Annotated in this window: 54 protein-coding genes and 1 pseudogene (1 of these 55 running past the window's edge); 25 read left to right on the top strand and 30 right to left on the bottom strand. The window is 72.8% G+C overall.

The genetic code is table 11. The annotated features are described in order from the left end of the window. From fdh to ACFYZB_RS32325, 7 genes are all read right to left on the bottom strand, one after another. On the bottom strand, nt 1-2,675 hold the 5' portion of the coding sequence (gene fdh, locus ACFYZB_RS32355; RefSeq protein ID WP_388764588.1) for a formate dehydrogenase. 586 nt of this gene lie to the left of the window's left edge; only the first 2,675 of its 3,261 coding nucleotides appear in the window; the start codon lies at nt 2,673-2,675; the stop codon falls past the left edge of the window. A gap of 228 nt (nt 2,676-2,903) precedes the next feature. Further along, nucleotides 2,904-4,421, bottom strand: a complete 1,518-nt coding sequence (locus ACFYZB_RS32350; RefSeq protein WP_388764586.1) for an MFS transporter — start codon at nt 4,419-4,421, stop codon at nt 2,904-2,906. Between the two features lie 69 nt (nt 4,422-4,490). Further along, entirely contained in the window at nt 4,491-5,501 is a 1,011-nt protein-coding gene (gene nrfD, locus ACFYZB_RS32345) for an NrfD/PsrC family molybdoenzyme membrane anchor subunit (RefSeq protein ID WP_388764585.1), read from the bottom strand. After that, nucleotides 5,498-6,520 (bottom strand): 4Fe-4S dicluster domain-containing protein, encoded by a 1,023-nt coding sequence (locus ACFYZB_RS32340; RefSeq protein WP_388764583.1) that lies wholly within the window; start codon nt 6,518-6,520, stop codon nt 5,498-5,500. The genes nrfD and ACFYZB_RS32340 overlap by 4 nt, the downstream gene beginning before the upstream one ends. 16 nt (nt 6,521-6,536) lie before the next feature. Beyond that, nucleotides 6,537-6,776 (bottom strand): hypothetical protein, encoded by a 240-nt coding sequence (locus ACFYZB_RS32335; protein ID WP_388764582.1) that lies wholly within the window; start codon nt 6,774-6,776, stop codon nt 6,537-6,539. A 276-nt stretch (nt 6,777-7,052) separates the two neighbouring features. Beyond that, nucleotides 7,053-7,499, bottom strand: a complete 447-nt coding sequence (locus tag ACFYZB_RS32330) for an ATP-binding protein (RefSeq protein ID WP_388764581.1) — start codon at nt 7,497-7,499, stop codon at nt 7,053-7,055. A gap of 217 nt (nt 7,500-7,716) precedes the next feature. Then, the gene (locus ACFYZB_RS32325; protein ID WP_351210047.1) at nt 7,717-7,890 is read right to left on the bottom strand and encodes a CsbD family protein; all 174 of its coding nucleotides are present in this window, start codon (nt 7,888-7,890) and stop codon (nt 7,717-7,719) included. Between the two features lie 157 nt (nt 7,891-8,047). Between ACFYZB_RS32325 and ACFYZB_RS32320 the strand changes: the two genes are divergently transcribed. Both ACFYZB_RS32320 and ACFYZB_RS32315 read left to right on the top strand, forming a co-directional pair. Further along, the gene (locus ACFYZB_RS32320; RefSeq protein WP_388764579.1) at nt 8,048-8,470 is read left to right on the top strand and encodes a MarR family winged helix-turn-helix transcriptional regulator; all 423 of its coding nucleotides are present in this window, start codon (nt 8,048-8,050) and stop codon (nt 8,468-8,470) included. A 134-nt stretch (nt 8,471-8,604) separates the two neighbouring features. Beyond that, nucleotides 8,605-10,257, top strand: coding sequence for an MFS transporter (locus ACFYZB_RS32315; protein WP_388764716.1), 1,653 nt, complete (start codon nt 8,605-8,607; stop codon nt 10,255-10,257). A 342-nt stretch (nt 10,258-10,599) separates the two neighbouring features. Here the strand turns inward: ACFYZB_RS32315 and ACFYZB_RS32310 are convergent, their stop codons facing one another. From ACFYZB_RS32310 to mgrA, 3 genes are all read right to left on the bottom strand, one after another. After that, on the bottom strand, nt 10,600-11,223 hold the full coding sequence (locus tag ACFYZB_RS32310) for a DedA family protein (protein WP_388764577.1): 624 nt from the start codon (nt 11,221-11,223) through the stop codon (nt 10,600-10,602). A 69-nt stretch (nt 11,224-11,292) separates the two neighbouring features. Next, nucleotides 11,293-11,475 carry a hypothetical protein gene (locus ACFYZB_RS32305; protein ID WP_388764576.1) on the bottom strand — a complete coding sequence of 61 codons (183 nt, stop codon included), beginning with the start codon at nt 11,473-11,475 and terminating at the stop codon, nt 11,293-11,295. Between the two features lie 160 nt (nt 11,476-11,635). Beyond that, on the bottom strand, nt 11,636-12,679 hold the full coding sequence (mgrA, locus tag ACFYZB_RS32300) for an L-glyceraldehyde 3-phosphate reductase (RefSeq protein WP_351210057.1): 1,044 nt from the start codon (nt 12,677-12,679) through the stop codon (nt 11,636-11,638). Nucleotides 12,680-12,902: 223 nt separating this feature from the next. Between mgrA and ACFYZB_RS32295 the strand changes: the two genes are divergently transcribed. Continuing rightward, on the top strand, nt 12,903-14,402 hold the full coding sequence (locus tag ACFYZB_RS32295) for an MFS transporter (protein WP_388764714.1): 1,500 nt from the start codon (nt 12,903-12,905) through the stop codon (nt 14,400-14,402). Between the two features lie 200 nt (nt 14,403-14,602). Beyond that, entirely contained in the window at nt 14,603-15,406 is an 804-nt protein-coding gene (locus ACFYZB_RS32290) for a chitosanase (protein ID WP_388764712.1), read from the top strand. A gap of 10 nt (nt 15,407-15,416) precedes the next feature. Here ACFYZB_RS32290 and ACFYZB_RS32285 read toward each other — a convergent pair whose 3' ends face one another. Continuing rightward, nucleotides 15,417-16,037 carry a DUF4328 domain-containing protein gene (locus ACFYZB_RS32285; protein ID WP_388764574.1) on the bottom strand — a complete coding sequence of 207 codons (621 nt, stop codon included), beginning with the start codon at nt 16,035-16,037 and terminating at the stop codon, nt 15,417-15,419. Nucleotides 16,038-16,195: 158 nt separating this feature from the next. On the opposite strand from ACFYZB_RS32285, the gene pgm reads away from it, so the two are divergent. After that, the gene (gene pgm / locus ACFYZB_RS32280) at nt 16,196-17,836 is read left to right on the top strand and encodes a phosphoglucomutase (alpha-D-glucose-1,6-bisphosphate-dependent) (protein ID WP_388764572.1); all 1,641 of its coding nucleotides are present in this window, start codon (nt 16,196-16,198) and stop codon (nt 17,834-17,836) included. Nucleotides 17,837-18,149: 313 nt separating this feature from the next. Here pgm and ACFYZB_RS32275 read toward each other — a convergent pair whose 3' ends face one another. Beyond that, complete coding sequence (locus ACFYZB_RS32275; RefSeq protein ID WP_388764570.1) at nt 18,150-19,082, bottom strand: SGNH/GDSL hydrolase family protein; 933 nt, start codon at nt 19,080-19,082, stop codon at nt 18,150-18,152. Between the two features lie 837 nt (nt 19,083-19,919). Here ACFYZB_RS32275 and ACFYZB_RS32270 point away from each other — a divergent pair. From ACFYZB_RS32270 to ACFYZB_RS32255, 4 genes are all read left to right on the top strand, one after another. Continuing rightward, nucleotides 19,920-20,717, top strand: coding sequence for a hypothetical protein (locus ACFYZB_RS32270; RefSeq protein WP_388764569.1), 798 nt, complete (start codon nt 19,920-19,922; stop codon nt 20,715-20,717). Between the two features lie 451 nt (nt 20,718-21,168). Then, on the top strand, nt 21,169-21,834 hold the full coding sequence (locus ACFYZB_RS32265) for a 1,4-alpha-glucan branching protein (RefSeq protein ID WP_388764568.1): 666 nt from the start codon (nt 21,169-21,171) through the stop codon (nt 21,832-21,834). Nucleotides 21,835-22,065: 231 nt separating this feature from the next. Beyond that, the gene (locus ACFYZB_RS32260) at nt 22,066-23,922 is read left to right on the top strand and encodes a M1 family aminopeptidase (RefSeq protein ID WP_388764567.1); all 1,857 of its coding nucleotides are present in this window, start codon (nt 22,066-22,068) and stop codon (nt 23,920-23,922) included. Nucleotides 23,923-24,116: 194 nt separating this feature from the next. Beyond that, complete coding sequence (locus ACFYZB_RS32255) at nt 24,117-24,851, top strand: lysozyme (RefSeq protein ID WP_388764565.1); 735 nt, start codon at nt 24,117-24,119, stop codon at nt 24,849-24,851. A gap of 345 nt (nt 24,852-25,196) precedes the next feature. Here ACFYZB_RS32255 and ACFYZB_RS32250 read toward each other — a convergent pair whose 3' ends face one another. Then, complete coding sequence (locus ACFYZB_RS32250) at nt 25,197-25,841, bottom strand: LysE family transporter (protein ID WP_388764564.1); 645 nt, start codon at nt 25,839-25,841, stop codon at nt 25,197-25,199. A gap of 371 nt (nt 25,842-26,212) precedes the next feature. Between ACFYZB_RS32250 and ACFYZB_RS32245 the strand changes: the two genes are divergently transcribed. From ACFYZB_RS32245 to ACFYZB_RS32225, 5 genes are all read left to right on the top strand, one after another. Continuing rightward, nucleotides 26,213-26,743: a PadR family transcriptional regulator gene (locus ACFYZB_RS32245; protein ID WP_388764563.1), complete on the top strand. Its 531-nt coding sequence runs from the start codon at nt 26,213-26,215 to the stop codon at nt 26,741-26,743. A 95-nt stretch (nt 26,744-26,838) separates the two neighbouring features. Then, nucleotides 26,839-28,014: a DUF2306 domain-containing protein gene (locus tag ACFYZB_RS32240; RefSeq protein WP_388764562.1), complete on the top strand. Its 1,176-nt coding sequence runs from the start codon at nt 26,839-26,841 to the stop codon at nt 28,012-28,014. A gap of 495 nt (nt 28,015-28,509) precedes the next feature. Next, nucleotides 28,510-29,463, top strand: a complete 954-nt coding sequence (locus ACFYZB_RS32235) for a hypothetical protein (protein WP_388764560.1) — start codon at nt 28,510-28,512, stop codon at nt 29,461-29,463. Nucleotides 29,464-29,500: 37 nt separating this feature from the next. After that, nucleotides 29,501-30,070 carry a molybdenum cofactor biosysynthesis protein gene (locus ACFYZB_RS32230; RefSeq protein ID WP_388764559.1) on the top strand — a complete coding sequence of 190 codons (570 nt, stop codon included), beginning with the start codon at nt 29,501-29,503 and terminating at the stop codon, nt 30,068-30,070. 4 nt (nt 30,071-30,074) lie between these two features. Next, on the top strand, nt 30,075-30,731 hold the full coding sequence (locus ACFYZB_RS32225; RefSeq protein ID WP_388764558.1) for a hypothetical protein: 657 nt from the start codon (nt 30,075-30,077) through the stop codon (nt 30,729-30,731). A 182-nt stretch (nt 30,732-30,913) separates the two neighbouring features. Here ACFYZB_RS32225 and ACFYZB_RS32220 read toward each other — a convergent pair whose 3' ends face one another. Beyond that, nucleotides 30,914-32,071 (bottom strand): FAD-dependent monooxygenase, encoded by a 1,158-nt coding sequence (locus tag ACFYZB_RS32220; protein ID WP_388764556.1) that lies wholly within the window; start codon nt 32,069-32,071, stop codon nt 30,914-30,916. A gap of 110 nt (nt 32,072-32,181) precedes the next feature. Between ACFYZB_RS32220 and ACFYZB_RS32215 the strand changes: the two genes are divergently transcribed. Then, complete coding sequence (locus ACFYZB_RS32215; protein ID WP_388764554.1) at nt 32,182-32,739, top strand: TetR/AcrR family transcriptional regulator; 558 nt, start codon at nt 32,182-32,184, stop codon at nt 32,737-32,739. Between the two features lie 74 nt (nt 32,740-32,813). On the opposite strand, the gene ACFYZB_RS32210 is transcribed toward ACFYZB_RS32215, so the two are convergent. Further along, nucleotides 32,814-34,025 carry an AI-2E family transporter gene (locus tag ACFYZB_RS32210; RefSeq protein WP_388764552.1) on the bottom strand — a complete coding sequence of 404 codons (1,212 nt, stop codon included), beginning with the start codon at nt 34,023-34,025 and terminating at the stop codon, nt 32,814-32,816. Between the two features lie 102 nt (nt 34,026-34,127). Continuing rightward, nucleotides 34,128-34,796 carry a nitroreductase gene (locus ACFYZB_RS32205; RefSeq protein WP_388764710.1) on the bottom strand — a complete coding sequence of 223 codons (669 nt, stop codon included), beginning with the start codon at nt 34,794-34,796 and terminating at the stop codon, nt 34,128-34,130. A 327-nt stretch (nt 34,797-35,123) separates the two neighbouring features. Between ACFYZB_RS32205 and ACFYZB_RS32200 the strand changes: the two genes are divergently transcribed. Then, nucleotides 35,124-35,273: a hypothetical protein gene (locus ACFYZB_RS32200; RefSeq protein ID WP_388764550.1), complete on the top strand. Its 150-nt coding sequence runs from the start codon at nt 35,124-35,126 to the stop codon at nt 35,271-35,273. A 34-nt stretch (nt 35,274-35,307) separates the two neighbouring features. On the opposite strand, the gene ACFYZB_RS32195 is transcribed toward ACFYZB_RS32200, so the two are convergent. After that, nucleotides 35,308-35,685, bottom strand: a complete 378-nt coding sequence (locus ACFYZB_RS32195) for an ANTAR domain-containing protein (RefSeq protein ID WP_388764549.1) — start codon at nt 35,683-35,685, stop codon at nt 35,308-35,310. 193 nt (nt 35,686-35,878) lie between these two features. Then, nucleotides 35,879-36,322: a DUF2267 domain-containing protein gene (locus ACFYZB_RS32190; protein ID WP_351210089.1), complete on the bottom strand. Its 444-nt coding sequence runs from the start codon at nt 36,320-36,322 to the stop codon at nt 35,879-35,881. Nucleotides 36,323-36,527: 205 nt separating this feature from the next. On the opposite strand from ACFYZB_RS32190, the gene ACFYZB_RS32185 reads away from it, so the two are divergent. Further along, on the top strand, nt 36,528-37,265 hold the full coding sequence (locus ACFYZB_RS32185) for an MgtC/SapB family protein (RefSeq protein WP_388764547.1): 738 nt from the start codon (nt 36,528-36,530) through the stop codon (nt 37,263-37,265). 47 nt (nt 37,266-37,312) lie between these two features. On the opposite strand, the gene ACFYZB_RS32180 is transcribed toward ACFYZB_RS32185, so the two are convergent. Next, complete coding sequence (locus ACFYZB_RS32180) at nt 37,313-37,549, bottom strand: DUF1360 domain-containing protein (RefSeq protein WP_388764545.1); 237 nt, start codon at nt 37,547-37,549, stop codon at nt 37,313-37,315. A gap of 219 nt (nt 37,550-37,768) precedes the next feature. On the opposite strand from ACFYZB_RS32180, the gene ACFYZB_RS32175 reads away from it, so the two are divergent. The 8 genes from ACFYZB_RS32175 to hypE all read left to right on the top strand — a co-directional run bounded on the left by ACFYZB_RS32175 (nt 37,769) and on the right by hypE (nt 46,410). Continuing rightward, nucleotides 37,769-38,299 (top strand): hypothetical protein, encoded by a 531-nt coding sequence (locus ACFYZB_RS32175; RefSeq protein ID WP_388764544.1) that lies wholly within the window; start codon nt 37,769-37,771, stop codon nt 38,297-38,299. 181 nt (nt 38,300-38,480) lie between these two features. Further along, the gene (locus tag ACFYZB_RS32170; protein ID WP_388764542.1) at nt 38,481-40,187 is read left to right on the top strand and encodes an enoyl-CoA hydratase-related protein; all 1,707 of its coding nucleotides are present in this window, start codon (nt 38,481-38,483) and stop codon (nt 40,185-40,187) included. Continuing rightward, the gene (locus ACFYZB_RS32165; RefSeq protein WP_388764540.1) at nt 40,184-40,750 is read left to right on the top strand and encodes a hydrogenase maturation protease; all 567 of its coding nucleotides are present in this window, start codon (nt 40,184-40,186) and stop codon (nt 40,748-40,750) included. The genes ACFYZB_RS32170 and ACFYZB_RS32165 overlap by 4 nt, the downstream gene beginning before the upstream one ends. 72 nt (nt 40,751-40,822) lie before the next feature. Further along, on the top strand, nt 40,823-41,545 hold the full coding sequence (gene hypB / locus ACFYZB_RS32160) for a hydrogenase nickel incorporation protein HypB (RefSeq protein ID WP_388764538.1): 723 nt from the start codon (nt 40,823-40,825) through the stop codon (nt 41,543-41,545). Next, nucleotides 41,542-43,893: a carbamoyltransferase HypF gene (gene hypF, locus ACFYZB_RS32155; RefSeq protein WP_388764537.1), complete on the top strand. Its 2,352-nt coding sequence runs from the start codon at nt 41,542-41,544 to the stop codon at nt 43,891-43,893. Before hypB ends, hypF begins: the two co-directional genes overlap by 4 nt. Before the next feature lie 3 nt (nt 43,894-43,896). Continuing rightward, nucleotides 43,897-44,187 carry a HypC/HybG/HupF family hydrogenase formation chaperone gene (locus ACFYZB_RS32150; protein ID WP_388764535.1) on the top strand — a complete coding sequence of 97 codons (291 nt, stop codon included), beginning with the start codon at nt 43,897-43,899 and terminating at the stop codon, nt 44,185-44,187. Continuing rightward, complete coding sequence (hypD, locus tag ACFYZB_RS32145) at nt 44,184-45,344, top strand: hydrogenase formation protein HypD (RefSeq protein ID WP_388764533.1); 1,161 nt, start codon at nt 44,184-44,186, stop codon at nt 45,342-45,344. The genes ACFYZB_RS32150 and hypD overlap by 4 nt, the downstream gene beginning before the upstream one ends. Beyond that, the gene (gene hypE, locus ACFYZB_RS32140; RefSeq protein ID WP_388764531.1) at nt 45,337-46,410 is read left to right on the top strand and encodes a hydrogenase expression/formation protein HypE; all 1,074 of its coding nucleotides are present in this window, start codon (nt 45,337-45,339) and stop codon (nt 46,408-46,410) included. Before hypD ends, hypE begins: the two co-directional genes overlap by 8 nt. Before the next feature lie 30 nt (nt 46,411-46,440). Here the strand turns inward: hypE and hypA are convergent, their stop codons facing one another. The 11 genes and pseudogenes from hypA to ACFYZB_RS32085 form a co-directional block, all read right to left on the bottom strand. After that, on the bottom strand, nt 46,441-46,797 hold the full coding sequence (hypA, locus tag ACFYZB_RS32135) for a hydrogenase maturation nickel metallochaperone HypA (protein WP_351210111.1): 357 nt from the start codon (nt 46,795-46,797) through the stop codon (nt 46,441-46,443). 9 nt (nt 46,798-46,806) lie between these two features. Next, a complete protein-coding gene (locus ACFYZB_RS32130; protein ID WP_388764529.1) occupies nt 46,807-47,004 on the bottom strand; it encodes a hypothetical protein in 198 nt (65 codons plus the stop codon). Nucleotides 47,005-47,015: 11 nt separating this feature from the next. After that, nucleotides 47,016-47,222 carry a hypothetical protein gene (locus ACFYZB_RS32125; RefSeq protein WP_351210115.1) on the bottom strand — a complete coding sequence of 69 codons (207 nt, stop codon included), beginning with the start codon at nt 47,220-47,222 and terminating at the stop codon, nt 47,016-47,018. Nucleotides 47,223-47,243: 21 nt separating this feature from the next. Continuing rightward, on the bottom strand, nt 47,244-47,840 hold the full coding sequence (locus ACFYZB_RS32120) for a DUF5947 family protein (protein WP_388764528.1): 597 nt from the start codon (nt 47,838-47,840) through the stop codon (nt 47,244-47,246). After that, nucleotides 47,837-48,397, bottom strand: a complete 561-nt coding sequence (locus ACFYZB_RS32115; protein ID WP_388764526.1) for a NifU family protein — start codon at nt 48,395-48,397, stop codon at nt 47,837-47,839. Before ACFYZB_RS32115 ends, ACFYZB_RS32120 begins: the two co-directional genes overlap by 4 nt. After that, on the bottom strand, nt 48,390-50,183 hold the full coding sequence (locus ACFYZB_RS32110; protein ID WP_388764525.1) for a nickel-dependent hydrogenase large subunit: 1,794 nt from the start codon (nt 50,181-50,183) through the stop codon (nt 48,390-48,392). Before ACFYZB_RS32110 ends, ACFYZB_RS32115 begins: the two co-directional genes overlap by 8 nt. A gap of 63 nt (nt 50,184-50,246) precedes the next feature. Continuing rightward, nucleotides 50,247-51,335 carry a hydrogenase expression protein HypE gene (locus ACFYZB_RS32105; RefSeq protein WP_351210123.1) on the bottom strand — a complete coding sequence of 363 codons (1,089 nt, stop codon included), beginning with the start codon at nt 51,333-51,335 and terminating at the stop codon, nt 50,247-50,249. Between the two features lie 93 nt (nt 51,336-51,428). After that, nucleotides 51,429-52,961: a hypothetical protein gene (locus ACFYZB_RS32100; protein WP_388764523.1), complete on the bottom strand. Its 1,533-nt coding sequence runs from the start codon at nt 52,959-52,961 to the stop codon at nt 51,429-51,431. A 204-nt stretch (nt 52,962-53,165) separates the two neighbouring features. Continuing rightward, a pseudogene (locus ACFYZB_RS32095) lies at nt 53,166-53,555 on the bottom strand (LysR substrate-binding domain-containing protein); the annotation flags it as partial. Nucleotides 53,556-53,563: 8 nt separating this feature from the next. Next, entirely contained in the window at nt 53,564-54,763 is a 1,200-nt protein-coding gene (locus ACFYZB_RS32090; RefSeq protein ID WP_388764521.1) for a PP2C family protein-serine/threonine phosphatase, read from the bottom strand. A gap of 2 nt (nt 54,764-54,765) precedes the next feature. Beyond that, nucleotides 54,766-55,920, bottom strand: a complete 1,155-nt coding sequence (locus ACFYZB_RS32085) for a hypothetical protein (RefSeq protein ID WP_388764519.1) — start codon at nt 55,918-55,920, stop codon at nt 54,766-54,768. Nucleotides 55,921-56,108 lie beyond the last annotated feature (188 nt).

Here is a 56,108-nt window from a genome sequence, read left to right as displayed (position 1 = left end):
GGCGAGTCCTGCGGCTCGTAGTGGGCCGGCAGCGGGCCGTCGGTGAGTCCGGACGGCACATACAGCCAGGCCTTGCCGTCGGCCTGCATGATGAACGGGTCCGTGCCGGACAGCGCCTGCGGGCCGGTCGCGTCCTCGGGCGGTTCGTGACCGGGCGACTTGTCCTTCTTGAAGTCGGGCACGTCGTGTCCGGACCACTCGCCCTTGTCCGGGTCCCACCACACCAGCGCCTTGCGCTCGCTCCAGGGCCTGCCCTGCGGGTCGGCGGAGGCACGGTTGTAGAGGATGCGCCGGTTGGCGGGCCAGGCCCACGCCCACTCGGCGGCCACCCAGTCCTGCTCCCGGCCGGGCCTGCGGCGGGCGGCCTGGTTGACGCCGTCGGCGTACACACCGCAGTAGATCCAGCAGCCGCAGGACGTCGAGCCGTCCGGCATCAGCTCCTCGTAGGAGGACAGCGGACTCCCCTCGGCGTCACGGCCGTTGATCTCGGCGAGGACGGTCTCCGCGTCCGGCTCGGCGTGCCGCCCCTTCGTCGGGTAGTCCCAGGCGAGATCGAGCAGCGGCCGGTCCATCTCGTCGGTGGACCCGGCGAGCTTCTCCCGGATGATCCGCCCCAGGTGGTACGTGAACCACAGGTCGCTGCGCGACTCGCCGGGCGGCTCGACCGCCTGGTGGTGCCACTGCAGCAGCCGCTGGGTGTTGGTGAAGCTGCCGTCCTTCTCGGTGTGCGCGGCGGCCGGCAGGAAGAACACCTCGGTGCGGATGTCCTCGGTGCGCAGCTCGCCGGTCTCGATCTCGGGGCCGTCCTGCCACCAGGTCGCCGACTCGATCAGCGAGAAGTCCCGGACGACCAGCCAGTCCAGGTTCGCCATGCCGAGCCGCATCACCTTGGAGTCGGCGTTGCCGACCGCCGGGTTCTCGCCGTACAGGAAGTAGCCCTTGCAGGTGCCCTCCAGCTGGGCCATGGCCGTCTCGTACGCCGAGTGGCTGCCGGTCAGCCGGGGCAGGTAGTCGAAGCAGAAGTCGTTCTCGTCGGTCGCCGCGTCACCCCAGTACGCCTTGAGCAGGCTCACCAGGTACGAGCGCATGTTGCCCCAGTAGCCCTTGTGGGCCGCCTCCGCCTGCACGAAGGCGTCCAGGTCCTGGTTCTGGTGGGCGTGCGGCATCGGGATGTAGCCCGGCAGCAGGTTGAACAGGGTCGGGATGTCCGTGGAGCCCTGGATCGAGGCGTGTCCGCGCAGCGCGAGGATCCCGCCGCCCGGCCGGCCGATGTTGCCGAGCAGGGTCTGCAGGACACAGGCCGCCCGGATGTACTGCACGCCGACCGTGTGCTGGGTCCAGCCGACCGCGTAGGCGAAGGCGGTGGTCCGCTCGCGGCCGGAGTTCTCCGTCACCAGCTCGCACACCCGCCGGAACAGGTCCCGCGGCACCCCGCAGACCTCCTCGACCATCTCCGGTGTGTAGCGGGCGTAGTGCCGCTTGAGCACCTGGAAGACACAGCGCGGATGGGCCAGCGTCGGATCGCGCTCGGGTTCGCCCTCACCGATCACCGCGCCGCCGGACCCGTGCGCCTCGCCGCGTGCCGCCTCGGTCACCGAACGGCCGCCGCCGGTGCGCTCCTCGTACTCCTGGTCGCGCTCCCCGGACGCCGCCTGGATCTCGGTGCCCTCGTACTGCCAACTGGCGTTGTCGTACGAGCGGTTCCCGGCGTCCAGACCGGAGAAGACACCCGCCAGGTCCTCGGTGTCGCGGAAGTCCTCGCGGAGGATCACCGGGGCGTTGCTGTAGGCCACGATGTAGTCGCGGAAGTACTTCCCGTGCTCCAGCACGTAGTTGATGATCCCGCCGAGGAAGGCGATGTCCGTGCCCGCGCGCAGTGGCACGTGCACGTCGGCGAGCGCGCTGGTGCGGGTGAACCGCGGGTCGACGTGGATCAGCTTCGCGCCCCGCGCCTTGGCCTCCATCACCCACTGGAACCCGACCGGATGGCACTCGGCCATGTTCGAGCCCTCGATGACGATGCAGTCCGCGTTCTGCAGGTCCTGCTGGAAGGTGGTCGCGCCGCCGCGTCCGAACGAGGTTCCCAGACCGGGAACGGTGGAGGAGTGTCAAACACGCGCCTGGTTCTCGATCTGGATCGCCCCGAGCGCCGTGAACAGCTTCTTGATGAGGTAGTTCTCCTCGTTGTCGAGCGTGGCCCCGCCGAGGCTCGCGATGCCCAGAGTGCGCCGGGTGCGGGTCTCGTCGACCTCCCACTGCCAGCCCGTCCGGCGCGCCGTGATCACCCGGTCGGCGATCATGTCCATCGCCGTGTCCAGGTCCAGGCGCTCCCACTCGGTGCCGTGCGGGCGCCGGTAGAGGACCTGGTGCTCGCGGGCGTCCCCGGTGGTCAGCTGCAGGCTCGCCGCGCCCTTGGGGCACAGCCGGCCGCGTGAGATCGGGGAGTCGGGGTCGCCCTCGATCTGGGTGACCTTCCCGTCCTGGACGTACACGTTCTGGCCGCAGCCCACCGCGCAGTACGGGCAGACGGACTTCACCACCCGGTCGGCCGTGGCCACCCGGGGCCGAAGCCGCTCGCTGGGCCCGCTCTTCGCCGCGGCACCCCGGCCCAGCGGATCGGTGCCCGTCAGCTGGCGGTAGACCGGCCAGGAGTCGATCCAGGTGCGTACGCCCACAGCCACTCCTCCCGCTCGGTACCCCGATGTTCCCGCATGCGCGCGGCCACGGCATCCCTCGCCCCGGTGTGCGGCGGAGTACCCCGGCCCGGCCCGGCAAAACGGGGTTCGGCAGGCGTGAGGGGGCCGACCGGCAGCCGCCTCCATCGTCCCGGCCTTCACGCTCACCGCGACCGAGCCGGCCGGTCTCCTCGTCCGTCTCGGCCGTCTTCGGGCCGGGCCCCCCGGTCAGGTCTGCCGGGCGTGCATGGGGCTGTTGGCGACCTCGTCCGGGCATTTCCGGTGCGCCGGACGCACACGCCGGTCGCGCCGCCAGTCGGACGTCGCGAGCGTGAGGGAGGCCACCATGCCGACGAGCGCGGCGCCCAGCGCGGTGACGAGGGCACTGCGGTAGTCGTGGCTCCTGCCGAGCACCAGGTAGAAGAAGCCGGGCAGGGCGGCGGTACCGACCGCGGCACCCAGCCGCTGACCGGTCTGCAGGGCCCCGCCCGCCGCACCGGCCATCCGCACGGGCACGTCCCGCAGCGTCATGGTGATGTTCGGGGAGACCACACAGCCGCTGCCGGCACCGCCGAGGAACAGCACCGGGGCGGCGAACCACGGCGCGGTACCGAGCGGCGCGAAGCGGAGCAGCAGCGCGGTGCCGCCCAGGCCGACGATCACGCCCGTCAGGCCGCACACGGTGAGCAGACGGCCGAAGCGGTCGACCAGCCGGCCGGAGACCACGGCGGCGCCGGCCGAACCCAGGGCGAAGGGGGTCACGGCGAGGCCGGACCGGAGCGGGGAGAAGCCCAGACCGTGCTGGTAGAAGAGCGCGAAGACCAGCCACACGCCGCTGAACCCGATGAAGTACAGCGTGCCCACCCCGGCGCCGACGGCGTATCCGCGCACGGTGCTGAACAGGCGCGGGTCGAGCAGCGGCTGGGCACCCCGCGCGACGAGGCGACGCTGCCGCTGGACGAAGACGGTGAGGACCGCCGCGCCGACCACGAAAAGCCACCACACGCGTCCGATGCCGCCGGAGTCCGCCTGGACCAGCGGGTACATCAGGGCGAGCACACCCAGGCCGAGCAGCATGACGCCGGGCAGGTCCACGCGTCCCCGGCCGGAGCGGCGGGTGCGGGGCAGCAGTCGGCGGCCGAGCAGGACGGCCAGGATGCCGATGGGGACGTTGACGTAGAAGATCCAGCGCCAGCCCTGGGCACCGGAGGCCAGCGCGAGGATGGCACCGCCGGTGATGGGCCCGGTCGCGGCCGACATGCCGACGGTGGCGCCGAAGAAGCCGAAGGCGCGGCCGCGTTCGGCCCCGCGGAACATCTGCTGGATGAGCGCGGAGTTCTGCGGGGCCATGAAGCCCGCCGCCAGGCCCTGGGCGAGCCGGGCCACCACCAGCAGCGTGATGTCGGGAGCCGCTCCGCAGGCCGCGCTGAAGATCACGAAGCCGCTGAGGGCGAGCAGGAAGATGCGGCGCCGGTCCAGCGCGTCGCCGAGGCGGCCGGCGGTGACGAGGGCCAGGGCGAAGGTGAGGGCGTATCCGGACACCACCCACTGCACCTGCGCGGGGGAGGCGTGCAGATCGCGCTGGATCGTGGGCAGAGCCACCGCGACGATCGTCACGTCCAGCAGGCTCATGAAGCCGGCCACCAGGGTGACCCACAGGGCCCGCCACCGCTGCGGATCCGGCTCGGACCCGGTCTCCTGGGCACCCGGCTGCCGGCCGTCCGCCGCTGACGCCGACGCTGTCACAGGGCCTCCTCTCGCCGGGCCCGGACCCGGATCACCAGCGCCGCCCCGGGCCCCCCGGGCTGTCGTGACTCAGCCGCCGCGCCTGGCCAGGCGCTCCCGCTGGGGTACGACCGTGTACTTCGGGTCCTCCGCCGAGGCGACCCCGGCGTGGAACACGCCGAAGCGCAGCGCCGCCGAGCCGGTGAGCAGCGCGGCCCCGGCCGCCAGAGCCAGGCGCCGGTCGCGCCCGCAGCAGAGGGCGAGGGCCGCGCCGCCCGCCGTCAGCGCCTCCGCCGCACGCACCAGCAGGTGCGGCCTGCCCTGTTCGAAGGGTTCCGCGGTCAGGCCCATGCGCCGCTTCATCGCCCGGAACGCGCCCAGTTCCAGGGCCGCCCCGGCTGCGGCCAGCCGTCGGGCCGGCCCCGCCTGGGCGGTCGGGGCAGCGGCCAGGGCCAGGCCGGAGGCCGCGGTGGCGGCGGAGCCCGCGAAGACGAACGGCAGCTCGCGGTACCCCTCGTGCCAGGACGGCACCGCCGTGTCCGAGAGCAGCACCGCCGTGTACGTGGCCACGGCCGGGCCGAGCACGGCGGAAGTCGCCGTGGCGGCTGAGCCCAGCAGCCGGTACCGGCCCGCCACCTCCGTCGCCGCGGCGGTCAGCGCCAGCGGCGCGTACCCCGCCAGCAGCCACGAGCCCACGCTCATGGGGGACGTGGGCTTCAGGACGCGCAGCATGTTCAGGAACCGGGCCGGCCTGCCCAGGTCGTGGACGAGCGCGGCCAGCGACAGGGAGACGGCCCCGGCCGCCCCGAGCTTCGCGGGAGCCGCGAGCCCCGGCCGTCCGGTGACCTGGCCCCCGGCCGCGAGCAGCGAGGACGCCCCGGCAAGACCACCGAGATACAGGTACCCGGCGATGTCCAGGGGCCGCCACGTCGGCTTGTTCAGCACGGGCTTGCCGTAGTACGAGGAGAACGCGGCGTCCGGAACCACCGGCTGCTCGCCCCGACGGCGCCGGTGCCGCCGGCGTCCCCTGCCGGCGCCCGGCGCTTCACTGCCGGGCCGTACGCCCCGCACGCCGCCCCGGGGGACGTCCGGCTCGCTCATCGCGGCCTCCTCGCGAAGCTGCCCAGGGCCAGGACCACCAGCGAACCGGCGGCCAGCGCCGCGTGCTTCCACATGTCGGGCAGGTCACGGGTGGTGACCACCGGGTCGGGCGGGAGGCCGTAGACCTCCGGCTCGTCCAGCAGCAGGAAGAACGCGCCGTCGCCACCGACCCCGTCGTCCGGGCTCTCGCCGTACAGCCGCGCGTCGGTCACCCCCGCCGCGTGCAGCTGCGCCACCCTGGCCCGTGCCCGCTCCCGCAGTGTCTCCAGCGGGCCGAACTGGATGGACTCCGTGGGGCAGGACTTGGCGCAGGCGGGCTCCATGCCGACGCCGAGCCGGTCGTAGCAGAGCGTGCACTTCCACACCCGGCCGTCGTCCCTGCGCTGGTCGATGACGCCGTAGGGGCAGGCGGGCACGCAGTAGCCGCAGCCGTTGCAGACGTCCTCCTGGACGACGACCGTGCCGAACTCGGTGCGGAACAGCGCTCCGGTGGGACACACGTCCAGACAGGCGGCGTGCGTGCAGTGCTTGCACACGTCGGAGGCCATCAGCCAGCGCAGTTCGGTACGGCCGTCCGGGGCGAGCGGGGAGATCTGCCCGGCGGGCGCGCCCTCGGGAGCCTGCCCGTGCGGGGGAGCGGTGGCACCCGGGCCGGGGGAGGAGGCATCGGTGCCGAGGCGGGCCGCGGCGGCGAACACGTCGACGTCGTCGTGCGCGACCCCGGGTTCCTGGCCGCCGAAAGGCCCCCGTTGCTCGATGAAGGCCACATGCCGCCAGGTGTCGGCGCCCAGGCCCTGGGTGTTGTCGTACGACATGCCGGTCCAGACGAGCCCGTCCTCCGGGATGGCGTTCCACTCCTTGCACGCCACCTCGCAGGCCTTGCAGCCGATGCACACCGAAGTATCGGTGAAGAAGCCCATCCGGGGCGGGGCGTCCGGCCAGCCGGAGGCGCCGGCCACGTCCGGCTCAGGGCCGTACAGCAGATGGCCGCGGACAGGGCCCCCGTCGCCGTCGCTCATCGCCGTACCTCCTCGCTCATGACTGCCCGCCCTCCCCGGCCTGGACGAAGAACGTCAGCCGGACACCCGTCGGCACCGGCACGAGCAGGCTGCACAGCACCGACTCGCCCGGCGGGCGCGGCCAGTGGTCCGGGCGCGCCTTGCACGGGAACTCCTTGCCGGCCGAGGAGGCCGGCAGCCGTCGGTCCAGCGCGGACACCAGGCGCTCACCGCGCACCTCGCCCCGGGCCGACCTCCGCTCCTCGGACACCGCCACCGCGTGCTCGCCTTCCGCCCGTGCTGCGTCCTTCGGCGCTCTGTACCGAGCCTGGCACGGGTGCCCCGGCTCCGCGCGCCCGAAACGACGGCCGGCCCCTCGCGGGGCCACCCGCTGCCGTGGACGGGGGGTGTGCCGGGACCGGAGGCCCGCCGCGCAGGCCGATGGCCTGCGCGGCGGGCCTCGGCCGGCGATCCGCTGATCCCGCCGGCCGCCGAGGTCCCCGCCGTGCCGTACGCGCAGTGGGCGCGGCTCACGGGCCTGACGGCCGTCCGCTCACTCCTGCTCGGCGGTGAGCGGCACCGTGGCGGTGACCCGTTTGCCGTGGGGCAGCCAGGTCACCTCCAGGGCGCGGGAGAGCATCGCGACCAGGTGCAGCCCGTGCCCGCCGACGCGGCGCGGATCGGGAGGGCGCCGCAGCGGCGTGTCGGTGGAGGTGTCCGACACCGTGATGCGCAGGGCGCCGGCCTCGGGCAGCAGTTCCAGGCTCAGGGTGCACGGGCCGGGGGCGTGTTTGGCCACGTTGGTGACGAGTTCGCTGACCACCAGCCGGGCGTCCTGCACCGCGCGTCGTGGGGGTGCCGGCCGGACCCGGGCGAGCAGGGTGGCCACCGCGTCCCTGGCATCGGCGATACCGGCCGCGGCGTCGTCCCAGGCGCGACTGCAGCGCAGGGGGGTCGGGTCGGCCTGCGTTCTCGCGTGCGTCCCGAACGAGATGTCCATTGCGTCGTTGCCCTTTTCCTGCGGCGCCAGGGTCTTTCCTGCGCATACCGGATCGTCCCGTCGCTGCTCGGATACCCGCTGGACCCTCGATCAAGGGGATGTACGCCGCGAATCCTCCCGTTGCCCACGAGCCCCAGGTCACAGGCCGCGGACCGGGTGCGTACGCCCGGTCCGCGGCGGAGCCGCCGATCCGGCGCGGCTCAGTGTCTGTACGCGGTCAGTGCTTGAAGGTGTCCTTGGCCTTCTCCTTGGCCTGCCGGGCGTCGCCCCGCGCGCCCTCCATGCGGCCCTCGGCCTCCATCCGCTCGTTGCCGACGGCGCGGCCCATGGCCTCCTTGGCCCTCCCCTTGGCCTGCTCCTTCTTGGCCTTCGCCTTCTGGTTGCCTGCCATCGGGTGTCACTCCCAACGTTGTACGAGGTCCGGTCCCTCATCGGCTTGCCAGAGGGCAGCCACCCAAACGGAAAATCACGGACATTCCGTCCATCGCTGGTCTGATTGCTTACGCTTGGTTGAACAGTCCAGACTGATAAACCTATCGTTAGTAACCATGGACACGGTTGCACTCGCCGCCGCACTGCGGCTGGCCATGGGCCGGATCGTCCGCCGACTGCGTCAGGCGCACGCCGTCGGCGACGTGACGTTGTCCGGCGTCTCGGTGCTGGCCCGGCTGGCCCGCACCGGTCCGGACTCGCCCGGCTCCCTCGCCGAACTGGAACGGGTCCGGCCGCAGGCGATGGCCAGCACCCTCGCCGGGCTCGAACAACGCGGACTGGTGGGCCGTACCCCCGACACGGCCGACGGCCGCCGGGCCATCGTCTCCCTCACCGATGAGGGACGGGCCGTGCTGGAGCAGCGCCGCTCCGAGTCCGTGGCCCGCCTCGCCCAGGCCCTGGACGAGTTCACCCCGCAGGAGCGGCAGGCCCTGCACGACGTGCTGCCCCTGCTCGACCGGCTGGCGGAACGACTGTGACCGGCCGTGCGCCCGCCGCGGGCATACGCGGCCGCCTCCTCGCCCGCTCGGCCCGCCTCCGGGACACACCCCCGGGCCCCGGCTACAAGTGGGTCGCCCTCTCCAACACCACCCTCGGCGTCCTGATCGCCACGATGGACGCCTCCATCGTGATCATCTCGCTGCCGGCCATCTTCCGCGGGATCGGCCTCGACCCGCTCGCGGCCGGCAACATCGGCTACCTGCTGTGGATGATCCTCGGCTATCTGCTGGTCTCGGCCGTGCTGGTGGTCGTGCTCGGCCGGCTCGGCGACATGTTCGGGCGCGTCCGCATCTACAACCTGGGCTTCCTGGTCTTCGCATGCGCCTCCGTCGCCCTGTCCCTCGACCCCTTCCGGGCCGGCGCGGGCGCGCTGTGGCTGATCCTGTGGCGGATCGTGCAGGCCTTCGGCGGCTCCATGCTCACCGCCAACTCGGCCGCCATCCTCACCGACGCCTTCCCGGCGCGGCAGCGCGGCATGGCCCTCGGCATCAACCAGATCACCGCGCTCGCCGGGCAGTTCCTCGGCCTGCTCGCCGGCGGCCTGCTGGCCGCGGTCGACTGGCGGGCGGTGTTCTGGGTGAGTGTCCCGGTCAGCATCACGGGCACGATCTGGTCGTACCTGAGCCTGCGCGAGACCTCGGCCGGCGGCCGCGGCCGCATCGACTGGCTCGGCAACGTCACCTTCGCCTGCGGCGCGGGCATCCTGCTCGCGGGCATCACCTACGGCATCCAGCCCTACGGCGGCCACCCCACCGGCTGGAGCAACCCCTGGGTGCTCGCGGGCCTGTTCGGCGGGGTGATCCTGCTGCTGGTGTTCTGCCGCGTCGAGACCCGGGTCGCCGAGCCCATGTTCCGGCTGTCGCTGTTCCGGGTGCGGGCGTTCGCCGCCGGCAACCTGGCCGCCCTGCTCACCGCGATCGCCCGCGGCGGACTGCAGTTCATGCTGATCATCTGGCTGCAGGGCATCTGGCTGCCGCTGCACGGCTACGACTTCGAGGACACCCCGCTGTGGGCCGGCATCTTCATGCTGCCGCTCACCCTGGGCTTCCTGGTCGCCGGGCCCGTCTCCGGCTATCTCTCCGACCGCTTCGGTGCCCGCCTCTTCTCCACCGCGGGACTGCTCGTCGTCGCCGCTTCCTTCCTCGGCCTGCTGGCCCTGCCCGTGAACTTCGACTACGGCGTCTTCGCGGCGCTGCTGCTGCTCAGCGGCCTGGGCCAGGGCATGTTCTCCTCGCCCAACACCTCCTCCATCATGGGCAGCGTGCCGGCCCGCTACCGGGGCGTGGCCTCCGGGATGCGCTCCACCTTCCAGAACTCCGGCACGGCCCTGTCCATCGGCGTCTTCTTCTCGCTCATGGTCTCCGGCCTCGCGAGCACCCTGCCGAAGACGCTCAGCAGCGGACTCCAGGCACACGGTGTGCCCGCCTCGACCGCCCACGAGGTGGCCTCGCTGCCGCCCGTCAGCACTTTGTTCGCCACGTTCCTCGGCAACAACCCCATCGGTCATCTGCTCGGTGGCGGCGGCACCCTCGGCCATCTGACCGCCGCGCAGCGGGCCACCCTGACCGGCCACACCTTCTTCCCGGAGCTGGTCTCCGGGCCCTTCCACCACGGGCTGACCGTCGTCTTCGGCGTGGCCGCGGGCATGGCCCTGGTCTCCGCGCTCGCCTCCGCCCTGCGCGGCGGCCACGTGCGCGACGACGACACCCGGCAGGAGGAGGCGGACCGGACGGCGAAGGCGCGTCCCACGCGCACCTCGCCGTAGAAGGAGCGGGAGACACGCGCGAAGGAGCGGGAGACCCGCACCAGGGGACCGGGACAAGACCGGGATACGACGAAGCTCCCCCGGCACTCTTCCGAACCAGGGGAACTTCGGACCGTCGAACACAGTCGCGGTCTTCTTTCCGAGTGCGCTGTCGGCGCGGGTGCAAACCACCGTGACACGCCGGCCGGCCAGGGCGAAGTGCCATCGCACACGGTGGGCTGCTTGCCCTCTCCCTTGACGGCACAGCAGTGGTTCCCCGGGCGCCGGCACACCCCGCCGCCCGCGCTCGGGCTGCCGCGGATGCGGGGATCCCGGGGCGGCTGAGCGGTCGGGGCGGGCGGGTCAGGGCTCGCGGCGCCGTCGTACGAGGTGCCGTACGACGAGGGCGGCGATCAGCACGCACACGGCGACGAGGACGTACAGCTGGTAACGCGAGACCTCGTCGTAGACCGTAGTGATGTGGCTGCCCACCAGGTAGGCCAGGGTCGTCCACAGGCCGACCCACAGGGCCGCGCCGAGCGCGTTGAAGGCGAGGAAGCGGCGCCAGTGCATGCCCGTGGTGCCGGCGATGATGCCGTTGGCCTGGCGCAGGCCCTCGATGAACCGGGCCACGATCACGATCGCGCCGCCGTGCCGGCCGAAGAACTCCTCGGCCGCCTGGAACCGCTTCGGCGTGAGGAAGACGTACCGCCCCCACCGGTGCACGAAGGCCCGACCGCCGAACCGGCCGATCACATAGCCTATGTTGTCCCCGGCCACGGCCGCGACGAACGCGACGACCGCCACGGCCACCACGTTCAGCCGTCCCGCGCCCGCGTACACGCCCGCGGCCAGCAGGATCGTCTCGCCGGGCGCGGGCACCCCGAAGTCCTCCACCAGGACCACGGCTCCCACGGCCCAGTAGCCGTAGTGGCTGAGCAGCGGTGCCAGATGCGCCAGCGGACCCGGGAGGGGAGGGGCGGCCATGCCTCAACGGTACGTCGCCGCGATCAGCGCGCCGGTCCCGAGCTGCTTGTCCGGGCGGGGACCCGGGAGCTACGACTCGGAGCGGAAGACGCTCTCGTCGTCGGCGAGGACACCCTGGCACATGTGGCACAGTTCGTGGTCCCCGTCGCGGGTGACGACGGTGCCCCAGCCCAGGCAGACCTCGCAGTCGCGGGCGAGGCCCAGGTCGGGACGGGGAGGCAGGAGGGGGCTGCGGTGGGCTCCGTATGCCATGAAGGGAACGGCTCCTTGGAACTCGCGAATGAATCTGCCGACGCCGTCGTCCGCGCTGACAACGCTGTCCGTATGACGTCCATTATGTCAGCTTTATTCCCGATGTCTGTGACGAATGTCACCTAGGGCCCTCCTTCCGGCCGGGACCCGCCCGGCCGGGTCACCCCAGCTGCCCCAGGCGCGCCTCACGCCACAGGTCCACGCCGCCGTCGGTCGCGTACTTGTCGATCTCGGCCAGCTCCTCCGCGTCGAACCCGGGGTTCTCCAGCGCGGCGACGTTCTGCTCCAGCTGCTCGGTGCGCGAGGCCCCGATGACGAGGGACGTCACCCGCTCGTCGCGCAGCGCCCAGGCCAGCGCCAGCTGCGCCAGTGTCTGCCCGCGCCGCGCTGCGATGTCGTTCAGGGCGCGCAGCCTGCGCAACATGTCGTCCGTCAGCAAGGAGGCGTCCAGGGACGTGCCCCGGGCCGCCCGCGAGTCCTGCGGTACGCCCTCCAGATAGCGGCCGGTCAGCAGGCCCTGGGCCAGGGCCGTGAACCCGATGACGCCAAAGCCCTCCTCCTCGGCCGCGTCCAGCAGGCCGTCGGTCTCGATCCAGCGGTTGAGCATGCTGTACGACGGCTGGTGGATCAGCAGCGGGGTGCCCAGCTCCCGCAGGATCGCCGCCGCCTGCCGGGTGCGCTCGGCGTCGTAGGAGGAGATGCCGACGTACAGCGCCTTGCCCTGGCGGACGGCGGTGTCGAGCGCGCCCATCGTCTCCTCCAGCGGCGTGCTCGCGTCCAGCCGGTGGGAGTAGAAGATGTCCACGTAGTCCACGCCCATCCGGCGCAGCGACTGGTCCAGCGAGGCCAGCACGTACTTCCGGGAGCCGCCGCCCTGCCCGTAGGGGCCGGGCCACATGTCCCAGCCGGCCTTGGTGGAGATCACCAGCTCGTCCCGGTACGGCGCCAGGTCCCGCTTCAGCAGCCGGCCGAAGTTCAGCTCGGCCGCACCGTACGGCGGGCCGTAGTTGTTGGCCAGGTCGTGGTGCGTGATCCCGAGGTCGAAGGCGCGCAGGGCGATCTCGCGCTGGGTCTCGAAGGCGCGGTCGTCGCCGAAGTTGTGCCAGTAGCCCAGGGACAGGACGGGCAGGTCAAGCCCCGAGCGGCCGGTGCGCCGGTAGCGCATGGTGCCGTCGTAGCGTGCGGGGTCCGCGACGTGGGTCATCGGGTCCTCTCCGGGTGGTGCCGTGCGGGTCGCCCCTCCGGGTGCGGACGGGCCCGTCCACCCTGCGCCCGGATGCCGCGCAAGTCCAACCGCCGTACCGGATGGGATTGAGCGGTTCCGTTTCTGAATCGGCCATGGGGGCAGGCGGTGACCGGTGGCGCGACGGAAGGAGGCGCTCGTGAGTGGTGCCGGTTCCCAGACGCAGGGGGAGGGCCGGGGCGCCTTGCGGACGCCGCAGGCCGTGGCACGGCTGCCCCGCCAGGTGCGCGAGGAGCTGACCCGCAGGCTCCGCCGCAACCGACGGGCGTTCGGCAAGGACGACGTCCAGGTCGTCGAACCGCCGTTGCTCCGGCGCGCCGTGGGTGCCTCCGCGCTCGGGAACTGCATGGAGTGGTTCGACTTCGGTGTCTACAGCTACCTCGCCGCCACCCTCGGCAAGGTGTTCTTCCCCGGCGCATCCCCGGCCGCGCAGGTCATCTCCTCCTTCGCGACCTTCGCCGCCGCTTTCGTCGTCCGGCCGCTCGGAGGCCTCTTCTTCGGACCGCTCGGCGACCGGATCGGCCGGCAGAAGGTGCTCGCCACCACGATGATCATGATGGCGGTCGGCACCTTCGCCATCGGTGTCATCCCGGGGTACGGCACGATCGGCGTCGCCGCGCCCCTGCTGCTCCTGCTGGCCCGCATGGTGCAGGGCTTCTCCACCGGCGGGGAGTACGGCGGCGCGACCACCTTCGTCGCCGAGTACTCGCCGGACCGCAGGCGCGGTTTCCTCTCCAGCTGGCTCGACTTCGGCACCTTCGTCGGCTACGCCCTCGGCTCGGCCCTGGTCACCCTGCTCAATCTCGCCCTGACGGATGCTCAGATGCTGTCCTGGGGCTGGCGCGTGCCGTTCCTGATCGCCGGACCGCTCGGCGTGATCGGCCTGTACATGCGGCTCAAGCTGGAGGAGTCCCCGGCCTTCCAGCAGCAGTTGGACGAACACGAGAGGGCTTTGGCGCAGAAATCGGCGGGCAGCGAGTTCAAGGACATCGTCCGCAACCACTGGGGGGAGCTGCTGGTCTGCATGGGTCTGGTGCTGCTGTACAACGTCACCAACTACATGGTCACCGGCTATCTGCCGACCTACCAGACCGAGGTTCTGCACCGCTCCAGCGGCTCCGCGGACCTCCTGGTGCTCGTCGGCATGCTGTGGATCGTCGTGCTGATCACCTTCCTCGGTCGGCTCAGCGACCGCGTCGGCCGGCGGCCGGTCTACGCCGTCGCCGCCGCCGCGATGATCGTGCTGGCGGTGCCCGCCTTCCTGCTGATCAAGGCGCACGGCACCTGGCCGCCCGTCCTCGGAGTCCTGTTGCTCGCCACTCTGCTGGCCTGCTTCGCCGCTCCGAGCGCGGCCACGCTGCCCGCCCTGTTCCCGACCGCCGTCCGCTACGCGGCGATGGGCATCGGCTTCAACGTCGCCGTCTCCGCCTTCGGCGGCACGACCCCCCTGGTGACCGCCGCGCTGGTCACGGCCACCGGGGACGACCTGATGCCGGCCTACTACCTCATGCTGGCCGGGGCCATCGGCCTGCTGACGGTGAAGTTCCTGCCCGAGACCGCCCAGGTGCCGCTCAAGGGTTCGCGGCCGATGGTCGGCTCCCGCGAGGAGCGCCGCGAACTGATCACCGTTTCAAGGGAGTTGTACGGCTTCGTGCAGCAGCGGGACGGTGCGCGGCGCACCTGAGGCGCATCCCTCCCCATCCTCGTTCGATCCTACGAACTTCTCGCCAACCTGCTTACTGAGCTCGAGTGGGTTTGATAGGAAACTTTCCTACCAGTGTCCGGCAGGGCCAGCACGGACCGGCACGGACCAACCAGCCACCCCCCACTCCCACTTGGAGCCCTGTGGTGAACGCAGACCGCGAGTCAGCAGCTCCCGCCCCCATGCCCCGCCGGACCGTCGTCGCCCTGCTCGGCGCCACCGTCGCCTCCGGTGCCCTGCTCGTGTCCCAGCGCGCGACCGCCGCCCCGGCGGCGGCATCGGGACTCGACGACCCGGCGAAGAAGGAGATCGCCATGGAACTGGTGTCGAGCGCGGAGAACTCCTCGCTCGACTGGAAGGCCCAGTACAAGTACATCGAGGACATCGGCGACGGCCGCGGCTACACCGCCGGCATCATCGGCTTCTGTTCCGGCACCGGTGACATGCTCGACCTGGTCCAGCTCTACGCCGACCGCAAGCCGGGCAACGTCCTCGCCAAGTACCTGCCCGCCCTGCGCAACGTCAACGGCACCGACTCCCACGACGGCCTGGACCCGAACTACCCCAGGGACTGGCGCAAGGCCGCCCAGGACACCGTGTTCCAGCAGTGCCAGAACGACGAACGCGACCGCGTCTACTTCAACCCCGCGGTCGCCCAGGGCAAGGCCGACGGCCTGCGCGCCCTCGGCCAGTTCTGCTACTACGACGCCATCGTCATGCACGGCGACGGTGACGACCCGACCAGCTTCCGCAACATCCGCAAGCGCGCCCTGCGCAGCGCCAAGCCGCCGGCGCAGGGCGGCGACGAGACGACGTACCTCAATGCCTTCCTCGACGCCCGGGTGTGGGCCATGAAGCAGGAGGAGGCGCACAGCGACACCACCCGTGTCGACACCGAGCAGCGGGTCTTCCTGCGCAAGGGCAACCTCGACCTGAACACCCCGCTCGACTGGAAGGTGTACGGGGACAGTTACCACATCGGCTGACGCGCCGGTGTCACGAGGCGTGCGGCAGGTCGACGGGCGTGGGCACCTGAGGCCCCGCGCCGAGCCCGGCGGCCTGCCGCACCGTGATGCGCTGGATCACGACGGTCGCCAGCGCGGCGGCCAGGAGGCTGAGGACCTCCGACGCCACCAGCGACGGCAGCGACGTGCCGAAGCCCAGGTTCACGGCGGCCAGGGCCAGCACCGCGTGCCCGGCCCACGCCGCCCACCACACGTTCACGAGGAGGTCACCACGGCCCGCGTCCGCACCGGCGGGCGCGCTCGCGCGGTGGACGTCCTGCACGAGCCCGCGCGGCACCCAGAGGTTGAACACCGGGATCAGCCAGGCGAGCACGGCCCAGGCGCGGGAACCCGGAACCCCGCCGGGAGACAGCAGTTCGGCGTTGTGCCGGCAGCGGTCGAACCAGAGGAGGAACAGCACGGCCGCCGCCGTCATCGCGTCCACGAAGATCATCGACACCCGGCCGGACTCGGCGGCCGTGGTCGGCGACGGATGCAGCAGATGAGCGCGGACCTTCAGTGCCCGGACCAGCTCGGCACCGGCCGCCACCGACACGGCGAACTGGGCGCAACGCGCGAGGAACCAAGGAGCCTTGGCGGCGGAAACGGTCACGGCGGCAGACCTGTCTGGGGAAGGCGTCCTGCCCGGGCGGCAGCACGGCACGAAGATCGGAGCACTGGATCATAAGGCGGGGCCCACTCGCGTGTCAGGGCCCTGACGAGGAAAGATGGGCGTGAGCGATCGATCCGACGATGCGGAGGAACCGACTCATGCCGCACGAGCGCGCCGGCCGGCCTGCCGGTCCCGAGGACCTTGTCGACGTGGCCCGGCTGGTCACGGCGTACTACACACTGCACCCGGACCCGGCCGACCCGGCACAGCGGGTGGCGTTCGGCACCTCCGGGCACCGGGGCTCGTCCCTGGCGAGCGCCTTCAACGAGGACCACATCGCCGCCACCAGCCAGGCCATCTGCGAGTACCGCACGGCCCAGGGCACCGACGGCCCCCTGTTCCTCGGCGCCGACACCCACGCCCTGTCCGAGCCCGCCAAGGCCACCGCGCTGGAGGTGTTCGCGGCCAACGGCGTCACCGTGCTCGTCGACAGCGCCGACGGCTACACGCCCACCCCCGCCGTCTCGCACGCCATCCTCACCCACAACCGCGGCCGCACCTCCGGCCTCGCGGACGGCGTGGTCGTCACCCCGTCCCACAACCCGCCCCCCGACGGCGGCTTCAAGTACAACCCGCCCAGCGGCGGCCCGGCGGCCTCCGACGCCACCGCCTGGATCCAGGACCGGGCCAACGAGATCATCACCGGCGGCCTGAAGGACGTACGCCGGGTGCCGTACGCGCGGGCTCTCGCCGCGGAGACGACCGGGCGGTACGACTTCCTCGGCGCCTACGTCAGCGACCTGCCGAGCGTGCTGGACCTCGACGCGATCCGCGCGGCCGGCGTACGCATCGGCGCCGACCCGCTCGGCGGGGCGTCCGTCGCCTACTGGGGACGCATCGCCGAGCAGCACGGCATCGACCTCACCGTGGTCAACCCGTACACCGATCCCACCTGGCGGTTCATGACGCTGGACTGGGACGGCCAGATCCGCATGGACTGCTCCTCGCCGTACGCGATGGCCTCCCTCATCGAACAGAGCGACCGGTTCCGCATCGCCACCGGCAACGACGCCGACGCCGACCGGCACGGCATCGTCACCCCGGACGCGGGCCTGATGAACCCCAACCACTACCTCGCGGTCGCCATCTCCTACCTCTACCGGCACCGCGACCGTTGGCCCGCCGACGCGGGCATCGGCAAGACGCTGGTCTCGTCCACGATGATCGACCGGGTCGCCGCCGACCTCGGCCGCCAACTGGTCGAGGTCCCGGTCGGGTTCAAGTGGTTCGTGGACGGACTGGTCGGCGGTGCCATCGGGTTCGGCGGCGAGGAGTCCGCCGGTGCCTCCTTCCTGCGCCGCGACGGCTCGGTGTGGACCACCGACAAGGACGGCATCATCCTGGCCCTGCTCGCCTCCGAGATCACGGCCGTCACGGACCGGACCCCCTCGGAGCACTACGCCGGCCTGACCGCCCGCTTCGGGCGGCCCGCCTACGCCCGCGTCGACGCGCCGGCGACCCGCGAACAGAAGGCGCTGCTCGGCAAGTTGTCACCGGCCCAGGTCACCGCGGACACCCTCGCCGGAGAGGCCGTCACGGCCGTCCTCACCGAGGCGCCTGGCAACGGCGTCGCGATCGGCGGCATCAAGGTGACCACGGACAACGCCTGGTTCGCGGCCCGCCCCTCGGGCACCGAGGACGTCTACAAGGTCTACGCCGAGTCCTTCCTCGGTCCCGCCCACCTCGCCCGGGTACAGGAGGAGGCCCAGGCGGTGGTACTGGGCGCGCTGGGGAGCTGAGCGCGACCGGGCCGGGCTGCCGCGGCGGCCGCCCGCCGGTCCTGCGGCGTCCGCGGCGGGGCCGGGCCCGGTCGGGGAGAGCGGCCCGCGCCTCGGAGAGCGGCCCGCCCTGAGCCCCACTTCTGCCAGGTGACGAGCCCGGCTACTGGGTCGTGCCTGACAGAGAGACCGGCTGCGCCTCGGAGACCGGGCTTGCCGTGAGTCCTGCTCCTGCTGGGAGACGGGCTTGGCCACGGAGTCGCGTTCCTGCCATGGAGTCCGGCCGGGCGAGGAATGACGACCCCTTGGAGCGCCGCGGGCCGGGCCGGGCGGATCAGTCCCGATCGTGGCCCTGGTCCAGCCGGTCCAGCACCGCCTGCGCCATGGCTTGCTCCCCCTTGGCGTTCGGGTGTGCCGGGGCGGCGGGCGCGGCCGGCTGGAGCGGCTCGATCCAGCGGTCCGCGGGCACCTTGCACATGTCGTGGCCGACCGTGGGGCCGTAGGTGTCCACGTACTCCGCCCGGTTCACCCCGGCCACCAGACGCAGCATCAGGTTCAACCGCTTCTCGGTGTCCCGGAGGTAGGGGAAGTCCTTCTGCGCGAACGGCACCTGGGGGAAGCAGCCGCTGCCGTCGTCGGGCAACAGGTCCGGATAGCCGACGACGACCACGCGCGCGTGCGGCGCCCTCGCGTGCACGGCCCGCAGTACCCGGTCGACCTTCGGCGCGGCCTGTGCGATCGCGAGGGTCAGCTGGTCGTAGCCGGATGCCTGGTACGAGCGCTCGCAGGGGTTGCCGGTCGGGTCCTGAGCGGCCAGGTGGGCGCAGGTGCTGATGATGGTTCCGAAGCCGACGTCGTTGCCGCCGATCTGCACCGTCACCAGGTCCGTGTTCCGTCGCACTGCATCGAGCTGCGGCGCGTTGGTGCCCTGCGCCTGCCACATCTCGGCGGTCGTCGCCCCGGCGCAGCTGACGTCCTTGAAGGAGCTCACCTGACGCCCGTCCGCCACCAGCGAGGGGTAGTTCCGGTTCGAACGGGCACAGTTGGCGTCCACCTGCTGCGGGATGCCCGGGCCCGAGGTGTAGGAGTCGCCGAGAGCGACGTAGTCGATGCGGTCACGGTGTCCCGCGGAGTGCGCGGCGGCCGGTGCTGCTGCTGCCGGCGCCGTGGCGGCCGCGACGAGGACGCAACCGCCCAGCGCCGCCCCCAGTACGGCCGTTCCCCGCCGGCCTCTCGCCCCGCCCATCGCACGTGTGCCGTTCACCATGGATCCTCCCCCTGAGGCCGGTTCATCGCACGCTGCCGGCACCGGAGAGCGGCCGTCGTGCGTTCGACTGAGTCTGTATACCGTCCAGTAGGTCTCGCGGACCAGAAGCGGGAAGCAACGAGTTCAGGGGGTCACGTGCGTCGTCCGGCGGGATGACAAGCCATCAGGCGGCCCAGGGGTGACACCCAGCGTTCGCCGGGCGGGACGAGGCTGATGGTATGTCAGCTCGCCGCTTCTGGCGCGGTGGCGAACCATCGCCTCGGGCTGATGGTGAGTCAGGCGACCGAGATGCCGGATGGACTGGTTGTGTGCGTGACCTGCGCGTCCGCCGTGATCGCGGCACCACCACGCGGTGCGGCGTGACCGCCGGAGGCGCCGACTGCCGGGTGCTCCGCGCTACACCATCCGGTGGCTTCTGGCCGCATAAGCGTTATGAACGGCCCCGATTTCCTGATCATTCCACTTACGACCCATCAGGACTGACCAGACGTCTTCAAGCTCTGACCCAAGTCGAGGAGAGTGGAGAGAATGACGACATCGCCGCGACGGCGATCCGTTCTGGCGTCAGCTGCCACCATCGCCGCGCTCACCGCAGCCGCGCTGGCGAACCAGGGTGCCGCGTATGCGCAGGACCACACCACCCCACCGCCCTATCCGAAGAAGCCCACCTATCCGCTGCATCCCGAGGGCCCGGCGTATCCGGAGAAACCTGTTCATCCGGTCAAGCCGATCTACCCGGAGAAGCCCGTCCACCCGGTCAAGCCGATCTATCCGGAGAAGCCGGTCTATCCGGAGAAGCCCGCCTACCCGGTCAAGCCGGTATACCCGGAGAAGCCGGTGAAGCCTGCGTATCCGGAGAAGCCGGTCTACCCGGTCAAGCCGGTATACCCGGTGAAGCCTGCGTATCCGGTGAAGCCGGCCTATCCGGAGAAGCCGGTGAAGCCTGCGTACCCGGAGAAGCCTGCGTACCCGGTGAAGCCTGCCTATCCGGAGAAGCCTGCGATGCCGGTGAAGCCGGCGTACCCGGTCAAGCCTGCGATGCCGGTGAAGCCTGCCTATCCGGTGAAGCCGGCGTATCCGGAGAAGCCGGTCAAGCCTGCGTATCCGGAGAAGCCTGCGTACCCGGTGAAGCCGGCGTACCCGGTCAAGCCTGCGATGCCGGAGAAGCCGGCGTACCCGGAGAAGCCCGCGTATCCGGTGAAGCCCGCGTATCCGGAGAAGCCGGTCAAGCCTGCGTATCCGGAGAAGCCGGCGTACCCGGTGAAGCCGGCGTATCCGGAGAAGCCTGCGATGCCGGTCAAGCCGGCGTATCCGGAGAAGCCTGCGTACCCGGTGAAGCCTGCGTACCCGGTGAAGCCTGCGTATCCGGAGAAGCCTGCGATGCCGGTGAAGCCGGCGTACCCGGAGAAGCCCGTGCAGCCGGTCAAGCCTGCGTATCCGGAGAAGCCGGCGTACCCGGTGAAGCCGGAGTATCCGCAGCACCCGGTCAAGCCCGAGTATCCGTCGATGCCGGTGAAGCCGACCTACCCGGAGCACCCGTCGAAGCCGACCTACCCGGAGCACCCGTCGAAGCCGTCGAAGTCGCACAAGGAGCACAAGGGGTCGGACCACGAGCACGAATCGCGGGACGACTGAGCAGGTGACAGAAGTCAGCTGAGGAAAACCGGGACACGCGCAGGAATCGCTGGGCCGCTCACACCGGGCGGCCCAGCGGTGTGTGTGTCGGCGTGTGCCGGCGCCGCGGTCGCAGGTTCGCGGGCAACGGAGCCGCAGCCGGCACACCACCCCCGACATGCCGGAGGTCGGCGGTCCCTGCCCCCTCGGGCCGCGATCGGCTCCTGCAGCGTCCGGTCCCTGCCGTCACCCCCCGCCCGCCCTGACTTCTGCCGGAGGTGTCCCGCTCGCCGCCGTACGGCCCGTGCGCGATCGCGGTGCGACAGTGCGCGGGGCGATGGCCGCTGGGAACTGCCCGGTAACCGAGCCGAGTTGACCCCGGTGCCCACGAGAAGGGGGCCGATGACCTGCGTGAACGGTGTGAGAAGCTGCGGTGGTCAGCACATCCGCACGACGGAGGACCAGCGACGACATGGCCGTCATCCACCACACCACGCTCAAGCCCACGAAGCTGGAACTGCTCACCGACTGGCTGCCCTCGCGCCCCTGGTACCGCGGGGGCCCGGACGCTCCGGTGCTGACCAAGTCCGGCGGTTTCCGGCTGGACGACCCGGAGGGCGAGGTCGGCATCGAGTTCATGGTGGCCACCGACACCTCGACCCCCGAACCGACCGCATACCTGGTGCCGTTGACCTATCGGGGCGCGCCGCTGGAGGGGGCCGAGCGCGGGCTGGTGGGCACATTGGAGCACGGTGTGCTCGGCAAGCGCTGGGTGTACGACGGCTGCCACGACCCGGTACTGGTCGCCGAGTTGCTGTCGCTGATGGAGGGCAGGGTCCGGGCGCAGGCCCAGAGCATCGACGGCGCGCCCGACCCCGAGGTGATCCGCTCCTACTCCGGTGCGCCCTTCGCTCCGGGCGGTTACGGCCCCGAGCCGGCCGACGACAAGGAGGGCACCCGCCTCCCCGCGCCGCACGGCACGGTTCTGCATGTCCACCGGGTCCTGACCCGCGTGCCCGAGGACCCGCAGAACCCGCCGCTGCGCCCCGAAGGCGCGATCGGCCATGTGGCGCGCGGCTGGCAGGACCCGCAGGGCACCCCGCTGGCGGCCGTCTTCGTGACGCTGCGCACCGACTGACCGTATTCCGGCCGATCGGCATTTCACACGCTCAGCCCGCCGCACCGTCTGGCATGGTCAGGACAAATCTGTCACGCTTTCGGCAGTCCGCACCCTGACCCCATGGGGGCGCGGCGCACCTCTCGGTGCAGCGATCGCGCAAGCCCCGTCAGCGGCCGTCCCGGCGTACCCCAGCCGGCCGGCGGCCATCGAGCAGGCCGGGCGACCCCGGCCGCCGCAAAGGAGTAGCGTGTGAGATCGACCCCCCACAAGGCCCTCGGCGCCGGTGCGCTCACCATCGCCGCGGTGGCCGCCCTCGTGCTCCCCGGCACGCCCGCCGCGGCCCGTCCGGCCGCGGCACCCGCCGCCTGTACTCCGGCGCAGGTCGTCGGCAACGGCGGCTTCGAGAGCGGGACATCACCCTGGTCGACGTCCTCCTCCACCGTCATCACCAGCCGCCCCGGCCAGACCGCCCACGGCGGCAGCTCCTACGCCTGGCTGGACGGAGTCGGCAGCACCCATACGGACACCCTCAGCCAGAGCGTCAGCATCCCGGCCGGCTGCGACGTGGCCACCCTCACGTTCTGGCTGCACATCGACACGGACGAGACGACCTCCTCCGTCGCGTACGACAAACTCACGGCCAAGATCGGCAGCACGACACTGGCCACCTGGTCGAACCTCGACGAGAACGCCGGGTACGTCCAGAAGTCGGTCGACGTGTCGGCGTACGCCGGGCAGACCGTCACTCTCTCCTTCACCGGAACCGAGGACTCCAGCCTGCAGACGAGCTTCGTCCTCGACGACATCGCGCTCGCCACCTCCGGTGGCAGCGCACCACCGCCGGGCGACTCCACACGCACCCCGGCCTCGCCCGCGTACACCGTGAACCTCAGCAGCGACACGAGCGGCACCGAATGGACCGGGCACGAGAGCGTGGCCTTCAGCAACGCCTCCGCCGCCGCGCTGAACGAGGTCTATCTGCGGCTGTGGGACAACTACCACGGCACCTGCGACGCCATGCCGATCCGCGTCACGAACGTGACCGGCGGCACCGCGGGCGCGCCCTCCGTGGACTGCACCGCCCTCAAAATCGATCTGCCGGCCCCGCTCGCCCAGGGCCAGAGCGCCGCCATCGGCTTCGACCTCGGTATCACCGTGCCCAGCGGCGCCGACCGGTTCGGCCACGACGGCGCCTACAGCTTCATCGGCAACGCGCTGCCCGTCCTCGCGGTCCGCGACGGCGCCGGCTGGCACCTCGACCCGTACACGGACAACGGCGAGTCGTTCTACTCCCTGGCCGCAGACTTCAAGGTGACCCTGGATCACCCCAGCAGCCTGCTGGTCCCGGCCACCGGCACCTCCACCGACACGCCCGGTTCCGGCGGACGTACGGTGACGACGGCGACGGCGTCCAAGGTCCGTGACTTCGCCTGGGCCGCCGGGCCCTTCACCAAGATCTCCGGCACCTCGGCGGCCGGCGTGGCGGTGAACGTCTACTCCGTGTCGGGCATCAGCTCCTCCAGCGCCCAGTCCATGCTCAGCACCGCCAAGAGCGCCGTGGACGCCCACGCGGCCCGCTTCGGCGCCTATCCCTACGGCGAACTGGACGCCGTGCTCGACAACAACTACTGGTTCGGCGGCATGGAGTACCCCGGGTTCGTCCTGGACGTGGTCAGCTCCACCGCCCTCACCCACGAGATCGGCCACCAGTGGTGGTACGGCATCGTCGGCGACGACGAGTACAACAGCCCCTGGCTCGACGAGGCGTTCACCGACTACGCCACCGACCTCGCCCTCGGCACGACCGGCACCAACTGCTGGAACAGCGTCTCCTGGGCCTCCAGCGCCGAGAAGATCACCGACTCGATGGCCTACTGGGACACGCACTCCTCCCGCTACTCCACCGTCGTCTATGGCTACGGCAAGTGCGCCCTGCACGACCTGCGCCGCGTCCTCGGTGACACCGCGATGGCCAAGCTGCTGAAGGACTACGCGACCGCCCACTGGTACGGCGTGTCGACGACGGCCGAGTTCAAGGCAGCCGCCCAGGCCGCCACGAGCACCGACCTCACCTCCTTCTGGACCCAGCACCGCATCGAGGGCTGAACCGGAAACGCCCACTTGGCTGAATATCCGGCTGCGGATGGGTTCCTGAGGCGGAATCCGGAGTGCGTTGCGACCCGACCACGGGTCAGATGGATTTCGTGCGAAGCCTGACAGCCCCTATCCGCGGCCGGTCCCGCCTGTGCCTCACGGGCGCCCTGACCGTCCTTGCCCTGTTCCTGCCCAGTACCCCGGCCATGCCCGAACCTTCCGGGGGCGCACGCGTGCGCGGCGGCGCCTACATGGGCATCGGCGTCCTCGCCCATGACGGAGACACCGGCTCCCGGCCCCCGGCGGGCCGCGCCTCGCAGCCCGAGGGTGTCGACGTCGCCAGCCACCAGCTCGACGTCGACTGGCCGACCCTGTGGAAGGACGGCACGCAGTGGGCGTACACCAAGGCCACCGAGGGGACGTACTACACCAACCCCTACTTCACCCAGCAGTACAACGGCGCGTACAAGGTGGGCATGATCCGCGGCGCCTACCACTTCGCCACCCCGGACACGGCCGGTGGCGCCACCCAGGCCGACTACTTCCTGGCGCACGGCGGCGGCTGGTCCAAGGACGGCAAGACCCTGCCCGGCGTGCTCGACATCGAGTGGAACCCGTACGGCGCCTCCTGTTACGGCAAGTCCAAGAGCGGCATGGTCGCCTGGATCCGCGACTTCCTGAACCGCTACAAGGCGCGCACCGGCAGGGACGCCGTCATCTACACGGCGACCAGCTGGTGGAGCGACTGCACCGGGAACTACAGCGGCTTCGCGGCGACCAACCCGTTGTGGATCGCCCGCTACGCCTCGGACCCGGGGACGCTGCCGGCCGGCTGGGCGTACCACACGATGTGGCAGTACACCTCCACCGGGAAGACCGTCGGCGACCACGACCGCTTCAACGGCGCCACGGACCGGCTCAAGACCTTCGCGACGGGCTGAGGGCCTTCGCGACCGGCTTCCCCCGCGCCTGGCGCGCCCGGCGCGGGGGAAGGCCGTCTGGAGAGGGCGGGATTCGAACCTGCGCGGGCCGTACGGCCCGACCGTGAGACGTGCTCATCCCGCTGACCTGCCGTGCGCCGACGGCCGTGGCACAGTCCCACTTCTGCGTCCTCGAACGGTGGGTGCACGGCGGAGGCGGACGCACACGCGCCGGCCGGGGCCGGGAGCGCGGACACCGGCGCCGCTCGCCCGCACCGCCTGTCGTCCGACGGCCGCCTGACGGAGCCGTGCCGGCCGTTCCACCGTTCCCCCGGCGGCCGGTCGCCGCAGAGCTCGAGCCCGCGGTCACTTCCCCCAGTGGCCGTGTGCGAAGAGCATGCGAAGGGCGAGTGCCGTCATCACGGCGCTGGACGCCAGGGCCGTGCCGAGCCGTCCCCGGCTGCCGGTCAGCAGGCGGCCGAGCAGGGCTCCGCCGCCGGCCAGGAGCAGTTGCCAACTGGCCGAAGCCGAGAAGGCGGCCAGGACGAACACGGCCCGTTCGAGCCGGTCCGGTACCGCCGAGGCCTGGCTGCCCAGCACCAGAGCCGCGAAGTAGATCACGGTGAGGGGGTTCATCATGGTGACGCCCCACAGACCCAGGAAGGCCCGAGCGGGACGCAGGGGAGTCCCCTCGGCCCGGGAGGACGTCCGAGGCGTCCGGTAGTGGGTGATCGCCGTCGCCGCGCCGCGCACCGCCAGTACGACGAGCACCGCGCCGGCGACCCAGCGCAGAGGGTGCACGATCGGCTCGACGGCGTGCGTCAGCGCGGAGCCTCCGATCACGGCGATCAGTGCGTAGAGACCGTCCGCCGTCGCCACGCCCAGCGCCGCGCACGCGCCGATCCGCAACGAGGTCCGAGCGGTCAGCGCCACCAGATACGTCCCGACGGCCCCCACGGGTACCGCGATGCCGTAGCCCGCGAGGAGCCCCGCGACCAGTGCCGCGGTCATGCGTGCGCGGGCGTGGGCCTCCGCCGTCGGCCCCGCTGCTGTCGGCCGCTCACCGATCGGTCGGCGGCGTTCAGCGGCAGGAAGGCGGTCAGCGAGGTCATGCGCAGATCGTGACGGCAGTGGGTCGGCCCGGACAACCCCTTTTCCGCGGTGGCAGCCGCAGCCGCACCTGATGGCCGGGCGCGTCCCGCGACCAGGGCCGTCACAACGGCGCTGCCCAGCGTGGACAGGAACACCGCCACGCGCCGGCGCCAGGGCAGGGCCCGCACAGAGGTGGTCGGCGGTTCTGGAGGCGGGCCGGCGGGATCGGGCCGGGCGCGATGGCGGTGACGGTGGCCCCTTGCGTACCCGGGCACGGTACGGTCGGCCCCATGGCTGACGCTCGGCTGACCACCTCCTCCTTCCTGGTCCTCGGCATCATCGACAAACTCGGCGAAGCCAGCGCGTACGACGTGAAGGTGGAGGCGGGCCGCACCGTCGCCCCGTTCTGGTCGGTGCCGCACGCCCAGGTGTACGCGCAGTGCGACCGGCTGCTCGGGGCCGGCCTGTTGGCCCAGGTGCGGCAGGAGAGCGGGCGGGGCCGCCGGGTGCTCACCCTGACCGACCGGGGCCGGCGCGCTCTGCGCGACTGGCTCGCCGACCCCGGGTTCGTGCCGGTCGAGGCGCGCGAGCGCGGCATCCTCAAACTCTGGTTCGGGGCCCGCCCGGACGAGATCGCCCCCGTCCAACTCGCCGAACACCGGCGCACCTTGAGCGAGTACGAGGAACTGGCCGACAACGTGGGCGAGTTGCTGACCCCCGGGCAGCGGGAGGCACTGGAGTTCGGCATCCGGTACGAGCGGATGATGACCGAGTTCTGGGACTGGGTACGGCGCCGCGACGAACGCGTACCCGGCCGTTGACCTCACCGCCGGTCGGCCCTACCGTCGGTAACCCGCAATAGTCCAGAAGAGACTATCGCGGCCGTGACCGAGCCGGTGAGGGACAGGGGGACGCCATGCGTCCGTGGACGAGCAGCACCTGGCGCCGTGCCGCCGCGGTGAGCCTGACGGTCGTGTGCCTCGGGTACGCGCCCGTCGCGATGACCGAACTGTGGTCCTACGCCCGCCCCGGTGCCCCGGCACCGGGGGAGTGGCTGCTGGCCCACACCGTCTCGCCCCGGTACGTCGCCGACGCGCTCGCGAGCCGGGTCGCCCCCTACCGGCACAGCCTGATCCCGATGATCGTGCACTCCGTCCTCGGCGGACTGCTCATGCTGCTCGGCCCCGCGCAGCTGCTGACGGCCGCGCGCCGGCGCACCCGCCTGCACCGCGCCCTGGGCGTCCTGTTCGCCGTCACCGTGTACGCCTCGATGGCGGGCGCCGGCCTCTATCTCGCCCGCACCGCGCCAGAGGACGCCTTCAGCGGGGCGGCCTTCTGGATCGTCCTCGCCACGATCCTCGTCGGCACCGTCCTCAGCGTCACCTTCGGCATCCTCGCGGCGGTCGGCGGCTTCCCCGACCTCCACCAGCGCTGGATGCTGCTCTGCTACGGCTATCTCCTGACGGCGCCGCTGCTGCGGCTGGAGTGGGGAGCCCTGCCCGCGGTGCTCCCCGGTCTGCCGATGACCGAGGTCAACCGGGTGGCGATCATGCACCTGGGCTCCCTCGTCGTGTTCGGCGCGCTGCTCGCCTCCCGCGCCAAGGACCCCCGGGGAAGCGTCGAGGGCCTCGGCCGGTCCTGGGCCCCGCTGCCCGTGACCGCCGTGGCCCATGTGGCCGGGGCGGCCACCCTGGCCTGGATCGTGCACGCCCTCGCCCCGTACGGCACGACCGGGCACCGGCTGCTGGCCGCCTACCTCCTGCCCTACGCCGTCGCTTACGCGGTGATGGCGACCGGCGCACGGCGTGCCGCCCGCGCGGGCCGGTCCTGGGCGCGCGAGGAGTGGCGGATCCATCTCACGGCCCTCTGCCTGGCACCCGCGCTGTCGGCCGGCGCGGTCGCCGTCTTCCGACGCAGCCTGGGGCTCGGCCCGTTCACCGCGCTCACTGCCGGCGTCGCCATCGGCTGCGGCATCGCCGCCTTCGGCGCCACACTCGTGGTCAGCCTGCGGCTGATGTACGCCCGCGAGGTCCGCAGGCGCTCTCTTCCGGCCCCGCTGCCCGTGCCCCGGACGACCGCCGCGGTGCCGTGACCGCGCCCTCGCCTCGTCCGATCAGTCCGGGCGCGGGCCCGGCAACCGCCCGGGAACCCGCCCCCGCCGGCGGGCGGACCGTCGGCCTCGGCAGCCCGGGCCGCGGAGGAGAGACCTGCGCCGCCGGGCTGGGCGGCCGAGGCCGTGAACCGCGGTACCAGGGTGGCTGTCCACGCCGGCCCGGGGGACGGCAGCCTGGGCCTTGGCGGAAGGAGCCCCATTGGCCCCGACGGGCACGCCGTGCCGGCAAGCGAGGCGGCCCCGTGCGCCCGGCCGGGCCGCCGCCCTCGGAAGGGGCGACCCGGAAAAACCTCGCACCCGTCAACCCGGAAAACCCCGCAGCCGTCGACCCGGAACACCCCCGCGCCCGCCGTCGACCCGGAACGGCTCCGCCCCGTTCGCTCCGCTGACCGGCTCCACCGAATGGGCCGCCCACCGCCTCCACTCCGTCCGAACCGCCCACCGCTTCCCCGCCCCGGAAAAGGAACCCCCGCCATGACCGACCCGACCGGCGCCGACACATCGGCGAAGACCCCTGTGGCACGAGAGCCCCTTCCCGAGGCCCCGCCCGGCCGTCCCCTCTCACCCGGCGTGGCGTTGCTGGCCGTCGCAGTAGCGGTGATCAACCTGCTTGTCGGCACGGTCCTCACGGTCGTAGCGCTGACCGGGTATGTGCTCGGGGCCTGGCCGTCGCCGGATCCGCTCAGCCCCGGACTGCTCGGCGCCGCGATGCTGGGCACCGCGCCGGCCCTGTTCGCCCTCGGCCGTGCCTCGAGCTGGCAGCAGGCGCGCACGCTCGTGCTGCCGGTCGTGGTCGTCCTGACCGGCCTCTTCGCCGTCAGCCTGCTCAACGCCGACCGGCTGTACATCGCCCACGGCGGCCCGATCGTCTCCGTGCTGTTCAGCCTCGGCTGGCTGTTCACCCTCGGCCTGCTGTGCGTGGCGGCGGCGATCTGCCTCGCCGGGCAGGCCTTCACCCGGTCCGGACCGGCCGCCCCGCGCACCGCACCGCTGCCGGGCTGGGCCAAGCCGCCGCTCGCCGTGCTCGGCTCCTCCTGGCTGGGCATCGGCACCGGACTGCTCGTACGGCCGGGTTTCTGGGCCGGGTTCGTGCCCTGGCACACCAACCGCGTGGACGCACAGGCGCTCGGCGTCTGGGCCCTCGCCCTAGGTGTGGGCGTCCTCGGTTCCCTCGCCGAGGACGACCTGGACCGCACGCGCCCCGCCCTGCTGTCCCTGCCCGGCACGGCCCTCGCGCTGACGGTCGTCCTGGCCGCCCGCGCCCCCCACGTCGACTGGTCCTCCGGGCCCGGCGTGAGCCTGGTGGCCATGGTGGCCGGGCTGCTGGCGGCCGGGGCGAGCGGACGGCTCCTGCTCAGGGCGGACGCACGGCGCCCGGTGCTCGGCGGGAACGCCGGGCCGGGCGGGGCGATGCGGAGCGCCGGCTGAGCAGGGGCCCGCGCCGTCGCCGTCGTAGGGTCGTCGTGTGCTCCACGTCGAAATCCTCCAGCTGCTGGTCTCGCCGGTGCACCGGCTCGCCGGCCGGCCGGGCGAGGCGATGCCCGAACTGCCCTCCGCGGAGCTGGTGCCGACGGCCGAGGTGCGCGCCGGACTGGGGCTCGTCGGCGACCGGTACTTCAACCGGCCCGCCCACCGCAACGCCTCGATCACCCTCATGGCCGTCGAACGGCTTCCGCAGCCGGGACCGCACCCGGCCGACCTGTCGCGCACCCGGCGCAACGTCCTGCTGCGCGGGGTCGACATCGACGCCTACATCGGAGCGACCGTCTTCCTCGACTGCGGCACCGGCCCCGTGGAACTGGCGGTGCGCAGTGCGGCCCGGCCGTGCGCCTGGATGGACACCACCCTGGGCCCCGGTGCGCAGCGCGCGCTGCGCGGCGGCGGGGGAGTACGCTGCCGGCCGCTGACCGACGGCACCCTCACCGTGGGCCCGGCGCTGTTCGGGGTGCGGGAACCGGCCGGCGAGGAGGCAGCCCGCACAGGAGGGATGAGTACGACGACTCAGGCGCCGCTCCCAGGAGATGCTGAAGCCTGAGGGCATGACGACGCCCTCACCGACGACCCACAGCCCCTACTCGTACCCCGCAGCGCAGCCGACACCACCCCGCTCGCGGCGCCGCCTGGTGACCGGCCTGGTGGCGGGACTCCTGGTCCTCGCGTGCGCCGTGGCGGCCGTCCGCTGGACGCGGGGCAGCGACTCCGGCCCGCTCACGGGCCGACCCCGGGTCACGGACACCCGGGCCGGCCTCTCCTACGCCGTACCGGAGGGCTGGAAGCACGACCCGGCCAAGGACAGGGAGCTGATCGACGCGTTCACCTCGCAGATCAGCACGGCCGGGTCCGGCGCGCCCGCCTCGGCCGGCGGCAGCGTCCTCGCGGGTCGTGCGGGGCAGACCGTGGCGCGTGCCGATCTGGCCCGGGCGACGGAGACGGCCGCCCGCTCCAACGCAGAGTTCTTCTTCCCCGACCGGCCCGCCACGGTGGAGAAGTCCGAGGACGTGGCCGTGGACGGGCAGCCGGCGCACACCACCGTGCTGCGGGTCGCCGCGGAGGACGGCACCGCGCATCTGCAGCTGACGCTGGTCACGGTCGACGGCGAGCGCACCTCCTTCCTTCTCGGTCTCACCACCGGCAGGGCGGATCCGAAGGTCACGACGGACATCGCCGCGGTCCTGGCCGACGCCGCCGTGCGGTGACCGGGCCCCGTCAGATGCCGGAGCCGACCAGCCGACCAGCCGGCCGGTCGGTGAGTCTGGGCGAACAGGGCGCCGCAGGTGACGACCCCGCCGTACGTGGCGCCCCGTCGGGGTCGTCCCACGGCCGCGTGCCGCGCGGTCCTCCACGGCGGCTTCCAGGACCGGACAAGCGGCGAGGCAGGTCAGTCGAGGCTGGGTGGGGTCCAGTCGGCGTGCCGGAGGATCGCCCGCAGCGCCACCCGTGACGGGATGAGCCGCAGCGCGGTGTTGCGCAGGGCCACGGCCGTCGGACGGGACAGCTGCTGGCCCATCCGGCCCGCCTGCCGGGCCGCCCGGGCGACCGCCTGTGCGCGCGGGCGGCGCTCGGCGTCGTAGCGGGCCAGCGCCGAGGCGACCGAGGGCTGCGTGGCCAGCGCGCCGGCCAGCGTGGCCGCGTCCTCCAGGGCCTGGCAGGCGCCCTGGCCGAGATTCGGCGTCATGGCGTGCGCCGCGTCGCCGAGGAGCACCACCCGGCCCGCGACGAACGACCGCAGAGGCGTGACCAGTTCGTGGATGTCGTGGTGGAGCACTGCCTGCGGCCGGGTCGCGTCCAGGAGGGCGGGGATCGGGTCGTGCCAGCCGCCGAAGCGCCGGCGCAGCATGCCGAGCGGGTCGGCGTGGCGGACACCGGGCGGAGCGGTGAGCACCGCGTGCCACTCGGCCCGGCCGTCGCGGAAGCCGATGTGCCCGAACTCCGCGCCCCGGCCCCAGGTCAGTTCGAAGTCGGTGCGCAGGTCCAGCGGCCGGTCCGTCACGGCCCGCAGGACCGTCGAGCCGGCGTACACCGGGCCGGGATGATCGGGGAACAGCAGTCCGCGCAGCCGGCTCCCGACTCCGTCGGCCGCGACGACCAGGTCGGCGTCCAGCACCCCGTCCCCGGTCGGCACTCCCACCCGGTCGGGGGCCGAGCGGTCCAGGGTGGGCACGCTGACGCCGATGAGCAGGCTCTCGGCCGGCAGCGCCTCGCGCAGCAGGCGGTGCAGCACCGCGCGCCGGATGCCGACGATCGGCGTGCCCAGCGCGCGTTCCAGGGCGGCGCCGTCCATCCGCGCCAGCCAGCGTCCCTCGGGGGTGCGGGTGCCGCCGGTGTACTGCGGGCGTGCCGCCGCGCGCACGGCCGCACCGACGCCGAGGGCGTCCAGCGCGCGCAGGCCGTTGGCGTGCAGCGAGATGCCCGCCCCCGCGTCGGCGAGGGTGCCGGACCGCTCCACGACCCGTACGTCCCAGCCGATCCGGCGCAGGCCGAGCGCCGCTGCCAGCCCGCCGATGCCACCCCCGACCACCACCGCCGTACCGCCCATGCCGGACCCCTTCGACCTCGGTTCGCGTGGGCTTCTACAGACGTAGAAACCTGTCGGGGACCTTACAGCGGTGCTCTACAGATGTAGAAGCGGGGGTGTAGAAAGTGAGGGTGTCCACAGACCGTCGTACTCTCCTCGCCGACGCGGCGATCGCCGTCCTCGCCGATGCCGGCATGCGGGGGCTGACCCATCGCGCGGTGGACCGGGCGGCACAGCTGCCCCCCGGCACCACCTCGGCCTACTACCGCACCCGCCAGGCCCTGCTCACCGCGCTGGTCCGGCGCCTGGTGGCGCTCGACCAGGCCGAGCTGCAGGACATCGGGGCGAGGACACCGCCGCTTCGGACCGCGGGCGAAGTGGTCCTCGGACTCGTCGCGTTCACGGCGGCGAGGCTCACCGGGGACGGGCGCACACGCTCCCTGGCGCGCTACGCGTGCGCCGCCGAGAGCGCGCGCCACCCCGAACTGCGCGAGATCCTGGTGCCCCGCGAGAACCTGGCGCGGCAGGCGTTGTGCGACTTTCTCGCCGCACAGGGCGTGGCCGATCCGGCGGAGCGCACGGTGACGCTGCTGACCTGTGTGGACGGCCTGGTCTTCGACCGGCTGGTGAACGGCGGCAGCGTGGCGGAGGAGGAGATCCACGGCCTGGTGACGGCGGCCCTGCGCTGAGCGGTACGGCGGCGGCGCCGTCTCTTTCGGACGAGGAGACGGCGCCGCGCTCGGCCGCACATGGCGGGCGGTGTTCACGGCGGCACCGCACGCAGCGCGCGCAGCACCGCCCAGACCACCGACACCAGCGGCACCGCCACCACGGCACCGATCACCCCGGCGATGATGCTGCCGGCGATCACCGACAGCGCGACGACGAGCGGATGCAGCCGTACCGCCCAGCTCATCACCAGCGGATGCAGCACATGCCCCTCCAGCTGGCCGATCACCACGATCAGCGCCAGCACGGCCAGAGCCGTCAGGGGCCCCCGCCCGGCCAGCGCGACGATCGTGGCGACACCGAGCGCGACCGGCGAGCCCACGAGTGGCACGAACGCGGCGAAGAACTCCAGCAGCGTCAGCGGCAGCGCGAGCGGCACCCGCAGCACGAGCAGCGCGATGCCGACGAGCACGGCGTTGGTCGCGGCCACGATGATGATGCCGCGGGTGTACCCGGCGAAGGCCCGCCAGGCGGCCCACCCCGCCCGGTCCCACGCCGGACGGGCGCCGACCGGCAGCAGCTGGTCGCGTATCCAGCGCCACAGGCGTTCGCCGGAGTGGATGAAGAACACGGAGGCGAACAGCGCGAGCGCGCCCCCGGTGACGAACTCGACCACTTGGCCCAAGCCGCTGAGGGCACGGCTGAGCAGGCTGGAGCGGTGCGCGGACAGGTAGTGCGTCACCTGGCTCTCCAGCTGGGACAGCCGGCCAGGACTCAGCCGGAACGGCGGCCGCTGGAGCCACTGCTCGATGCGGTGCACACCACCGCGGAACTCACCCGCCAGCCTGGCCGACTCGCCCGCCACCGCGTTGCCCACCAGGGCGAGCAGGGCCAGCAGGAACAGGATGCTGCCCACCAGCGTCACGGCGACGCACAGCGGCCGTGGCAGGAACCGGTTGAGCAGGTCCGTCAGCGGACGCAGGACGGTGGTGACGACCAGCGCGAGGAACACGGCCACGGCGATGAGCTGGAAGCTGCCGAGGATGCTGAAGACGCCGTACACGACGATCCCGACGAGGATGAGCCGCCAGGCGTAGGCCGCCCCGACCCGCAGCCACGGCACCGTCCGCTCGGCCACCGGCACCGGCTCGGTGCGCGGGACGGCCGGGAGCCGCACGGTGTACGCCGGCCGGCTGCCCAGGACCCGCCCCCTGCGGCGCCGGCCGTCCGGCCCGGCCGCCCGCCGACGCGCATCGCCCACCACCGCTTCCGGCTCCTCTCCGTCACCCTGATGACGGTCGGTCACTTCTAAAGAACCGTAAGCGCGCGTCGCGAGAGGGGCGCGCGGAACGCGCCCGAGCGCGCTTTCGCTCGGAGGGGGACGTTGCGCGGCCGGATCGTCGTCCCTCTACGCGTCGCCGACGAACGTGACGGTCTCCCCGAGCGGCGCCCGGTCGGTGCGGGCGAACGGCGCCGACGGATCCTCGAAACCGATCGACAGGCCGGCGAACAGGATCAGCTCCTGCGGGGGTGACACCACCTCCGCGACCGTCCGGTGATACACCGACCAGGCCATCTGCGCACAGCTGTGCAGGCCTTCGGCGCGCAGCAGCAGCATCACCGTCTGCAGGTACATTCCGAGGTCCGCCCACTGCGCCGCGCCCATCTCGCGGTCGATGTAGCACAGCAGGAGACACGGGGCCCCGAAGCAACGCCAGTTCGCGGCGACGGCCGCGCGGCGGGCCTCCGCGTCCCCGCGCCGGATCCCGAGGGCCCCGAAACGCCGGCCGGCCGCCGCGGACCGCCGCTCCCGGTACGGAGACCTCGGCTCGGGTGGATACATCCGGTACTGCCGCTCGTCCCCGGGATCACCGGCCGCGGCGCGCTCGCCGGCGCGCTTCTTCAACTCGGCCAGCGGGGCACCGGTGAGCACGTAGATGTGCCACGGCTGGAGGTTGCCGCCCGAGGGTGAGCGCGCGGCGGCGGCCAGGACCCGCTCCAGCACCGGACGCGGGACCGGCTCCTCCGTGAAGGCCCGCACCGCCCGCCGGCTCACCACCGCCTCGTACACATCCACCCGCATGCCCTCCGGGCCCGCTCCGTACTTCCGCCGTACTGACGGAGGCCGGCCGGCGGATGTGACAGTGCCCCGCCGCACCCGCCACAGGTACGGCCCCGGGCCGTGCTCACTCGATCGACATCGGTTCACCCGCCGAGCCCGGCCTCCACATGTCCCCCTCCGGAGGCCCGCTCGGCACGGCGGCCCCACCTGCGCTCCTGCGCAACAGATCGTCCGTGGCGACCGGCGCCCGCAGAAGGCGCTCACAGGACTTTCACAACCGCCGCGGGTGGCCCGGCCGGGGCGGGGCACCCGGGGAGTGTCGCCGGCAGAGGGGATCCTCCAGTGATCACGATCGCCGTACTGCTGCTCCCCGTCCTCACCGTCCTGCTCTTCGGTCTCGACCAGGTCGAGGACCGATGGATCCTGCATCCGCCGACGACCCGTCAGACCAGGCCGCACCGGCACCGTCGTATGAAGCCGGGCCGCCGCTGACCCGTGACCGGCAGGTTCTCACGGTCCGTCGCCGTCAGGCGCTCACCGGTCCGTCGTCGGGGTCCTCGCCCAGCTGGGCGCACCGCCGGTAGCGGCCGATCGCCTTGGCGAGCTCGATGCGCTCCGGTTCGGGGAGGGTGCCGCTCCGGGCGTAGTCCAGGATGTGCTCGGCGACCGTCCTCAGCTTGGTGTTGGTGCGCTGGGAGACGTCCCGCAGCGCCCGCCAGGCCTCTTCCGGGGCGATCTGCCCGAGGACGACCACGGCTCCGATGGCCTGGTCGATGAGCGCGTGCGAGGACACGGCGTGCCGCATCTGCTCGTTCTCGGTCATGAGCCGGTCGTACTCCGCGGCGAGTTCGGTCGAGGAGAGCAGGGCCATCGGTCGTTTCCGGGAGAGGGCGAAGAATGCCAATGGAGCACCTTTGCGGGCTGGGAAAGCGTCACTACGACGCCTGCCCCCGATGGGCGCTTGCACACCCATTGAACCAGCGGCGCTCGGTGCCGTCACGTCGCACGGGCCCTGCCGCGGGCATGCCCGTCCGTGCCCCGGCCCGGCCCTGCCGCGCCGCCCGGTGTGCCGGATTCCGGCTCCTGGCGGCGCGCTGTCAGCCTTCCGGGCCGGTGCGGCCGGCGCTCTCGGCCGCCCGTCCCACCGGCAGCAGGTCGCGGATGTCCGCGGGCAGGGCGCCGGCCATCCGCTCGGTCAGCTCCGGGGCCAGTGCCGCATCGAGCACTTCCATCACGGCGGCGGCGTCCCGCAGGGCCGTGTCCTCGTCGGTGCCCGCCCGGTCGGCGATGCGTCCGGCGAAGACGGTCAGTCCGAACCGCTCGCCCGACACACCGGAGTCGGCCCCGGCCGACGCGTCGGCCGCCTCCCGCATCGCCGCCGCCATGTCCGGTGGCAGCTGTGCGGCCACATGCCGGGCCAGCCCGGACGGCAGCCGCTCCGAGAGCGTGCTCACGACGGCGTGCGCGGCCCGTTCGGCCGAACCCCGGTCCGGCAGTTGGGCCAGCGCCTGCACCTTTCCGATCATCTCGTCGTGCCGCATGAGGCCGGTTCCTTCCTCACGAAGTCCTGACGGTGGGATGCCTCCCCCCGCCGCGGGCCGGGCAACATCCGTGGCCCCGGCCGAGTACCCCGGTCGCCGCCGCCGGTACCCGGCCCGGTGGAGTCGCGGCCGCGTCGCGGGGTAGGCGTGGGCGGCGGACCATCGAACGACGCCGGACGCCGGCGGAGCTGACTGCGAGGTGTGCATGGCGGGAGCGGAGCTGGCGGCGCCGTTGTGGGACGTCCACAACGGCCAGGGAGTGCGGCAGCTGGCCGAGCTGGGGCTGGCGCTGCTGCTGTCGAGCCTGATCGGCTGGGAGCGGGCGGCGCAGCAGAAGAGCGCCGGACTGCGCACACACACGCTGGTCGGTGTCGCCAGTGCGCTGATGATGGAGGTGTCCCAGCACGGGTTCACCGCGGTGCTCGGGCTGCAGAACGTCTCCTTCGACCCCTCACGTGTCGCGGCCCAGATCGTCTCCGGCATCGGCTTCATCGGAGGCGGCCTGATCTTCGTGCGGCGGGATGCGGTACGGGGCCTGACGACGGCCGCCACCATCTGGCTGACCTGCGCGGTCGGCATGGCCTGCGGCGGCGGGCTGCCCATCCTCGCGCTGGCCGTGACGGCCCTGCACTTCCTGGTGGTGCGCGGCTATCCGCTCTTCACCTCCCGGCTGGTCCCCGGCACGGACGCCGCCGCCTTCGAGGCCCGCCTGACCTACCGCACGGGGTCGGCGCTGCTGCCGCGGCTGATGGAGGCCTGCACCCGGCGCGGCTTCCGGATCGTGCAGGTCAAGGTCGAGCGTCTGCCGGGCCGCACGGACGACGCGGCTCGCGTCCTGCTGCAGCTGGAGGGCGCCGCGGATCCGACGGCGCTGGCCTCGGAGCTGTTCCACGACGAGGGCGTGCTCGACGTCGAGGTGAGCGCCGCCGCGGACGACGAATAGGACGATAGGACGAACGTCGACCAGGACGAAGAGCGGGTACGGCCGCGCTACCGGCGCAGCTCGCCTCGGCCCCCGGCCGTCCGCCGGGTCCACGTCCAGGCGTACTGCAGCCAGTCCGCGACCGTCAGCGCGCCGAGGCCCCCGCAGACCGGGCGGGTGGGCCGGCGTGCCGCGTAGGAACCCACCAGGGCGCCGGCGGTCCAGGCGGAGGTGCAGAAGGGGCAGGACAGCAGGTCACCGACGGCCCGCCGGATCCCGTCGCCCCGCGGTACGTCGGTCGCCATGCCCTGCCTCCCGGTGCATGTGCTGCCGTGGCCCGCAACGAGGCCCCCGGGCCGAGGGGGCGACACGCGGCCGAAGGGCGGCGGGGCCCTGCCGGGGAGGCGGCCCGACGTGGGCGATGCCACATATGACCTGGTTCGCGCCCTCTCCCGGTCGTGCCCGGCGCCGGGCTACCGTTGCGTCGAGCCCCTGTTCCCCCTCGCCTCCCGGACGGCCCGTCTGTGCTCACTGATCTGTCCCCCCTCATCGCAGCGACGGCGCGCTGGCTGACGGTCGCCTATCCGCCGAGCGGCGGCGCGCTGGCCGGCGCGCTGTGCGAGGCGCAGGCCCGGCAGGCGGTGACCGTCGCCGCGTGGCTGCGTTACCCGACCGAGATCGACGCGGCGCTGGTCACGATGGCCGGTCCCGGCGGCACCGCCCGGCTGGACTGGATCACGGGCGCCGAGCGCACCGGCGAGGAGGGCCCGGACGACGACTGGGCCTGGCGGACCTGGGTGGACGAGGTCGTGGCCAGCTGGGCGGCCGGCCTGCTCACCGATCCCGAACTGGCCGGGCTGGCCGTCGAGGCACTCGCCGAGGGCGAGCACGGCCCGGGCTCCATGGCCGGGTTCCGGCGCCTGCTCGATCCGGGCGACGCCGACCGGCACGCCGCAGCCCTGCTGCGTCACCCCGACCTCCTCGCCCCCGTGGCCGAGCTCCACCTCGACCAGCTCCTGGACCGGCTCGGACCGGGCCGTACCCTCGCGGCCTGAGCATCCGGCCCGTCGCCTTGTCCGTCGCCGCGCGCTGCTCGAGGCCCAGCCCGACGACCACGCGCGGGCGTACGAGGATCCGCGCCATGCGATCCGGATGGAGGAAGAGACCCGACCTGGACGCGCAAAACGGCGCGGCGGTTCTTCACGGCGCCCCGGTCAGGGTCGACCATGCCATGTCATGGACATTTTGCTCGTCGCCAGTGCGTTCAACAGCCTCACCCAGCGCATGTACGCGGAACTGACGGACCACGGGCACCGCGTGGACGTCGTCCTCGCCTCGCAGGGCACCGACCCGGTCCGGGCCGCCGTACGGGAACTGCGGCCGGAACTGGTCATCGCGCCGATGCTCAGGACGGCGCTGCCCGAGGACGTGTGGCGCGAACACACCTGCCTGATCGTGCATCCGGGTCCGCCCGGTGACCGCGGCCCGTCCTCGCTGGACTGGGCCATCGCCGAGGGGTCGCCGCAGTGGGGCGTGACGGTCCTGCAGGCCGAGGCGGCGATGGACGCGGGGGCGATCTGGGCGGCCGAGCCGTTCCCCGTACCGCCCGTCGGCAAGAGCGACCTGTACCGCAACGAGGCCTCCGACGCCGCCGTCACCGCCGTCCTCTCCGCCGTACGGCGCTACGCCGAAGGCTCCTACAAGCCCCGGCCGCAGACCGACGACTCGGTCAGCGTGGTCTGGCGTGACGCCTTCCGGCAGCAGCGGCGGCGCATCGACTGGGAGCAGGACGACACCGAGACGGTTCTGTGCAAGCTCCGCGGCGCCGACTCGCAGCCGGGCGTCCTGGACGAACTCCTCGGCCGGGAGGTCTTCCTGCACGGCGGGCACCCCGAGGACCGGCTGCGCGGCCGCCCCGGCGAACTCCTCGCGCGGCGGGCGGGCGCCGTCTGCCGGGCCACCCGCGACGGCGCGGTCTGGATCCCGGAACTGCGCCCCCGCAGGAACTCCGGCGACCCCGCGCCCTTCCGCCGCCCCGCCGTCTCCGTGCTCGCCGCCTGGGAACCCTCCCTCGAACTCCCGGAGGCCGCCGTCCCGTTGGAGCTGCCCCCCGACCGGCGGACCTGGACCGACATCCGCTACCGGCAGCGCGGCGACGTCGGCTTCCTGGGCTTCTCCTTCCCGGGCGGCGCGATGAGCACCGACCAGTGCCGGCGGCTGCTCGCCGCCTACGAGCACGCGCTCTTGCGGCCCACCCGCGTCCTCGTGCTCGGCGGTGCCCGCGACTTCTTCTCCAACGGCATCCACCTGAACGTCATCGAGGCGGCCCCCGACCCGGCCCAGGAGTCGTGGATCAACCTGGGCGCCATGGACGACCTGGTCGAGGCCGTACTGCGTACGACCGACCGGCTGGTCGTGGCCGCCCTCGCCGGCAACGCGGCGGCCGGCGGCGCCATGCTCGCCCTCGCCGCCGACGAGGTGTGGTGCCGCACCGGAGTCGTCCTCAACCCGCACTACCGGCGCATGGGCCTGTACGGGTCGGAGTTCTGGACGTACACCCTGCCCCGCCGCGTCGGAGCGGAACACGCACGCCGGCTGACCACCGAGGCCCTGCCCGTCAGTGCCGCGTCCGCCGAGCGGCTGCGGCTCGTGGACCGGCTCGTCCCGGCCGCGCCCGGCGACTTCCCGGCCGAGGTCGAGCAGCTGGCGGCCGAACTCGCCTCCTCGCCCTTCCTGGACGCCCGGATCGCCGCCAAGCCGGCCCGCGCCGCGGACGAGGGCCGACGCCCCCTCGCCGCGTACCGCGAGGCCGAACTGGCCCGTATGCACGCCATCTTCTTCGACCCCGCGGCGCCCTACCACAGCCTGCGCTCCGCCTTCGTCCGCAAGACACCGTCCGGTTCGCCCCGGCCCCTGACCGCGCCCACCGGGGACCTCCGTTGACGCCGCGGCTGCTGGTGGCCGGAGTCGGCAACATCTTCCTCGCCGACGACGCCTTCGGCCCCGAGGTGATCCGCGCCCTCGGCCCGCGCCCGCTGCCGCCCGAGGTGCGGGTCCACGACTACGGCATCCGCGGCATGGACCTCGCCTACGACCTGCTCGACGGGTACGACACCGCGGTCCTGGTGGACACCGCGCGGCGCGGGCACCACCCGGGCACCCTCTCCCTGATCGAGGCGGAACCGCCCGACGGCAGCGTCGTGCCCGAGGCCCACGGCATGGACCCTGCGAAGGTCCTCGCCCTGGCCGCGCACCTCGGCGACGAGCCCCTGCCCCGGGTGCTCGTCCTGGCCTGCGAGCCCGAAGTGCTCCCCAGCGGCGACGAGGACGTCCTGCCGGAGCTCAGCACACCGGTCCGGGAAGCCGTCGACCGGGCGGTGGACGCGCTGCACACGCTGATCCCGGCCCTGCTGGCCGACCCCGCCGCACCCGCGCCCCCGTTGGGCCGCCCGGTGGAATCCGCGCCCCCCTGCCCGGCTGCGCTGCCCGGCACCGCGCTCGGCTGAGCGGAAGATCGGTGGAGCCCGGGCCGCAAGAACCTGCCCCGGGCTCCACGCCGCATCCGAGGAGCAGCGCCCATGTGCCGGTCCGACGTCAAGCAGGCCGTCCTGGCGAAGAACGACGACCTGGCCGCTCAGCTGCGCGGCGATCTCGCCCGGCAGGGCGTGACCGTCGTCAACCTGTTGTCCAGCCCCGGCAGCGGCAAGACCGAACTCCTCGGCCGGGTCCTGGCCCGCGCGGTGCAGCGGGAGGTGCCGGTGGCGGCGCTGACCGCGGACCTGGCCACCGAGAACGACGCCGTACGGCTGGCCCGGTCCGGCGCCCCCGTCCAGCAGGTGCTCACCGACGGCCTGTGCCACCTGGAGGCCCGTCAGGTGCGGGCCCGGCTGACGGGCTGGCTGCCCGAGGACACCTCCGTGCTCTTCGTGGAGAACGTCGGCAACCTCGTCTGCCCGGCCGCCTACGACCTCGGCGAGACCATGCGGGTCGTGCTGATGGCGGTCACCGAGGGCGAGGACAAGCCGCTGAAGTACCCGACCGCGTTCGGCTCCGCCCATCTGGTCGTGATCACCAAGACGGATCTCGCCGAGCCGGCAGGCTTCGACGAGACCGCCTTCCGGGCCCATGTGCACCGGGTCAATCCGGGCGTGGAGATCGTACGGTCCTGCGCCCGCACCGGCGTCGGCGTCGGCACCCTGCTGGACCGCGCCCTCGCCGCCCGGGACGGCGCGCTCCACCGCCCACCGCTCGCGCCGCATCCGCACGGCCATCACCACTCCGCGCCCGCCCCCGCCGTATGACGGCCCCCGCGACCGGCCTGGTCCGCCGCCGGCTCACGGTGCGCGGCACCGTGCAGGGGGTCGGCTTCCGGCCGTACGTGCACCGCCTGGCCGCCGGCCTGGGACTCGCCGGATTCGTCGGCAACACCGGGGACGGCGTGATCGTCGAGGTCGAGGGCCCGGCGGACGAGGTCGGGCGCTTCTGCGCCGCGCTGGCCGAACAGCCGCCGCCCCTGGCCACCGTGAACGGCATCGCCGGTGAGGACCTGCCCGCCACCGGCGACACCGAACCCTTCACGATCCGCTCCACCGACCGGGCCGGCGGCCGCACCCAGCTGCCGCCCGACACCGCGACCTGCGACGACTGCCTGAGGGAACTGGCCGATCCGGCCGACCGGCGGCACCGGCACCCGTTCGTCACCTGCACCCACTGCGGGCCCCGCTTCACCATCGCCACCGCGATGCCCTACGACCGGGCGGCCACGACCATGGCCGGCTTCCCGATGTGCCCCTCCTGCGCCCACGAGTACGGCGACCCCGCCGACCGGCGCTTCCACGCGCAACCCGTCGCCTGCCCCGACTGCGGGCCACGGCTCACCCTGGTCCCGGCCCTCGGCGGCCTCCGCCCGGCGCGGGACGCGCACGCGCTCGCCACGGCACGGGCCCTGCTGGCCGCGGGGCGGATCCTCGCCGTCAAGGGCGTCGGCGGCTACCACCTCGCCTGCGACGCCACGGACGAGCGGGCCGTGGCCGCCCTGCGCGACCGCAAGGAACGCGGCGGAAAGGCCTTCGCGGTGATGTGCGCCGACCTCGCCACCGCCGAGCGGATCGCGGTCCTCTCCGCCGCCGAACGGGCCGCGCTGACCGGCGCCCGCCGCCCCATCGTCCTGCTCCGCAGGCGCACCGCGCCGGACGCCCTCCGCCTCGCCGCCCAGGTCTGCCCGGGCAGCCCGCACGTGGGCGTGATGCTGCCCTACACCCCGGTGCACACGCTGCTGTTCGGCCTTCCCGGCGATCCGCCCGGTCCCCGTGTGCTGGTGATGACCAGCGGCAACCGCTCCGGCGAACCCATCGTCACCGACGACGCCGAGGCCCTGACCCGGCTCGCCGGACTGGCCGACGCCTGGCTCGCCCACGACCGGCCCATCGCCTCGCCGTGCGACGACTCCCTGCTGCGGGTGCGCGCCGACGGCACCGAGCAGGTCCTCAGGCGTTCCCGCGGTTACGTCCCGAGGCCGGTGCGCCTCCCGGTCCCGGTCCGCCCCACGCTCGCGGTCGGCGGCGACCTGAAGAACGTCCTGTGCCTGGGCGAGGGCGAGCACGCGTGGTTCGGGCCGCACATCGGCGACATGGGCGAGCTGGCCACGCTGGAGGCGGCCGAGCGCGCCGAGCGGCACCTGACCCGGCTGACCGGCGTCACTCCGGCGCTGGTCGTGGCCGACCGGCACCCCGGCTACCACTCGACCCGCCGCGCCCGCCGGCGTGCCGCCCCGCCGGCGTTCGGCTCCCTGCGGCTGGTCCAGCACCACCACGCCCACATCGCCTCCGCGATGGCCGAACACGGGCTGGACGGCACCACACCGGTGATCGGAGTCGCGTTCGACGGCACCGGATACGGCGACGACGGCACCGTGTGGGGCGGAGAGGTCCTGCTCGCCGACTACACCGGATACCGGCGCTTCGCGCACCTCTCGCCCGCCCCGCTGCCCGGCGGAGACGCGGGCGTGGCCAACCCCTGCCGGCTCGCGCTGGCCCGGTTGTGGGCGGCCGGGCTGGACTGGGCACCGGACCTGCCGAGCGTCGCCGCCTGCTCGGACACGGAACTCACCATGCTGAAGCGCCAGTTGGACCGGCAGGTGGCCTGCGTGCCGACCTCCAGCATGGGCCGGCTCTTCGACGCGGTGTCGTCCCTGGTCGGTTCGTGTCACCGGGCGGGATACGAGGCGCAGGCCGCGATGGAGCTGGAAGCCGCGGCGGCGCAGGCATGGCACGCGGACGCCGGGGCGTACCCCTTCGCGGTCATCGGCGCGGGCGTCCTCACCTGCGACCCCGCGCCGATGCTCGGAGCCCTGCTCGAGGACCAGCGGCGCGGCACCCCCGCACCGGTCCTCGCCGCCCGCTTCCACCGGGGTGTCGCACGGGCCGTCGCCGAGCTCTGCCGACGCGCCCGCGCCGCATCCGGTCCGGCCGTGGCCGCCCTCACCGGAGGAGTCTTCGCCAACGGCCTGCTGGAGGAGGAGTGCACCGCGCTGCTGGCCGGGGACGGCTTCACGGTGCTCCGGCACGGCGAAGTACCCCCGAACGACGGAGGGCTGGCGCTCGGCCAGCTCATGGTCGCGGGAACAGCAACCCACCACGGGACGGAGTGACCCATGTGTCTGGCAGTGCCCGGCAAGGTCGTGTCCATCGACCGGAGCGCCGACCCCCTGACCGGGCTGATCGACTTCGGCGGAGTGCGCAAACAGGCGTGCCTGGAGTACCTGCCCGACATCGGGGTGGGGGAGTACGTCATCGTCCACGTCGGCTTCGCCCTGCAGCGCCTGGACGAGGAGTCGGCCCGGGCGTCCCTGGAGCTGTTCGAGCAACTGGGGCTGCTGGAGGAGGAGTTCGGGGACGCCTGGGAGCAGGCGGCCCGGCAGGAGAGCGGGAGTGAGGTCCGGTGAAGTACATCGACGAGTTCAACGACCCCGAGCTGGCAGGCCGGCTGCTGGACGAGATCCGCGCCACGGTCACCCGGCCCTGGGCGCTGATGGAGGTCTGCGGCGGTCAGACGCACTCGATCATCCGCCACGGCATCGACCAACTCCTGCCGGACGACGTCGAGTTGATCCACGGCCCCGGCTGTCCGGTGTGTGTCACGCCGCTCGACGTCATCGACAAGGCCCTGGAGATCGCCGCCCGGCCCGAGGTGATCTTCTGTTCCTTCGGCGACATGCTGCGCGTACCCGGCACCGACCGGGACCTGTTCCGGGTCAAGGGCGAGGGCGGCGACGTACGCGTGGTGTACTCACCGCTGGACGCGCTCGACCTCGCCCGCAGGAACCCGGGCCGCCAGGTCGTGTTCTTCGCCATCGGCTTCGAGACGACCGCCCCGGCCAACGCCATGGCCGTCCACCAGGCCCACCGACTGGGCATCGCCAACTTCAGCCTGCTGGTCTCCCACGTGCGGGTCCCACCCGCGATCGACGCCATCATGACCGCACCGGAATGCCGCGTGCAGGGCTTCCTCGCGGCCGGTCATGTGTGCAGCGTCATGGGCACGGCCGAGTACCCCGAACTGGCCGACCGGCACCGGGTGCCCATCGTCGTCACCGGCTTCGAGCCGCTGGACATCCTCGAGGGCATCCGCCGCGCCGTCCACCAGCTGGAGCGCGGCGAGCACCGGGTGGAGAACGCCTACCGGCGCGCCGTGCGTGAACAGGGCAACCCGGCGGCCCTGCGCATGCTGGAGGAGGTCTTCGAGGTGACCGACCGCAACTGGCGCGGCATCGGGCGCATCCCCGCCAGCGGCTGGCGGCTGTCGGACGCCTACCGCGCCTACGACGCCGAACACCGCTTCGACGTCACCGGCATCCGCACCGAGGAGCCCGCCGTGTGCCGCGCCGGGGAGGTGCTGCAGGGGCTGATCAAGCCGACCGAGTGCGAGGCCTTCGGCACGGCCTGCACCCCCCGCACCCCGCTCGGCGCCACCATGGTCTCCAACGAGGGCGCCTGCGCGGCCTACTACCTGTACCGCCGGATGAACACCCCGGCGGCCCAGGAATCGCCCATCCCGCAGGTCCCGCAGGTCTCGCAGGAGGAGATGAACCCCGTTGGCTGACCTGGCTACCGAAGCGGCCGTCGACCCCGCGAACTGGACCTGCCCCGCCCCCCTGCGCGACCAGCCGGTCGTGGTCATGGGGCACGGCGGCGGCGGTGCCCTGTCCGCCGAGCTGATCGAGCAGGTCTTCGCCCCCGCCTACGGCAACCCCACCCTGGCCGCGCTCACCGACTCGGCCGTCCTCGACCTGGGCGGCGCCCGGCTGGCCTTCTCCACCGACTCCTACGTCGTACGGCCGCTTTTCTTCCCCGGCGGCAGCCTCGGCGACCTCGCCGTCAACGGCACGGTGAACGACCTGGCGATGAGCGGCGCCCGGCCCGCCTACCTGTCCACGGCCTTCGTGCTGGAGGAGGGCGTGGCACTCGACGTCGTCAGCCGGGTCGCGCGGGCCGTCGGCGCGGCGGCCGAGGCCGCGGGCGTCACCGTCGCCACCGGCGACACCAAGGTCGTGGAGTCCGGACACGGCGACGGCGTCTACGTCACGACCGCCGGCGTCGGCCTCGTCCCCGACGGCGTCGACATCCGCCCGCAGCGCGCCCGGCCGGGTGACGCCGTGATCGTCAGCGGACCGATCGGCCTGCACGGCGTGGCCGTCATGAGCGTGCGCGAGGGCCTGGAGTTCGGCGTCGAGATCGCCTCCGACACCGCGCCACTGGCGGACCTCGTGGCGGCCATGCTGACGATCACCCCGGACATCCACGTCCTGCGCGACCCCACCCGGGGCGGCCTCGGCGCGTCCCTGAACGAGATCGCCCGCGCCTCCGGCACCGGCGTACGGCTGCACGAGCGGGCCATCCCGGTCCCGGACGAGGTCGCGAACGCCTGCGGCTTCCTCGGTCTGGACCCGCTGTACGTCGCCAACGAGGGCCGACTGGTCGCCTTCGTGCCCCCGCAGCACGCGGAGGCCGTCCTGGCGGCGATGCGGGCACACCCGCAGGGCACCGGCGCCGCCCTCATCGGCGAGTGCGTCGCCGAGCACCCGGGCATGGTCGTCGTCGCCACCGGACTGGGCGGCACCCGGGTGGTGGACCTGCCGCTGGGGGAGCAGTTGCCCCGCATCTGCTGAGAGCCCCCGCCCCGGCCCCCGCTCCCGCCGTCAGAGCGGGGCCGGGGCCGGTTCCACTTCCGTGATCTCCAGCTCCCGCCCGCTGCGCAGCTCCTGCGAGGGCCGGTCGCAGCGCGGGCACCAGAAGAACGGCGGCATGCCCACCGCGAACTCCGCGGCACACGGCGCACAGTAGGCGTGCGCCGTGACCTGCTCGACGACCAGCCGGGCCGCGGCGAGAGTCGTGCCCTGCCGGGCCACCTCGAAGGCGAAATCCAGGGCGTCCGGCACCACACCCGCCAGTTCGCCCACGCGTACCGTCACCGACGAGACACCACCGGCACCGTCCGCGCGGGCCATCTCCTCGGCCTGTTCCACGATCGCGGTCGCGATCGACAACTCGTGCACGGCCGCGGATCAGGGGTAGCGGCGGTTCGCGCGCAGGCCACCGGTCATCCGGTAGATACGCAGCTCGCGCATGATGCCCGGGAGCTCCCTGATGAACAGGGCCGCGACCAGGCTGCCGACCACCGCCGCCTGAGCCGCGAGCAGCTGACGTCCCGAGATCCCGGCCCGCCCGGTCCTTCTTCGCATGCCAACGTTGAGTGCGGTCACTTTCTGCTCCCTCATCCCGGCGAGATGTTCGGCATGTCCTTCACCAGGGCGTCATGCCGCTTCCAGTGGATACCGGTGGAGCGGCGCGCGTCGGAGCTGCCGTCCTTGTGGTGTCCGGTCTGGTGCTTGTACGGGCCCACGTTGCCCTGGTGCAGTCCGGGCACATGGCTGGGCGTGTCGGGCTTCGCCTGGGGGCGGCCCACTCGGATGCTGCCCATGTCGGTTCTCCTTCCGGGTCCTCAGGACCGCTCGGTCAGCTCCCTGAAGAACTGTTCTACGGCCGGCCAGACCCGCCCGCCACCGGAGAGGCCCCGCCACTCGCGGCGGACCAGGGCGATCATCCGGTAGCAGTCGTCGACCGGCACGATCCAGTGCTCCTGAAGGCCCCGCACGGTGTTCACCAGCAGCGCCTCCACATCGGGTGCCATGGCGGCGAGCTGCGGAACCGCGGCGGCCAGCCGCTGCCAGGCCGCCGCATCCACCTCCCACCGCATGGCCCCGGCCGGGCTCGGCCCCTGTGCGGTGACCGTGCCGTCGGAGCGCGGCACGAAGAACACCAGACCCACCGGGACGCCCAGCACCCCCGTGTCCACCGGCGGCAGCCGCAGCCGGCGCCGTGGCACGAGGCGGTAGCGGCCCTCACCCGCCCCGTCGTCGGCGAACAGCACCGAGCAGGGGCCGCACACGCACCGCACCTCGGCGGCACCCGTGTCGTACAGGTGGGGGTGTTCCACGGCCAGGCGGGCGGCGCACAGCTCGCAGGCCTCGGCCTCGGCCGTCACCGCGCGGTCGGCCGCGGAACGGATGACCCGCGCGAGTGCTCCGTCCATCCTCACCGCGCCTCCTCGGGCACGGCCCGTCGCTTGATCGTGCTCAGCGGTACGAACGCGGGCGCAGGCTTCCGCCCGGCGGCGTCCGGCACCATCTCCACGGAGGTCAGCTCGGGAGCGACGGCCAGCACCGCGGCCCGGACCACCTCGGTGATCTCCGAGGAGCCACCGCCGCACCCGGAAGCGCACCCGCCGCCCGAGGTCAGCCGCACTCGTGCCACCCCACCGTCGACTCCGGCCCACTCCAGGTCACCGCCGCGCTCGCGCACCGCCGGCCGCAGCCTCTCCACCGCGCGGGCAGCCCGGCGCTCCGGGGGCTCGGGGTGGATGTCGTGCAGGACCAGGAGATGCCCGAGCAGCTCGTCCTCGGCGAGCCGCTCCCGCAGCCGCTCGTCCGCGTCGTCCAGCACCCGGGCGAGGGCCTCGCCGTACACCTCGGTCAGCAGCCGCACCGCCTCGAGCGCCGGGCCGGGCGCGGACTCCAGGCCGGCCAGCACCTCGTCGAGACGGGCGAGCCGCGCCTCCACCGCGGGGTCGGAGAGCCGTACGACGGCGTCAGCCATGGTTGGCCCCGTAGGTGGGCGAGTGCACGGTCGTCAGGGTCTTGCCCTTGCCCATGTACATGTGCACACCACAGGGCAGACAGGGGTCGAAGCTGCGCACGGTACGCATGATGTCGACGCCCTTGAAGTCGTCGGGCCCGTTCTCCTCGAAGATCGGCTGGCCCTGTACGGCGTCCTCGTACGGGCCCGGGGTGCCGTAGCTGTCCCGGGGGCTGGCGTTCCACGGGGTCGGCGGGTACGGGTGGTAGTTGGCGATCTTCTTGTCCCGGATCACCAGATGGTGGGAGAGGACCCCGCGCACCGCCTCGTGGAAACCGCAGCCGATCGACTCGTCCGGCACCTCGAAGTTCTCGAACACCTTCGTGTCGCCGCTCCTCAGCATCCCCATGGCCTCCTCCAGGAACTGCAGGGCCATGGCGGCGGCGTAGGCGATGAAGTACGGCCGGGCGCGGTCCCGTTCGAGGGTGTTGCTCCACTTCGGGATGCGCCACTCCAGGGTCGTCTCCGGCAGTTTCTCGCCCTTGGGCAGGGTGATGCGGATGCCGCCGCCGGTCGCCTTGACGTACGGCGTGTCGACCAGGCCGCTGAGCGCGGTGGACCACAGCCGGGCCAGCGGGCCGCCCCCGGTGTCGAGCGCGAGATGCTCACCGGTGTCGGGGTGGTACCAGCGCGGGCTCATCACCCAGCTGTAGTTGCCGTCGAAGTCACGTTTCTGCGGCACCGGGACCGTGGTCTGGTTCCACGGGTGACGCATGTCGACGGGGTTGCCGAGCGGGTCGTGGGTGACGAACGGGTCCTCGTTCACCCAGTCCTCGTAGTAGGAGCTGCCCAGCATGATGCGCAGCCCGAGGTTGATGTCGACGAGGTTGTTGGTGACCAGCTTGCCGTCCACGACGACACCTGGGGTGACGTACATCGCCCGGCCCCACTCGTTCATCGTCGCGTAGCGGTAGTCGACGACGTCAGGGTTCTGGAAGGCGCCCCAGCAGCCCAGCAGGATGCGGCGTCTGCCGACCTCCTCGTAGCCGGGCAGGGCCTCGTAGAAGAAGTCGAAGACGTCGTCGTTCATCGCCACCGCCTTCTTGATGAAGTCGATGACGCGCATCAGGCGGCTGAGGTAGTCGGTGAAGGTGTTCGGCTGCGGCATCGTGCCGACGCCGCCCGGGTACATCGTGGAGGGGTGCACATGCCGCCCCTCCATCAGGCAGAACATCTCCCGGGTGATCCGGCTGACCTTCAGCGCCTCCTTGTAGACCTCGCCCTCGAAGGGGTTGAAGGCCTTCATGATGTCGGCGACGGTCCGGTAGCCGTGGACGTCCCCGCGGGGTGCGTCGGTGCGTTCGGCGCGGGCCAGGACCCCGGGGTTGGTGGCCTTGACCATCGCCTCGCAGAAGTCCACGAAGACCAGGTTGTCCTGGAAGATCGTGTGGTCGAAGATGTACTCCGCCGCCTCACCGAGGTTGGTGATGTGCTCGGCCAGCTTGGGTGGCTTGACGCCGTAGGCCATCTGCTGGGCGTAGTTGGAGCAGGTGGTGTGGTTGTCGCCGCAGATGCCGCAGATCCGCGAGGTGATGAACCCGGCGTCGCGCGGGTCCTTGCCCTTCATGAACACCGAGTAGCCGCGGAAGAGCGACGAGGTGCTGTGGCACTCGACGACTTCCTGGTTGGCGAAGTCGATCTTCGTGTAGATGCCCAGGTTGCCGATGATCCGGGTGATCGGATCCCAGGACATGTCGACGATCTGGGCGGGTTTGCGTTCCGTGGGCCGGGACTCTGTGGTGGTCATCTGCGGTGCTGCCCCTCGCTGTTCGGGTCGGGCGGGTCGGTGGCGGGGTGGGGACGGGCGGCGTCAGGCACGCCAGTGCGGGTCGTAACCGCTGGTCAGCTTGCGCTTGTTGTGGCGCCACTTGGGCTCGTGGTTGACCACGTCGTTGGTCAGACCGCGCAGCCGGCGGACGACGGCGCCGTACGGCTTGACGAGCATGGTCGACAGCGTGCCGCCCGGGGGTTCGTCCATGAACGGCATGAACGCGTCGGGGAAACTGGGCATCGTGCAGCCGATGCAGATGCCGCCGACGTTCGGGCAGCCGCCGATGCCGGCCATCCAGCCGCGCTTGGGCACGTTGCAGTTGACGACCGGGCCCCAGCAGCCGACCTTCACCTGGCACTTGGGGGAGTTGTAGTCCTTCGCGAAATCGGCCTGCTCGTAGTAGGCGGCGCGGTCGCAGCCCTCGTGCACGGTCTTCCCGAACAGCCACTGCGGGCGCAGCATGTGGTCCAGCGGCGGCGGGGGTGCGGCACCGGCCGCGTGCTGGAGGACCCAGACGAGGGTCTCCATGAAGTTCTCCGGCTGGATGGGACAGCCGGGCACATTGACCACCGGGAGCCCCGACCGCGCCTTGAACTCCCAGCCCAGGTAGTCCGCGAGGCCCATGCAGCCGGTCGGGTTGCCGGCCATGGCGTGGATGCCGCCGAACGTGGCGCAGGTCCCGGCGGCCACCACCGCCCAGGCCTTCGGCGCGAGCTGGTCGATCCACCAGTTCAGGGTCTGCGGCTCGCCGGTGTCCGGGTCGTTGCCGAAGGACGTCCAGTAGCCGTCGCCCTGGATGATGTTCTGGTTCGGGATCGAGCCCTCGATGACGAGGATGAACGGCTCCAGTTCGCCCCGCGCCGCGGCACGGTACGGAGCGAGGAAGTCCTCGCCGCCCAGGCTCGGTGACAGCACCTTGTTGACGAGGTTGACCTTCGGCAGGCCCGGGATGAGGCCCAGCACGACGTCCTCGATGGACGGCTGGCCGGCCGCGGTCAGCGACACGGTGTCGCCGTCGCAGCTCATGCCTTCCGAGATCCAGAGGATGGTGATCTCGTCGAACCCCTTCCGCGCCGCGGCATCGCCGGGCTCGCCGCGGACATCGGTGGTACCGCTCTGTGTGGTCATCGCTGTGGCCTCCGTCGCTGCCGGTTGCGGAGTCGGTCGTGGGGGGCGGCCGGGGCCACGCGGGTCCGGGCCTGGGGGTGGTCGAGGGCGGCCTCAGGGGCGACCATCGAACCGTCCCTCCTCCGGCCCGCCGGCCGGACGCTCGGGGGGCCGCGGGGGCTGCGGCCGGGGGGAGGTGACCGGACCCGGTGCGTCGGAGTCACCGAGCGGTTCGACCTCGTCGGGCCGGAAGTAGTGGAAACGGCCGTACCAGTCGTGCAGTTCGGCGGCCGGATCGTCGTCGACCGTGACCGCGAGATGGACGCTGCCGTCCACGTCGCGGAAGACGGCGGCGACCTGCGCGGTCCGTCCCGCCAGGAACATGTCCTGGGCGTCGGTGCCCCGCACGCGCGGACGCAGCCGGACCCGGCTGCCGCCGCCGACGGGCACGCCGGCCACGAGCACTGTGTCGGTCGCAGGGGACAGGCCGTCGTCGTCGCCCTCCCGCCACCGGGCGGGCCGCTCCGCGCCGGAGCGGGTCCGTGCCGGGGCCAGGGACCGGATGGTGCCGTGCAGCCGGGCGAAGACCTCGGGGGGCATGGTCTCGACCCGGTCGAGGATCTCCGCTGCCCGCGGATCGGTGGCCCGGGCCTCGGCCTTCTCCTCGTCGGTCAGCAGCATCGTGCGCAGGGTGAGGATCTCGTCGATCTCCGCCGCGTCGTGCAGATCGCCCGGGCTCTCCGGCGCCACCTGGGGCCAGTCCGGGAGGATGATCGGGGCGGAGAGCAGGACGGCGCCCGTCGTGCCCTGCTGGGGCGGGCCGGCGAGCACGGGGAACGTGAACGCGTTCCGGCAGCCCCGCGCCTGCTGCGCCAGACCGGCGGGTGGATCGATCAGTGAGGCGAACTCCAGGCCGTCCCCGCCGACGAGGCTGTGCGTGGCGAGAAGCGCCTGTCGCAGGGCCTCGGTGCGAGGGGCCCGTGGGTCCGTGGCCTCGCCGGTGTTCTCGGTGCGCACCCGCAACCGGTACAGCTCCGGCGCGAGCGGTTCGGCCACGACCGTCGTCACGGCCCGCACCTCCCCGCGCCGCCGCACGGTCCGCCCTGCCCCGTCCGGCAGTTCCGTGACCTCCGTGCCGGCGGGCGCACCCACCGAGGCGGTACGACCACCGTGCAGCAGTTCCCGCAGCGGCAGCTCCAGCTCGGTCTCGCGCGGCACCGCCTCCTCGAACGACAGATGCGTGGTGCCGTCAGCCGTCCGCAACGCCTGGACCGGGCGGTACCGTCCGTCCGGGCCGGCGGCCTCGACCTGCTTGTCCTGCATCTGCAGACAGCGCACCCGCACCCGTACGACCGCGTCGGCGCGCAGTGTGCGCACCAGGCACTCGGTCTGCTGGTACCAGGAGTCCGCGGAGCCGGAGATCCCCGGCGTGACCGGCCCGTCCCGCTCGACCCAGTCGCGGGGCAGCAGGACGCCGAACTGCCAGCGGACCCGGTTCTTCGGCGAGGACCGGCGGTACGGGTACAGCAGGTACCCCTCGTAGAGCACGGCGTCCGCGACCGCACCGACCTGAGCGAAGGCGTCGACGGCCCGGTCGTCCAGCACCGCGGCGCGCGCCGCTCCGGCCCCGCCGGTTCCCTCGGACATGCCGCCTCCTCATCACAGGTCTCCTGCGCGCACTCCTTCCACCAAGGTCACACCGGTCACGGACCCTCGCTCCTCCGGCGCACCTCGATTGCGCCGCACGGGGGACGAGGCGCGTCCGAGCGGGCCTCCGGGCACGCCGGCCGAGGCCCCGGGCGACAAGATCGCCGAAGGCCCGAGCACGGGACGCAGCGCCACCGCGCCGCTTCACGAGGGACGCGCGAGGTCCAGGCAGCGGCGGACGAAGTCCTGGACGACCGGATTGCGGTCGTCGGCCGCTGCCCAGGCCACGCCCACCCGCGTCGGGCTCACTCCCGCGACCGGCCGGTACACCACGCCGGGGCGGGAGTGGAACCGCGCGGCGGACTCGGGGGCGAGGGTGATGCCGTACCCGTTGGCGATGGCGCTCAGCCAGTCGTCGGGCCGTTCGGTGACCGCGCCGACGCGGACCGGCCGTCCCTCGCGCTCGTCGGCGGCCGGCCAGTGGTCGCGCCAGGCGCCGGTCCCCTCCGGCGCGGCGACGAACGGCTCGTCGCGATCCGCGAGCGGGCTGGCGGTGGGGGTGCTGGCACTGGCGGCCGTCCGGTGACCGGCGGGCGGCGGCCTCACGGCAGCCGCTCCAGTGCGACCAGGGCCGCGTCGTCGCCGAGGTCGCCCCGGACGTGGTGCAGGAGGCCGCGGCGGAGGGTGGCCACCATCGCCTCCAGCGGCCGGCCGGCGTGCGCCCGCACGGGGGCGGCCAGGTCGTGGAAGCGGCCACGGCGGTCGCGGGCCTCGATGAACCCGTCGGTGTACAGCACGAGACGGTCGCCCGGCACGAACGGCACGCTCTGGGCCACGGGCCGCACCGCCAGCAGGTCGCCGAGGCCGAGCGGGGCGCCGGGCCGGTCCGGCTCGTACGGGCGTACCTCGCCGCAGTGGACGACGTACGGCTCGGGGTGGCCGCAGTGCACGATGCGGGCCACGGACTCGCCGGGCGGGAACTCCACCAGGAGCGCCGTCGCGAACCGCTCGGTGAACAGGGCGCCCGCGCCGCTGGGCGGCTCGCCCTCCGGTGTGCCGTCCAGCGCGGCGATGTGCCGGCGCGCCCGCTCGTCCAGTTGCTCCGCCACCTTCGTCAACGACGGTTCCCGGTAGGCCAGTTCACGGAACGCGCCGAGCAGGGTCGCCGAGGCGCCGACGGCCTCCAGGCCCTTGCCGCGTACGTCGCCGATCACGATCCGGGTGCCGTACGGCGTGGGCACCGCCTCGTAGAAGTCGCCGCCGATGCACGCCTCCGACTCGGCCGGCAGATACACCCCGCGCAGGGCGAGCGAGCCGATGCGGCGGGGGAGGGGGTGCATCAGGGCGTGCTGTGCGGTCTCGGCGACGGAACGGACCCGATGGAGCTGCCGTTCCCGGCGCTGCCGCAGGGAGCACGCGGCCAGCGAGGTCAGTCCGACCACGAACAGGCTGCCGAGGGTGACATCCGCGTCCGGGTGCCCGCAGCTGCCGGCGTCCCACTGGAGCAGCGCCGTGATCGCGAGCGCGGCGCCGCCGAGCGCCGCCGTCGCCCGGCACGGGAGCAGCACGGCGGCCAGCACCGGTACGGCGGCCATCACCGGCGAGACGTGCAGCCAGTCCGGGGTGAGCAGATCGGTGAGGGCGACGACCACCATGAGCAGCACGGGGGCCGCGGCCAGGAGCGCGCGGGGGCTGGTGCCCCGGCGCCAGGGCGTCGGCGGGCGTCTGCTCGGCTGCCGGTGCGGGGGTTCGGCGGTGTGCCGGTCGGTGGTGTCCCGAAGTCCGGTGGTGTGAGAGATCATCATCAGCGTGGTGGGGGCCGGAGCGGGTCGAGGAGCCGGTGGGATCGGGCGGGCGGAGCGGGCGGAGGCGCCGACAGGCAGGTCAGGGCCGACTCCAGGGGGCGCAGCAGACGCCGGTCCGCGGCGGCCCGGTCCGGGGGATCGCTGCCGGGCGCGCCGAGCCGGGCGAGGGCCTGCCGTGCGGCGGGCAGGGCGGGGTGCGGCCGGCCGCCCCGGCAGGAGTACGCGCACAGGGCGGTCGTCCGCAGCAGGCGGGCGTACGGCTGTGCGAAAGCGGTGCCGCTGCGGGATCCCCCGGCCGCGCCGGGGTGGGCGTCCAGGAGCCGGCCCGTCGTGGTCACCTGCCCGGCCACGCCGGTCAGCGTGCCCAGCACCCGGTCGTCCAGGTGCCAGCGGCGGCGCCGGGCGGTCGGCCGGACGTTCCAGCGCAGGCTCTCGTGCGCTTCGGCCACGGCGGTGCGGGCCCGGGCCAGCGCCGTGCCCAGGTCGTACTCCCAGGCCGGGCCGAGCACGGTCCGCGGCCGCTTGTGCCGTACGACCGCGTCGGCGAGGCCGTCGAGGTGCCGGGCGACCAGCAGGCGCAGTTCCTCCAGCGCCCGCTCGGCGGAGCGCACGCGGACGGCGGGGAACAGCAGCAGGCTGCACGCCAGCCCGAAGGCGAGGCCCAGCACGATCTCCGCGAGATGGGCGGCCAGCTCATCGGAGTGGCCGCCGCGGACCAGGGCGAAGGTGATCAGGGCGGTCATCGGCACGTGCAGACCGTGGTGGCCGAGGAAGCCGCGCCGGGCCAGCAGTGCGGAGGCGAAGACGACGCCCGCCAGGCCGGCCGCGCCGGGCTCGGCGTACAGGGCGCCGGGTACGGCGAGGAGGACGCCGAGCAGACATCCGGCGGCGTAGCGGGCGGCGGCGGAGACCGTGGCCGCCACCGTCGTCTCGACGATGAGGACAGCGGCGACGGCGCCCGCGTAGGGGGCGGAGATGTGCAGCAGCCTCGCGCAGATCTGCCAGGTCAGACCGGCGGCGACGGTCGCGCGTGCGGCCTCGGCGCCGCCGGCCCGCCCGATCCGCGCGAGGAGCGCCGCCAACCGTGGGGTGTGCATGCCTCGTCCGTCCCCTTTCCCGTCCTTCCGGTCGTCCTCGTCGTCCAGGTCGTCCACGTCGAATCCCGTCGGCAGGCAAGGCCGCCCAGGATAATCGGACAAATGGGGTGCGAGGCAAATAAGGGACATGTAGGGATGGTCCTGGTGAGCCTTAGAGGTTGTCTCATTTGGTGTCATCGGTAGTCTGGGTGTGTGCTGATCGTGGAACGCTTGGTGCCGGACGAGTTGTGGGAACTGTTCCAGCG

This window comes from Streptomyces sp. NPDC001852 (genome assembly GCF_042891825.1).
In the GTDB taxonomy this organism is placed as follows: Bacteria; Actinomycetota; Actinomycetes; order Streptomycetales; family Streptomycetaceae; genus Streptomyces.
Note: the sequence above shows the minus strand (reverse complement) of the source record. Positions and strands in the feature narration are given on the sequence as shown.

What these genes read in the sequence shown, in the direction of transcription:
- nrfD (WP_388764585.1), bottom strand. Translation starts at nt 5,501, where the DNA reads ATGAGCGAGCCGGACGTCCCCCGGGGCGGCGTGCGGGGCGTACGGCCC.
- ACFYZB_RS32340 (WP_388764583.1), bottom strand. Translation starts at nt 6,520, where the DNA reads ATGAGCGACGGCGACGGGGGCCCTGTCCGCGGCCATCTGCTGTACGGC.
- ACFYZB_RS32330 (WP_388764581.1), bottom strand. Translation starts at nt 7,499, where the DNA reads ATGGACATCTCGTTCGGGACGCACGCGAGAACGCAGGCCGACCCGACC.
- ACFYZB_RS32325 (WP_351210047.1), bottom strand. Translation starts at nt 7,890, where the DNA reads ATGGCAGGCAACCAGAAGGCGAAGGCCAAGAAGGAGCAGGCCAAGGGG.
- ACFYZB_RS32320 (WP_388764579.1), top strand. Translation starts at nt 8,048, where the DNA reads ATGGACACGGTTGCACTCGCCGCCGCACTGCGGCTGGCCATGGGCCGG.
- ACFYZB_RS32315 (WP_388764716.1), top strand. Translation starts at nt 8,605, where the DNA reads ATGGACGCCTCCATCGTGATCATCTCGCTGCCGGCCATCTTCCGCGGG.
- ACFYZB_RS32310 (WP_388764577.1), bottom strand. Translation starts at nt 11,223, where the DNA reads ATGGCCGCCCCTCCCCTCCCGGGTCCGCTGGCGCATCTGGCACCGCTG.
- ACFYZB_RS32305 (WP_388764576.1), bottom strand. Translation starts at nt 11,475, where the DNA reads ATGGCATACGGAGCCCACCGCAGCCCCCTCCTGCCTCCCCGTCCCGAC.
- mgrA (WP_351210057.1), bottom strand. Translation starts at nt 12,679, where the DNA reads ATGACCCACGTCGCGGACCCCGCACGCTACGACGGCACCATGCGCTAC.
- ACFYZB_RS32290 (WP_388764712.1), top strand. Translation starts at nt 14,603, where the DNA reads ATGCCCCGCCGGACCGTCGTCGCCCTGCTCGGCGCCACCGTCGCCTCC.
- pgm (WP_388764572.1), top strand. Translation starts at nt 16,196, where the DNA reads ATGCCGCACGAGCGCGCCGGCCGGCCTGCCGGTCCCGAGGACCTTGTC.
- ACFYZB_RS32275 (WP_388764570.1), bottom strand. Translation starts at nt 19,082, where the DNA reads ATGGTGAACGGCACACGTGCGATGGGCGGGGCGAGAGGCCGGCGGGGA.
- ACFYZB_RS32265 (WP_388764568.1), top strand. Translation starts at nt 21,169, where the DNA reads ATGGCCGTCATCCACCACACCACGCTCAAGCCCACGAAGCTGGAACTG.
- ACFYZB_RS32255 (WP_388764565.1), top strand. Translation starts at nt 24,117, where the DNA reads ATGCCCGAACCTTCCGGGGGCGCACGCGTGCGCGGCGGCGCCTACATG.
- ACFYZB_RS32250 (WP_388764564.1), bottom strand. Translation starts at nt 25,841, where the DNA reads ATGACCGCGGCACTGGTCGCGGGGCTCCTCGCGGGCTACGGCATCGCG.
- ACFYZB_RS32245 (WP_388764563.1), top strand. Translation starts at nt 26,213, where the DNA reads ATGGCTGACGCTCGGCTGACCACCTCCTCCTTCCTGGTCCTCGGCATC.
- ACFYZB_RS32240 (WP_388764562.1), top strand. Translation starts at nt 26,839, where the DNA reads ATGCGTCCGTGGACGAGCAGCACCTGGCGCCGTGCCGCCGCGGTGAGC.
- ACFYZB_RS32235 (WP_388764560.1), top strand. Translation starts at nt 28,510, where the DNA reads ATGACCGACCCGACCGGCGCCGACACATCGGCGAAGACCCCTGTGGCA.
- ACFYZB_RS32225 (WP_388764558.1), top strand. Translation starts at nt 30,075, where the DNA reads ATGACGACGCCCTCACCGACGACCCACAGCCCCTACTCGTACCCCGCA.
- ACFYZB_RS32220 (WP_388764556.1), bottom strand. Translation starts at nt 32,071, where the DNA reads ATGGGCGGTACGGCGGTGGTGGTCGGGGGTGGCATCGGCGGGCTGGCA.
- ACFYZB_RS32190 (WP_351210089.1), bottom strand. Translation starts at nt 36,322, where the DNA reads ATGCGGCACGACGAGATGATCGGAAAGGTGCAGGCGCTGGCCCAACTG.
- ACFYZB_RS32185 (WP_388764547.1), top strand. Translation starts at nt 36,528, where the DNA reads ATGGCGGGAGCGGAGCTGGCGGCGCCGTTGTGGGACGTCCACAACGGC.
- ACFYZB_RS32180 (WP_388764545.1), bottom strand. Translation starts at nt 37,549, where the DNA reads ATGGCGACCGACGTACCGCGGGGCGACGGGATCCGGCGGGCCGTCGGT.
- ACFYZB_RS32170 (WP_388764542.1), top strand. Translation starts at nt 38,481, where the DNA reads ATGGACATTTTGCTCGTCGCCAGTGCGTTCAACAGCCTCACCCAGCGC.
- hypB (WP_388764538.1), top strand. Translation starts at nt 40,823, where the DNA reads ATGTGCCGGTCCGACGTCAAGCAGGCCGTCCTGGCGAAGAACGACGAC.
- hypF (WP_388764537.1), top strand. Translation starts at nt 41,542, where the DNA reads ATGACGGCCCCCGCGACCGGCCTGGTCCGCCGCCGGCTCACGGTGCGC.
- ACFYZB_RS32150 (WP_388764535.1), top strand. Translation starts at nt 43,897, where the DNA reads ATGTGTCTGGCAGTGCCCGGCAAGGTCGTGTCCATCGACCGGAGCGCC.
- ACFYZB_RS32125 (WP_351210115.1), bottom strand. Translation starts at nt 47,222, where the DNA reads ATGGGCAGCATCCGAGTGGGCCGCCCCCAGGCGAAGCCCGACACGCCC.
- ACFYZB_RS32115 (WP_388764526.1), bottom strand. Translation starts at nt 48,397, where the DNA reads ATGGCTGACGCCGTCGTACGGCTCTCCGACCCCGCGGTGGAGGCGCGG.
- ACFYZB_RS32110 (WP_388764525.1), bottom strand. Translation starts at nt 50,183, where the DNA reads ATGACCACCACAGAGTCCCGGCCCACGGAACGCAAACCCGCCCAGATC.
- ACFYZB_RS32105 (WP_351210123.1), bottom strand. Translation starts at nt 51,335, where the DNA reads ATGACCACACAGAGCGGTACCACCGATGTCCGCGGCGAGCCCGGCGAT.
- ACFYZB_RS32100 (WP_388764523.1), bottom strand. Translation starts at nt 52,961, where the DNA reads ATGTCCGAGGGAACCGGCGGGGCCGGAGCGGCGCGCGCCGCGGTGCTG.
- ACFYZB_RS32090 (WP_388764521.1), bottom strand. Translation starts at nt 54,763, where the DNA reads ATGATCTCTCACACCACCGGACTTCGGGACACCACCGACCGGCACACC.